This is a genomic window from Phenylobacterium sp., from assembly GCF_013822795.1.
Classification (GTDB): Bacteria; Pseudomonadota; Alphaproteobacteria; order Caulobacterales; family Caulobacteraceae; genus Phenylobacterium.
In genome coordinates this window covers 1-54,267 of sequence record NZ_PNLB01000027.1, presented here as the reverse complement: position 1 = coordinate 54,267, position 54,267 = coordinate 1, and the positions used below count along the sequence as shown (strand labels likewise).

Below are 54,267 nucleotides of genomic sequence, written 5' to 3'. Positions count from 1 at the left end.
AACTACGTGGCCATCGGCTTCGTCGTGCACCTGAACTACAAGAACCCGTGGGTCTCGCCCTTCGACGAGTTCCAGCGCTTCAAGACCCACCCGACGATCCGCGGCTACCTCGAAGGCGGCAAGCGCGTCGCCTACGGCGCCCGCGCCATCACCGAGGGCGGTTCGCAGTCGCTGCCGCAGCTCTACTTCCCGGGCGGCGTGCTGCTCGGCTGCTCGGCCGGCATGGTCAACGTCCCGCGCATCAAGGGCAGCCACAACGCGGTCAAGAGCGGCATGATGGCCGCCGAGGCCGCCTTCGAAGCCATCCAGGGCGGTCGCTCCAGCGACGAGCTCTCGGGCTACGAGGACGCCTACAAGAAGTCGTGGGTCCACAAGGAGCTGTGGGCGGTCCGTAACTTCAAGCCGCTGTGGTCGAAGTACGGCACCATCCTGGGGATCCCGCTCGGCGGTCTCGACGCCATGATGGGCAACCTCTTCGGCGGCTGGTCGCCGTGGGGCACGGTGAAGCACGGCAAGACCGACGCGGAATCGACCGGCCTAGCCAAGGACTACAAGCCGATCGTCTATCCGAAGCCGGACAACGTCTTCAGCTTCGACAAGCTGTCGTCGGTGTTCCTGTCCTCGACCAACCACGACGAGAACCAGCCCGCGCACCTGAAGCTCACCGATCCGAGCATCCCGGTGAACGTGAACCTGCCGCGGTTCGGCGAGCCGGCGCGCCTGTTCTGCCCGGCCGGCGTCTACGAGGTGCTGTACGACGAGGCGGGGAACAATCCGAAGTTCCAGATCAACTTCCAGAACTGCGTCCACTGTAAAACCTGCGACATCAAGGATCCGTCGCAGAACATCACCTGGACGACGCCGCAGGGCGGCGATGGGCCCAACTATCCGAACATGTAAGACCGAAGGGGGCCCTCGCGGCCCCCTTCTTTCTTTGGGCCCGCGAATTCACCCCAGTTCGTCGACCACGCCTTGAACTCGTCTGCGAAAGCGCCGAGGTTCGCAGGCATGCGCCGTCTGCTTGTCGCCCTCGCTCCGCTGCTCCTTGTCACCGCCTGCGCCACCGCGCCTGCGGAGGTCGCCTGGACGCCGCCGGCCAACGACGGCATGGGCGGTTCGGCCTATGGCGCGTTCCTGGCCGGGCAGGGGGCGCTCAACGACGGGGCCGGCGCCGAAGCGGCCGCCTATTTCGAGCGCGCTGAGCTTGAGGGCGGGACCAGCGATCTGCTGCGCGACCGCGCCTTCACCGCCGCGGTGCTGGCCGGCGACATCCCCAAGGCCGCAGTGCTCGCGCCCAACGGCGTCGACGCCTCCGAAGCGACCAAGCGGCTCGGCCAGCTGGTCGTCGCCGTCGAGTTGATGGCGCAAGGCAAAGGCAAGGAGGCGCAGGCCGCCCTGTCTGGCGACGCCATCGGCTTCCCGCACCGCGGCGCGGCCGCGCTGCTCGCCCCGTGGGCTGCGGCCATGGCCGGCGACACCGAAGGTTCGCTCGTGCGGCCGGAGATGCGCGGCGACCGCGTCGTCGACTATTTCGGCCAACTCGGCCAAGCCTGGCTCTACGAACGGGCCCGTCGCTACGACGAGGCCGAGACCGACTACAAGGCCCTGACCGGCGGCGACGCTCCGGGGGACATCGCGGTCCAGGCCTACGGCGCCTTCCTCGAGCGCCGCAATCGCCGACCCGACGCCGTCGCGCTCTATGACAGCTCGCTGGCCCTCCAACCCAACAACGAGAACCTGATCGCCGCCCGCGCTCGGGCGGCCGCCGGCAAGGCGGCTCCGGCTGCGCCGAACCTGCGCCAGGGCGCGGCCCAGGTGCTGGTCGCCCCGGCCGCGACCATGCTGGCCGCCAAGCAGGAACAGCTCGGCCTGGCCTATCTGCGCTTGGCGCTGCGGCTCGATCCGGGCCGCGACACCGCCTGGCTGATGGTTGGCGACATCATGGAGGCGGCCGGCGACGTCGACGGCGCCCGCGCGGCCTACGCCAGGCCCAAGCCCGGTTCGAGCGAGTACAGCGCCGCGCGCAGCAAGCTGGCCTGGAGCTACCAGAACGCCAAGCAGTCCGACGTCGCCCTGAAGATGGCCCAGGAGGCGGCCAACAGCGGCGACGCCGAGGCCAAGCTCACCTACGCCGACTTGCTGCGCGCCAATGAGCGTTATGACGACTCCGCCCAGGTGCTGAGCGGGCTGATTGATCGCAGCGCCACGCAGGACTGGCGCCTCCTCTACATGCGCGGCGTCGCCTACGAGCGGGCCGGCCACTGGCCCGAAGGCGAACGCGACCTCAAGGCGGCCCTCGAACTGCGGCCGGACGAGCCCGAACTGCTCAACTATCTCGGCTACACCTGGATCGACCGCGGCGAGCGCCTGGCCGAGGCGCTGGGCATGGTCGAGCGGGCGGTCGCCGCCAACCCGCAGTCGGGCGCGATGATCGATTCCCTCGGCTGGGCGCACTACCGGCTCGGCGACTACAAGAAGGCCGTCGACCTGCTGGAACAGGCGGTCGAGCTGGAAGCCGGCGATCCAGAGATCAACAATCACCTGGGCGACGCCTATTGGCGGGTCGGCCGCCGCATCGAGGCCGAGTACCAGTGGCGGCGGGTGCTGACCCTGGATCCCGACGCGAAGATCAAGGCGGACGTGGAGGCCAAGCTCGCATCCGGTCAGGGCCCGAGGGGCCCCGCCGCCGCGCCGCGCGTCGCCGGCAAATAGCGCCCATGAGCCCGATCGCCTTCGCCCCGGCGAAGATCAACCTGTTCCTGCACGTCGGCGCGCCGGGCGCCGACGGCTATCATCCGCTCTGCAGCCTGATGGCCTTCGCCGACGTCGGCGACCGGGTGGTGCTGCACGAAGCCGACGCCCTGTCGGTGCGCGTGCATGGTCCCTTCGCCGGCATGCTGGCGGGCGAGGGGGACAATCTGGTCCTGCGCGCCGCCCGCGCCTTGCTGGCCCGTGCCCGTGGGCCCCAGCCCTTGGTCGGGCTTTCGCTTGAAAAGCTCCTGCCGGTCGCCGCTGGGCTCGGCGGCGGATCCAGCGACGCGGGGGCGGCCCTGCGCCTGATGCGCTCCGCGCTCGGCGTGCAGGTCGACGACGTGGATCTGGAGGCGATCGCCGCCGCGTTGGGCGCCGACGGCGCGGCTTGCCTCTGGGGGCGGCCGGTGCTGGCGCAGGGACGCGGAGAGCTGCTCTCGCCGGCCCCGCAGTTGCCGACGCTTGAGGCGGTGCTGGTCAATCCGCGGGTCGAGGTCTCGACCCCGGCGGTCTATCGGGCGTTCGACGCCCTCGGCGATTTCGGGGATGTCGAGCCGCCGCCGCTGCCGGCGGCTTTCGAGAGCGTCGAGGAGCTGGCCGCCTGGCTCGGCATGATGCGCAACGATCTGCAGGCCCCGGCCGTCGGCCTGGCGCCGGAGGTGGGCGACGTCCTCGCCACGCTGGCCGACGAGCGCGAGACCCTGATCGCCCGCATGTCTGGATCGGGGGCGACCTGCTTCGCCATCTGCGCCAGCGACATCGAGGCCGACGCCCTGGCCGCGCGCGTGGCCGCCTTGCGCCCGGACTGGTGGACAGTCCGCTGCCGGCTCGGCGGGCCCTGGCCGGACGCCTGATCGGCAAAGAAAAACGGGGCCCCGAAGGGCCCCGTTTCCGGACGTTTCCAGAAGGATGCGGCGGAGGCCTCCCCAGACCTCCGCCAGCCCGACGCCTACGAGTGGTAGGCGCGCTCCCCGTGCTCGGTGATGTCCAGGCCTTCTTCTTCGGTTTCGACCGAGGGCCGCAGGCCGATGGTGTACTTGATCACGAAGAAGACGATGCTCGACATCACGCCCGACCAGCCGATGGCGACCAGGACCGCCTTCACTTGGGCCAGGACCTGCGTGCTCATCACATAGGCGGCCGTGTCGCAGGTCGAGATGTCGCCGTCGAGGGCGCAGGTGGTGTAGTCGACCACGCCGGCGCCGCCCCAGGCGGGGTTGACCAGCAGGCCGGTCGCGATGGCGCCGACGATGCCGCCCACCGCGTGGATGCCGAAGGCGTCCAGGCTGTCGTCGTACTTCAGCGCGTTCTTGATGGTGGAGCAGAAGAACACGCAGATCGGCGAGACGACCAGACCGAGGATCACCGCGCCCACCGGGCCGGAGAAGCCGGCGGCCGGCGTGACGGCGACCAGACCGGCGACCAGGCCGGAGGCCAGGCCCAGCATGCTGGCCTTGCCGCGCGTCAGCCACTCGACCGCGACCCAGGAGATGCCCGCCGCGGCGGTGGCGACCAGGGTGTTGATCATGGCCAGGGCGGCGTAGCCGTTGGCTTCCAGGTTCGAGCCGGCGTTGAAGCCGAACCAGCCCACCCACAGCAGGCCGGCGCCGACCAGGGTCAGGGTCAGCGAGTGCGGCGGCATCGCTTCAGAGCCGAAGCCCTTGCGCGGACCGACGATCAGCGCGCCGACCAGGGCCGCGATACCGGCGTTGATGTGCACCACGGTGCCGCCGGCGAAGTCCAGGGCGCCGAAGCCCCACAGCAGGCCGGACTGGATCGGAGCCGTCGGGTTTGCCGCGACCGCATCCGGGCCAGCCCACCACCACACCATGTGCGCCATCGGATAGTAGGAGAGCAGCGGCCACAGGATGGCGAACGCGACGACGGCGGCGAACTTCATCCGCTCGGCCACGCCGCCCAGGACCAGGGCGGCGGTGATGCAGGCGAAGGTCATCTGGAAGCAGATGAACACCAGCTCGGGGATCGCCACGCCGGTCGAGAAGGTCGCCGCGAGGCTGGAGGGCGTCACGTCTTTCAGGAACAGGCGGCCGGCGCCGCCGACGAAGCTGTCGAGCGAACCGCCGTCGGTGAAGGCCAGGCTGTAGCCGTAGAACAGCCAGGCGATCATGCCGATGACGGTCACGGTCGAGACCTGCATCAGCATCGACAGCATGTTCTTCTGACGGACCAGGCCGCCGTAGAACAGGGCCAGGCCCGGGATGATCATCAGCAGCACCAGGACGGTGGAGACCAGCATCCAGGTGGTGTCGCCCTTGTCGACCGTCGGCGCGGCCGCTTCAGGAGCCGGCGCGGCGGCGGCCTCGGCGACCGGGGCGGCGGCTTCAGCCGCCGGCGGAGCCGCGGCAGGGGTTGCAGGCGCGGCGGCCTCGGCCGCGGCGGGGGCCGGCGCGGCCTCCTGAGCGAACGCCGCCGGGGCGAGCGAGCCGCCCGCGATCACGGCGGCGAGCGCTAGGCCCGTCAGCTTGTTGAATCTCAGTGTCGTCATGGTCGTTATCCCCTTGTCCCGATGAGTTCGGCGCGCGTCACAGCGCCGCCGTGCCGGTCTCGCCGGTTCGAATGCGCACAGCGTCCTCGACGTCGAGGACGAAGATCTTGCCGTCGCCGATCTTGCCGGTGGCGGCGGCCCCCTTGATGGCCTCGACGGCCTTGCCCGCCGCAGCGTCGTCGACCACGGCCTCCAGCTTTACCTTGGGCACGAAATTCACCTGGTACTCGGCGCCCCGGTAGATTTCGGTCTGGCCCTTCTGCCGGCCGTATCCCTTCACTTCGGAGACCGTCAGCCCCTCGATGCCGGCGCCTACGAGCGCTTCGCGCACGTCGTCCAGCTTGAAGGGTTTGACGACCGCTATGATCAGTTTCATCGCCTGCTCCTGCGCGTCCCCAGCCGGGGGGCGCGCGTTCGATTTGACCCGCATCCGCCGGAAGATGCGGCTGGCATCCCCCCTCCGACGGCTAGGGCGACGCTATCGACGCCCGGCGCGCTGAACGGCGCCCGGTAACTTCTGATCAATGAAAAGGCGCGGGAGGCACGATTGCTGTGCAGAACGGGGGTGTGGCGCCCAAATGTTAGGCGAAATGGCGCTCCAGCGGGCGAACCCGCCCGGCGAACCTGAGGTTTGGAGCGGAACAAAAGCCGGGGCCCGAACGCTAGAACGGGGCGCTGACCGGTAGTGGGGGCTCGGCGGCGTCATTCGGAGGCGATGACGATGATGATGAAGACCCTACTGACTGCCGCGGCGGCCACCGCGCTGCTTGCGGGCGCGGCCCATGCGGGCGACGGCGCCAAGAAGACCAAGCCGGCCGACGCAGCCGCGACCCAGATGAAGGACGAGTCCGGCAAGGCGATGACTACGCCCGGGGCCGATGCGTCGACCATGGCGCCCGACACCAGCGTGAACCCGCCGTCCGATGCGGCGGCGATGCCGCCGCCGTCCAGCGACACCACCGCGATGCCGGCGGCCAGCCCCGACGCGTCCGCCGAGGGCGTCCCGGCCTCGGCGACCGTGGCCAGCAACGCCCGCACCAACGGGCCGGTGGCCGACACGCCCGAGAACAGGGCGAAGTTCAAGCCGCTGTCCCGCGCCGGCCGGGCGACCACGCCGCGCGGCAATTAGAACAAGGCTTTCCGCCTTGAAGCGAAGGTCGGCGGGCCCTATGGTCCGCCGACTTTTTTTGCGCCTGCGAAACCCAGCTCAATGCCAGCCGACAAGCCGCTTTCGTTTCAGGGCCTTATCCTGAAATTGCACGACTATTGGAGCCGTCAGGGCTGCGTGATTCTGCAGCCGCACGATGTGGAGGTGGGCGCCGGGACGCTTCATCCGGCCACGGTGCTTCGCGCCCTGGGTCCCAAGCCTTGGCGCGCCGCCTACGTGCAGCCCTCGCGCCGCCCGGCCGACGGCCGCTATGGCGAGAACCCCAACCGGCTGCAGCACTACTACCAATATCAGGTCATCCTGAAGCCGAACCCCGACAACCTGCAGGAGCTCTATCTGGGCAGCCTGGAGGCGATCGGCCTCGACACCCGTCTGCACGACATCCGCTTCGTCGAGGACGACTGGGAAAACCCGACCGTCGGCGCCTGGGGCCTGGGCTGGGAGGTCTGGTGCGACGGCATGGAAGTCACCCAGTTCACCTACTTCCAGCAGGTCGGCGGTCTGGACGTGTGGCCGGTGGCCGGCGAACTGACCTATGGCCTCGAACGCTTGGCTATGTACCTGCAGAACGTCGACCACTTCACGGACCTGGCCTTCAACGATCCCGACGGCCCGCTGCCGATGACCTACGGCGACGTGTTCCTCGAGAATGAGCGCCAGCAGTCGGAAGCCAACTTCCACCTCTATGACGTCGACACTTTGAAGCGCCAGTTCGAGGACATGGAGCGCCAGGTGCCGCGCATCCTGGAGGGCCGCGGTCCGCAGGGCCAGCGCACGGTGCTGCCGGCCTACGACCACGTGCTGAAGGCCAGCCACCTCTTCAACCTGATGGACGCCCGCGGCGCGATCGCCGTGGCCGAGCGTCAGAGCTACATCGGCCGCATCCGCGACCTGACCAAGATGTGCGCCGAAGCCTGGGTTGAAAACGAAGGCGGCAACGCCGTGAAGTCCGACGACGTGGCGAAGGCCTGACCATGCCGCAATTGCTGATCGAACTGTTCTCCGAAGAGATTCCCGCGCGCATGCAGGTGCAGGCCGCACGCGACCTCGACCGCATGTTCCGCGAGCGGCTGGCCGAACAGGGCCTGCTGCCTGAAGCTCTGAAGACCTTCTCCGGTCCGCGCCGCCTGACCCTGGTGGCCGAGGGCCTGCCGGAAGCCCAGGGTGACCGCCACGAGGAACGCAAGGGCCCGCGCGTCGGTTCGCCCGACGCCGCTATCGACGGCTTCCTGCGCTCGACCGGCCTGACCCGCGACCAACTCACGGAAAAGGATGGCGTCTGGTTCGCCCACATCCATCGCAAGGGCCGCCCGACCGCCGAGATCGCCGCCGAGATCCTTGATCACGTGATCCGCAACTTCCCGTGGCCCAAGTCGATGACCTGGGGCCGCGGCACGCTGCGCTGGGTGCGGCCGCTGAAGCGCATTGTCTTCCTGTTCGACGGCGCCGTGGTGCCGTTCAACATCGACGGCATCGAGGCCGGCGACGTCACCGAAGGGCATCGCTTCATGGGCTCGGGCAAGCCCTTCAAGGTGAAGGACTTCGACAGCTACCGCGACAAGCTGGCCGCCCACTTCGTGATCCTCGACCCCGAGGAGCGCAAGGACCGCATCATGGACGGCGCGCGCACCCTCTGCTTTGCGCGCAATCTGGAGCTGGTCGACGACGACGGCCTGCTGGACGAGGTCGCCGGCCTGGCCGAGTGGCCGACCCCGGTGCTGGGCGACATGGATCCGGCCTTCCTGGACCTGCCGCCGGAGGTGATCCGCACCTCGATGCGCACGCACCAGAAGTACTTCGCGGTCTCCGATCCCAGCCGCGGCAACGGCAATGGCGGCCGCAAGCTGGCTCCGAACTTCCTGACCGTCGCCAACATCGAAGCGGCCGACGGCGGCAAGGAAATCGCCCGCGGCAACGCCAAGGTGCTGTCGGCGCGCCTGAACGACGCCCGTTTCTTCTGGGACGAAGACCGCAAGGTCACTCTGGAAGAGCGCCTGACCAAGCTCTCCGGCGTCACCTTCCACGCCAAGCTCGGCACCCTGGCCGAGCGCGTCGAGCGCCTGGAGCTGCTGGCCAAGGCTATCGCCCCGCGCGTCGGCGCCGATGTGCCGAAGGCGGTCCTGGCCGCGCGGCTGTCAAAGGCCGACCTCGCCACCGGCATGGTCGGTGAGTTCCCCGAACTGCAGGGCCTGATGGGCGGTTACTACGCTCGTGAGGAAAAGATCAGCCCGGTCGTCGCTGACGCCATCCGCGACCACTACCGTCCGGTCGGCGCCAAGGACGAGGCGCCGGACACCCCGGTGACCATGGCCGTGGCCATCGCCGAAAAGCTCGACACCCTGGTCGCCTTCTTCGCCATCGACGAAAAGCCGACCGGCTCGCGGGACCCCTATGCTCTGCGCCGCGCTGCGCTGGGCATCATCCGCATCCTGCTGGGCTCCGAAGCCCGGGCCCCGGTGCGCGAGCTGGTCGCCGACTGGTACAAGTCGCTGCGGTGCTACGTCGATCCGGGCCGCGCGCTCTACGTCTCGACCCGCCGCACGACCGGCTATCTTGGCCCGGCCTACCGCTCGCCGTCGGAAGTCTTCGAGACCTATGTCGAAGAGTTCGAGAACGCGCTGCTGGAAGGCGTGCCCTATGTCGTCGCCACGACTGAGGACTTCGACATCCGCTTCGACCGCTCGGCCCCGGCCGGCGATCCGCCGGAAGGCGAAGTCCAGTACCAGTTCCGCCCCTACGGCGTGGTCGCCGACGAAGTCCTGGGCTTCCTGGCCGACCGCCTGAAGGTCGCTCTGCGCGACCAGGGCAAGCGCCATGACTTGGTGGACGCGGTCTTCGCGCTCGGCGACGACGACCTGGTGCGCATCGTCGCGCGGGTTGAGGCGCTGGACCACTTCCTGACCGGGACCGACGGCCAGAACCTGCTCGCCGGCTACAAGCGCGCCGGAAACATCCTCAAGGCCGAGGAGAAGAAGGGCGAGCTTCCGGTTGGCCCCGCGGTCGGCATGCCGGGCGCGCCGAAGGAGGAGGGGGCCCTGATCGCCGCCCTCCAGGCCGCCGAGCCGGCCGTGGCGCAGGCGTTGCAGCGGGAAGACTTCGCCGACGCGATGCGTGCCCTCTCGGGACTGCGCGCGCCGGTCGACGCCTTCTTCGAGGCGGTGCTAGTGAATTCTGAAAACGCAGCGGAACGCGAGAACCGCCTGCGTCTTCTCGTGCAGGTTCGCGACCTCATGGAGCGGGTCGCGGACTTCTCGCAAGTGACGGGCTAAGGAGGCCTTAGGAATGTCGACCGATACGCTGACCAAGTCGCGCTGGGTCTATTCCTTCGGGGGCGGCAGCGCCGATGGCGACGCCTCGATGAAGAACCTCCTGGGCGGCAAGGGGGCCAACCTGGCGGAGATGTCCTCCCTGGGCCTGCCGGTGCCCCCGGGCTTCACCATCACCACCGAGGCCTGCGTCCACTACTATTCGAACGAGAAGCAGTACCCGGCCGAGCTCAAGGACCAGGTCGCCGTCGGTCTGGCGACCGTTGAGAAGATCACCGGCAAGACATTCGGCGACACCGCCAACCCGCTGCTGGTCTCGGTCCGCTCGGGGGCGCGCGCCTCGATGCCGGGCATGATGGACACCGTCCTCAACCTCGGCCTCAACGACGAGACCGTCGAAGGCCTGGCCAAGCTTTCCGGCGACCGCCGCTTCGCCTTCGACAGCTATCGCCGCTTCATCCAGATGTACTCGAACGTGGTGCTGGATCTCGACCACCACATGTTCGAGGAGATCCTCGACGAGCATAAGGAACGCCTCGACGTCACCGTCGACACCGGCCTGACCGCCGAGGACTGGGAAAAGGTCGTCGCCGACTACAAGGCCGCGGTTCAGCAGGAACTCGGCCAGCCGTTCCCGCAGGATCCGCACGCCCAGCTATGGGGCGCCGTCAGCGCGGTGTTCGCCAGTTGGATGAACGATCGCGCCAAGTTCTACCGCCGCATGCACGACATCCCGGAAAGCTGGGGCACCGCCGTCAACGTGCAGTCGATGGTGTTCGGCAATATGGGCGACTCGTCGGCCACGGGCGTCGCCTTCACGCGCAACCCGTCGACCGGCGAAGCGCGCCTCTACGGCGAGTTCCTGATCAACGCCCAGGGCGAGGACGTCGTCGCCGGCATCCGCACGCCGCAGGCTCTGACCAAGATCGCCCGCGAGGAGATGGGCGAGAAGGCCCTCTCCATGGAAGAGGCGCTGCCCGAGGTCTTCCTGCAGTTCAAGGCCGTCGTCGAGAAGCTCGAGAAGCACTATCGCGACATGCAGGACATCGAGTTCACGGTCGAGCAGGGCCGGCTCTACATGCTGCAGACCCGCAACGGAAAGCGCACCGCCAAGGCGGCGCTGAAGATCGCGGTGGATCTGGCCAGCGAGGGCCTGATCACCCAGGAAGAGGCGATCATGCGGGTCGAGCCCGCCAGCCTCGACCAGCTGCTGCACCCGACCATCGACCCGGCCAGCCCGCGCGACGTGGTCACCACCGGCCTGCCGGCCTCGCCCGGTGCGGCCACCGGCAAGATCGTCTTCAACTCCGATGAGGCCGAGCGCCTCGGTTCGGCGGGCGAGGCGGTCATCCTGGTGCGTGACGAGACCAGCCCCGAAGACATCCACGGCATGCATGCCGCCCGCGGCATCGTCACCGCCCGCGGCGGCATGACCAGCCACGCCGCCGTCGTGGCGCGCGGCATGGGCCGTCCCTGCGTCTCCGGCGCCGGCGAACTGCAGATCGACGGCAAGGCCGGCGAACTGCGGGTCCGCAGCCGCGTGTTCAAGGCCGGCGACATCCTGACCATCGACGGTTCGCGCGGCGAGATCCTCGCCGGCGCCGTGCAGATGATCGAGCCTGAGCTGACCGGCGACTTCGCCGCTCTGATGGAGTGGGCCGACAAGGCTCGCCGCCTGAAGGTCCGCGCCAACGCCGAAACCCCGCTCGACGCGCGCACCGCCCGTCAGTTCGGCGCCGAGGGCATCGGTCTTTGCCGCACCGAGCACATGTTCTTCGACGAGGACCGCATCGCCGCCGTGCGCGAGATGATCCTGGCCGACGACGAGGCCGGTCGCCGCAACGCCCTGGCCAAGATCCTGCCGATGCAGCGCAACGACTTCGTCGAGCTGTTCAACATCATGGAAGGGCTGCCGGTCACCATCCGTCTGCTCGACCCGCCGCTGCACGAGTTCCTGCCGCACACCGAGGCCGATCTTCAGGCCGTCGCCGACGCTACCGGTATCGACGCGACCAAGCTGATGCGCCGCGCCAAGGAGCTGCACGAGACCAACCCCATGCTCGGTCACCGTGGCTGCCGTCTGGCGGTCTCGTACCCCGAGATCTACGAGATGCAGGTCCGCGCCATTTTCGAAGCGGCCTGCGAGATCGCCGAGAGCGGCAAGGCGGCCCCGATCCCTGAGATCATGCACCCGCTGGTCGCCAAGGGCGAAGAGATGCGCTACCTGCGCCAGCTGACCGACAAGACCGCCCAGGCGGTGCTCAAGGAACGCGGCCGCGAGATCGAGTATCAGGTCGGCACGATGATCGAGCTGCCGCGCGCCGCCATCCGCGCCGGCGACCTGGCTGAGAACGCCGAGTTCTTCTCGTTCGGCACCAACGACCTGACCCAGACCACCTTCGGCATCAGCCGCGACGACTCCGGCCGGTTCCTGGGCGCCTATCTGGAAAAGGGCATCTTCGAGCGCGACCCGTTCGTCAGCCTCGACCAGGAAGGCGTCGGCGACCTGATCCGCCTCGCCGCCGAGCGCGGCCGCGCGGCCCGTCCGAACGTCAAGCTCGGCATCTGCGGCGAGCATGGCGGCGACCCGGCCTCGATCGAGTTCTGCGAGAAGGTCGGCCTCGACTATGTCAGCTGCTCGCCGTTCCGGGTGCCGATCGCCCGTCTGGCCGCGGCCCAGGCCGCCGTCGGCGGCATGGAAAAGGACCGCTAGGCGACTGCGCGGGCGCGCGTCCATGCGACGCGCGCCTCAGTCCATGTTCAGCGACCAGGCGTGGCCGAACTGGATGTAGACCACCGCGCCCTCGGGCCCGTAGGCCAGGTCCAGGCCGGCGTCGAGCCCGAGCTTGCGCGCGATCCGATAGCGAAACCCGAGACCGCCGGCCCAGATCCCGCCTGAGTCCTGGAAGAAGCGGTGATCGCCGGCGTCGCTTGAGCCGACCCCGCCGAAGGCCAGAAGCGACCAGCGTTTGCCGGTCTGCCAGGTCAGTTCGACTTCGCTGCTGAGCACGTCCATGCCTTCGTAGCGTTGGGCCTCGACGCCGCGCAGGTTGATGGCGGGGGCGAAGTAGCCGGGAAAGTCGCCGCGGATCGCGTTGAACTCCAGCTTGTACCCGAGCCGCAGGTTCGGCGAGAGCGGCCTGAACGCGTAGAAGCGGGCGTCGTAGGTCTCGAAATCGCGGTCGCTGCCGAACATCTCCCGATCGAACTTGGCCTCGGCATAGGCGTTGGCGCCCCGGGTCGGGGTCAGCGGGTTGTCCCGGCTGTCGAACTGGAGGCCCAGCCCCACCGCGCCGGTCTGCAGCGAGCGATCGAAGTCGTGGGCGAAGCCCTCCGGCAGGCCGGGGATGTCCAGATGCGATTCCAGCTTACGGAAGTCGACCAGCGGCCCGGCCGAGAAGCGCTCGTCAGGCAAGCGCCAGAACGCCGAGGCCAGCACCCCGTACTCGTAGTTGTTGGTGTACTCGATGCCCCCCGGCGCAAAGGGTGGATAAGTGTTCAGGGTGATGTTGCCGTGCGCGACGGCGACCCGATAGTTCAGCCGCCCGTCGAAGGCGTATCCGGCGCGGACGAAGCCGATCCCGTCGGAGCCGTTGCCCGTCTTGAACGCGGCGAGGACGTTGCGGGTGATCTGGCGGGGCTTCTCCGCCGAGAGAAACACGGCCGCGACGCCCAACCCCTGTTCCACCGCGGGCTCGGTGATGACGATAGGGACGGGGATGAAGCCCCCGGACGCCAGGAAGTTCGAGAAGTCGAGCTGGCCGTCCTCGTTGTCGAAGAAATCCCATTTGGAGGGCGGCGCCTCGGCGGGAGGGCTCGCCGCCGGACTGACTGGCGGCTCGGCGGGCGGGGTCTGCGCACTGGCGAGCGCCGGCCATGTGATCAAGGCCGCGGCGAACGCGCAGGCCCGCCGCCATCGAGACAGGTATCTGGAAACGTGGGTCACTGGGCGCCCGCCGACTGGTGGAGCGCCAGAGGCTAGAAAGGCCGCGTCGTCGCATCTATCCGGCGAGTCCCTACGCCGAGGGCCAGGAACCCCGGGGCCCGGGCGGTGAACCTATGAAAAAGGCCGCGCAGATCGCGCGGCCTTTCGCATGTCTTGGCTCAACTCGGGGGGCTAGGCGGTCTCGGCGTTCGCCCGATCGGCGGCGCGCGAGCGGCGCACCATGCTGCCCAGTCCGAAGAAGCCGACGATCATCATCAGCCAAGTGCCGGGTTCCGGAACAGGGCTGGGGCCAGGGCCAGGACCGGGACCAGGACCGGGACCAGGACCGGGGCCAGGACCGGGGCCAGGACCGGGGCCCGGATCAGGGCCGGGACCGGGGCCAGGACCGGGGCCCGGATCAGGGCCGGGACCGGGACCGGGGCCCGGATCAGGACCAGGACCGGGGCCCGGATCAGGACCAGGACCGGGGCCCGGATCAGGGCCAGGGCCGGGACCAGGCGTGGTCGGTTCTTCGCCGCCGTCGCCAGGCGGAGTGATGTAGGTGCCGCCGCCGCCACCGCCGCCGCGCGGGCCGAACCGGGCCGGGAAGCCGCCGTCGCCGCCGACCGGCAGCGCCGCCAGGCTCATCGGCGGTGAGGACTCGGCCGATTCAGCCGGCGGACCGGCGACCTCGTCCAGCAGGCGCTGGGCCGGCGGACGCGCTTCAGGGGGCAGGGCCGCCATGATCGACGGCTTGGTGTCGCACTCGGTCGAAGGCGGGGCCGGCGCGAAGTCGGTACGCATCGCGTAGGACGACTCCGGCAGCTTCTTCATCGGCGCGGCCGGTTTGGCGGCGGCCACCGCGGTGCGCGGCTTGCTCGCCGGCTTGCGGGCCTGCGTGCTGCTGGCCGGCTTGGCCTTGGCGGGCTTCACGGCGCGGTGCGGCGCAGCGGCCTTCGGCGCCGCAGGCTTGGCGACGGCCGGTCGCGAGACCTTGATGAAGCAGTCTTCGGCGGCGGCCGGTGCGGCGGCCGCCGTACTCAGAATTGCACCCACAACGACATACTTGGCGATCGCCATGTCGTACCCCCCAGACCAACGAACGCCCGCCAGTTTACGACGACGCCCCCAAGACGCGCTCACGCGCCAGCTCACCACTATCTAGAGGCGAGCTAATCGAACTCCACCATATAGTACGACGGTGTTCGGGAAAACGTGCGTAATGAATTGTAAAGCACGCTAACCCTTTGGCGTTGCACGGTTGCTACGCTTGATGGTTAAGCTTCGCTCGTCAGGAGAGTTTCCGTGACACGACGCACGCTGATTCGCCTTTACGGCTACTCGTCGGCGGCGAGGATCTTGTCCAGCTGCGCCGTAATGATGCGCGGCGAGGGCGCGGCGCTGAAGTCCATCACGCACATGGTCTCGTAGTCGCGATGCGGCCCGCAGCTGACGCCGACGACCTTGAAGGCGGCGGTGAACATGTTGGTCCGGTGCCCGCGGTCCGGCACGCCGCTGTCGATGATCAGGGCGCGGACCACGTCCTCGGGCGAGGGCGGGCCATAGGCGATGTTCTCGGCGGCCATAGCCGAAGCCGCGCCGTGGCGGCGCACGCGGTCGTAGAAGCGCTCGCCGTCGGCGCTGGCGTGGCCGATGTCGCCGGCAGGCCCTTGCATGGAGACGTGCTCCAGCGCGGCCGAGGTCAGCATGTCGTCGGGGCGCAGCGGCGCCATCGGCCGCTGGCGCTTGAGATACTGCACGGCTTCGATATAGGCGGCGTGGTCGGCTGGCTCGCCGGCGTCGATCAGCGCCTGTTCCCAGGGGGTGACCGGTTCACGCTCGAGACGGCGGGCGTATTCCTGGGGGTAAGCGCGTGCGAAGTTGATCTCGGCGAGGATCGCGTCTTCCATCGGCCCGGCGATCGCCGTGGCCGGGGCGCACAGGGCGGCCCCCAGCGCGGCGAGACGGACGTGATGTAGGAAGTGCGGTTTCAACTGTATCGCCCATCAATTTCCTGGGCGAAGACTGCAGTATCGCGATGTATTTCAATTTAAGAGTAATGGTTACAATCCTGGTTACCTTAACGCGAAGTCAATATCTGTCGGCGACTGCGTTCGGCTTGACCGGCGGGTCTGGGCGGCAGGCCGAGGGGCAGGCGTGATGAGACTGAAGTCGCTGTTGATCGCCGTCGGCGCGCTGGCGCTGGCCGGCTGCGACGGCCTGCAGAAGCGTACGGTGCAGAACGATCCCGCATTCGAGGCCCGCCTGCGCGCCTACCTGCTGGAACATCCCGAGGTGATCCGCGACGCTGCCGCCAAGCTCCAAGCCAAGAAGGCGGCCCAGGCCCGCGCGGTGCTGGCCGAGGCCAAGCCGGCGCTCGAGCGCGATCCGCGCGACTTCGTGGCCAATCCGGGCGGCCGGGCGACGGTCGTCCAGTTCTTCGATTATCGCTGCCCCTACAGCCGCGCCATCGCGCCTGACGTCGACCGGCTGATCGCCGCCAATCCCGACGTCCGCTTCGTCTTCAAGCAGTACCCGGTGTTCGGCAGCGCCTCGGACTACGCCGCCCGCGCGGCCCTGACGCCGCAAGGCAAGGCCAAGGGGCTGGCGCTGCATCGCGCTCTGATGGCGCAAAAGGACCTCAACGTCGTGCGCACCGACCGCATCCTCGCCCAGCAGGGGTTGAACCCGCGCGAGGTCGACGCCGCCGCCCGCAACCCCGACTTGGCCGAACAGATCGCCGACACCCGCGAGCTGGCGCTGAAGCTCAATCTGAAGGGTACGCCGACCTTCGTCGTCGCCGGCGAGATCATTCCGGGCGCCGATGTCGAGCGGCTGGAGGCCGCCATCGCGCGGGCCCGCTCCTCGGCGCTGTCGAGCGTCGGCGAAGCTCTGACCCGCAATCCGTTCGGACACTGACCGGGCGCCAGCGCCCCTTGGCGGGGCGCTCGCCATGCCCCACCTTGAACCGGACACGCCGCAATCTGGCGGGCGCACGCTCGCCCGCACGCCTGGAGCCTGCTGATGACCGACTACATCCCGCCGAAGGTCTGGACCTGGAACAAGGAAAACGGCGGGCGCTTCGCCAACATCAACCGCCCGATCGCCGGCCCGACCCATGACAAGGAGCTGCCGGTCGGCCGCCATCCGCTGCAGCTCTACTCCCTGGCCACGCCCAATGGCGTCAAGGCCACGGTGATGCTCGAGGAGCTGCTGGCGCTGGGCCACGTGGGGGCCGAGTACGACGCTTGGCTGATCAACATCGGGACCGGCGACCAGTTCGGCAGCGGCTTCGTCGACATCAATCCGAATTCCAAGATCCCGGCGCTGCTCGACCGCAGCGGCCCGACCCCGATCCGGGTGTTCGAGTCGGGCGCGATCCTGGTTCACCTCGCCGAAAAGTTCGGGGCCCTGCTGCCGACTGATCCGGCCAAGCGTGCCGAGGCGATGTCCTGGCTGTTCTGGCAGATGGGCAGCGCGCCCTATCTCGGTGGAGGCTTCGGCCACTTCTACGCCTACGCCCCGACCAAGATCGAGTACGCCATCGACCGGTTCGCCATGGAGGCCAAGCGCCAGCTCGACGTGCTCGATCGGCGGCTGGCCGAGAGCCAGTATCTCGGCGGCGACGAATACACGATCGCCGACATCGCGGTCTGGCCCTGGTACGGCGGCCTGGCCAAGGGCGTGCTCTACGACTCCGGCGAGTTCCTGGCCGTGCACGAGTACAAGAACGTCCAGCGCTGGGCCGACCAGATCGCCGAGCGTCCGGCCGTCCAGCGCGGGCGCATGGTCAATCGCACCTGGGGCGAGCCCTCGACCCAACTCTGGGAACGTCACGACGCCAGCGACTTCGACACCAAGACCCAGGACAAGCTGCAAGCGGCGAAGTAGGGCAGGGCATGAGCTACCCGTTCACGCCCGCCTTCCGCGCCGAACTGGCCGCCCGTTGCCAGGCGTTCCCGCGCCTGGCTTACGACGGGCCTCAGCTCAAGCACGCGGCGGTGGCCATCACCCTGGTGGACGCCGGCGACGGCTCGGGCGAGACGGCGTTCCTGCTGACCCGTCGTGCGGCGACCCTGCGCGCCCACGCCGGCCAGTGGGCGCTGCCGGGCGGGCGCTGCGACGACGGCGAGACCCTGCAGCAGGCGGCCCTGCGCGAACTGCATGAGGAACTGGGCCTGCACCTGGCGCCGTCGAGCATTCTCGGCGTGCTCGACGACTACGCCAGCCGCTCGGGCTACGCGATCGCCCCGGTCGTCACCTGGCTCGAGGACGCCAGCGCCCTGGCGCCCAATCCGGACGAGGTGGCGTCCGTCCATCGCTTTCGGCTCGACCAGATCGCCGGCGACGACGCGGTGGCCTTCGAGACCATTCCGGAGAGCGAGCGGCCGCTGATCCGCCTGAGCCTCGGCGAGCACCACATCCACGCCCCGACCGCTGCGCTGATCTATCAGTTGCGGGAAATCGTCGCCGGCCGGGTCACCCGCGTCGCCGACCTCGACCAGCCGGTCTTCGCCTGGCGCTAGGGTCTAGGCCTCTGCGATCAGCGCGTTGAACACCGCCGTGACGCGCTCGACGAACACCTCGCGTTCGCGGCCCTCCAGCGCCTCGCCGCGGATCAGCCGCTCGACCAGGAAGCCGATATAGACCCCCGCCAGCACCCGGGCGCGGGCCTCGGCGTCCTCGCCGCCCAGCCAGTTGCGGATCGGGACCAGCAGGCGCTCCTGGACCAGGGCGTTCAGCATCGGGGCCGTCGCCGGCGAGGTGGCCGCCCGCAACAGGAACTGGAACCGCTGGGTTCTGGCCTCGTCGGCGTGCGGCGTGCCGGCCAGCATCTCCGCCATCTCCCCGGCGAAGCTCGCCGGGTCCCAGTCCAGCTGTTCGTTGGCCCGGAATGAATCCTTCAACGCCTCGACGAACAGCGCCTCCTTGCCGCCGAAGTAGCGCTTGACCAGCGCCACGTCCGCGCCCGCCTCGCCGGCGATGTCGCGTAGCGTGCAGTCGTAGCCGACCCGCGCGAACTGCTTCTTCGCCGCCTTCAGTATGGCCGCGCGGGTGGCCTCGGCGTCACGCCGACGGGGGCCTGGGCGAACAAGCGTCTCTGTCATCGCCCCCTGTGTACACGAGCCCGGCGGGACGGTCAGGCCTCTCGCGGCGTCAGCCGCGCCTGGCCGCGTCGATCGCCGCGACGTCGATCTTGCCCATGGTCATCATGGCGTCGAAGGCCCGTTTGGCCTCCGCCCCGCCGGCCGCCATCGCCTCGGTCAGGGTGCGCGGCGTAATCTGCCAGGAGACGCCCCAGCGGTCCTTGCACCAGCCGCAGGCGCTTTCCTGACCGCCATTGCCGACAATGGCGTTCCAGTAGCGGTCGGTCTCTTCCTGGTCGTCGGTGGCGATCTGGAACGAGAACGCCTCGTCCTGCTTGAAGGTCGGCCCGCCGTTCAGCCCCAGGCACGCGACGCCCGCCACCGTGAACTCGACGGTCAGCACGTCGCCCTCCTTGCCGGAGGGATAGTCGCCCGGCGCGCGGCGCACCGCGGTCACCACGCTGTCGGGAAAGGTTTGCGCATAGAAGCGCGCGGCGGCTTCGGCGTCGGTGTCGTACCAGATGCAGATCGTGTTCTTGGCCATGGCGTTCCCCTACGGCTGCGTCCCAGCGGGCGTCCGCAGATAACGTCGCTGCCGGCTCTACGTTCGGCAGGGCCGCTTGAAAGCTAAGTCAACCGCGGTTGACATAGCGTCGGAGTGCGCTCAACCTTCCCCTAAGTCCGCGCGTCCGGCGGCGATTTCTGCCGGGCGAAAACAAAGATGGCGGGCGCGACTTGGGAAGGAAGCCATGAATATCGCCGCCAAGATTCAAGCCGCCGACGCGGCCGCCGAAATCGCCGCCATGCCGCTGGACCAGCTCAACCCCGCCAAGGTGTCGCGGTTCTACGACGACACGATCTGGCCGGTGTTCGAGCGCCTGCGTCGCGAGGATCCGATCCACTTTACGCCTGACAGTGAGTACGGCCCCTATTGGTCGATCACCAAGTGGAACGACATCATGGCGGTCGACACCGACCATGAGAGCTTCTCGTCGGCCGAGGGCATCACCCTGATCAATCAGGTGGCCATGGCCGAGCAGGAAAAGGTCATGGGCGTCCGCCGCCGCGGCGGCGCCGGCTTCATCACCATGGACGAGCCTGAGCACAGCCGGGCGCGCAAGGCGGTCAGCCCGACGGTGGCCCCGTCCAACCTTCACAACATGGCCCCGCTGGTGCGCGAACGCGCCGGCCAGATCCTCGACTCGCTGCCGATCGGCAAGGAGTTCGACTGGGTCGACCTGGTGTCCAAGGAACTGACGGCCATGACCCTGGCCACGCTGTTCGACTTCCCGTTCGAGGACCGCCGCAAGCTGACCTACTGGTCCGACATGGTCACCAACCAGCCGGGCCACGGCCCGGTGAAGAGCTGGGAGCACAAGGGCCAGGCGATGATGGAGTGCTTCGGCGCATTCCAGGAGCTCTGGAACCAGCGCGTCAACGCCGAGCCTGCCGGCGACCTGATCTCCATGCTGGCCCACAACCCGGCCACCCGCGACATGGAGCTGGCCACCTACCAGGGCAACGTCATCCTGCTGATCGTCGGCGGCAACGACACCACCCGCAACACCATCTCCAGCAGCGTCTACTCGCTGAACAAGAACCCGGAACAGTACGCCAAGCTGCGCGCCAACCATGACTTGGTGCTGCCGATGGTCTCCGAGACCATTCGCTGGCAGACGCCGTTGGCCCACATGGCCCGCGTCGCCACCCGCGACGTCGAGATGGGCGGCAAGACCATCAAGAAGGGCGACCGCGTCGCCATGTGGTATATCTCCGGCAACCGCGACGAAGAGATCGTCGATCGTCCGAACGAGTTCATCATCGATCGCGAGCGGCCGCGTCAGCACATGTCGTTCGGCTTCGGCGTGCACCGCTGCGTCGGCAACCGCGTGGCCGAGATGCAGCTGACCATCATCTGGGAAGAGATCCTCAAGCGCTTCCCGGAGATCAAGGTGGTCGGCGAGCCGACCCTCAACTGGTCGGCCTTCGTGCACGGCTTCGAGACCCTGCCGGTGGTTATTCCGCACCGGAACTAATCCGCAGACGGGGAGGGGCGCGCCGCCTTCGCGGCGGCGCGGGGAGGCGGGAGCCGAGCGTCTGGAGCGCTCGGCCCCTTTTTTATGTGCTCGGTTCGACGCGCCTGAGGCATGTCCGTGCGCGGTGTCGCTGAAACTCGGCACGGTTGTTTCAATGGTTACATTTGAAACTGCCTGGTATCGGCCAAGATGAAGCTGCTCTTCAGGCAACAGTCGGCGGGTTCCGTCACCCCTGAGTCGACTACATCACTTGGCGAGTCGGAAACTTCTCTGTAGCTGCGCTGTCGCGGCCTTTGGCGCCGCCATCGCGAGCTTGCGGCTCGCGCAAGACAGTAAGACGAGCGCCGCTCACCGGGAGTAAACATGTCCGACCAGTATGATCGCCCTTCGACCGACCGTCGCAGCTTGATGGCCGGGGCCGCCGCCGCGGCGGCCGGCGCCTTCCTCACGCCCGGCCTCGCCAGCGCCGCGAGCGCCGACCTCGCGGTGATTCGCAAGGCCGCCGAGGCCGACAAGGCCGACGCCATCAAGCGCCTGCAAGAGTGGATCGCGCTGCCGACCGTCGCGGCCGAGGGCGTGAATGTCGTCGAAGGTCCGGCCTACATGGCCAAGATCGCCAAGGACGCTGGCTTCCAGACCGCCGAGATCATCCCGACCGACGGCGTCTCCGGCGTGTTCGCCACCCTCGACGTCGGCGCCCCGCGCTGGATCGGCGTCTACTTCATGTACGACGTGAAGCAGTACGACCCGAAGGAATGGTCGAGCCCGCCGCTCGAAGGCCGCCTGGTCGAAAAGGCGCCGTTTGGCACGGTCATGATGGGCCGCGGCGCCACCAACTCGAAGGGCGGCCAGATCGCGCTGCTCAACGCCCTGCGCGCCATGCGCGCCGCCGGCAAGAAGCCGCCGGTCAACATCGCCCTGATCTGCGAAGGCGAGGAGGAGATCGCCTCGCCGCACTTCCGCCAGATCGCCACCCACCCCAAGGTCCTGCCGGTCCTGCAGAAGTGCGAGGGCATCTACGTGCCTGGCCCATCGCAAGACCGCACCACCGGCGAGGTCTCCTTCACCCTCGGCGCCAAGGGCCCGGTCGAGCTGCAGCTGATCGTCGACGGCTCCAAGACCGGCATCGGCCCGAAGACCGACATCCACTCGTCCGAGAAGGCCCGCATCGACAGCCCGATCTGGCGCCTCGTCCAGGCCCTGGCCACCCTGACCAGCCCGGACGGCAACACCCCGACCCTCGACGGCTTCATGGACAAGGTCCGGCCGCTGTCGGCGCGGGAAAAGGAGCTGATCGCCCAGCTGGCCCAGAAGACCAACGAAGCGGCGCTCAAGCAGGCCTATGGCAACAAGGCCTGGATCGACAACCTCAGCTACGAGAAGTCGATCGAGCGCCTGCTCTCGCAGCCGACAATCAACCTGCAAGGGCTGGTCGGCGGCTACACCGGTCCGGGCGGCAAGAGCATCCTGCCGAGCCGCGCCGAGGCCAAGCTCGAGATCCGCATGGTCCCGAACCAGACCTACGACGACACCGTCCGCCAGCTGCGCGAGCACCTCGACAAGCGCGGCTTCCAGGACGTCCAGATCAACGTCTCGGGCGGCTATGATCCGACTGAGACCGCCGAGGACGCCCGCGTCGTCCAGGCGGCGCTGGGCGCCTACAAGAAGATGGGCATCCCGGTGACGCTGTCGCCGCGCAGCCCCGGCTCCTGGCCGGGCTCGCTGTTCACCCAGCCGCCGGTCGCCAAGCCGGCGATCCACTTCGGCGTCGGCTTCGGCTCGGGCGCGCACGCGCCGGACGAGTTCATCGTCATCGACTCCGCCAACCCGAAGGTGGCCGGCTACGTCGACGCCACGATGGCCCAGGCGCAGTTCCTGTACGCCCTGGCCGAAATGAAATAGCCGCGGCCGCCCTCTTGGCGAGGGCGGCAACCGTTTTGACGACCGCCGCCGTGCCCGCCGGGCCCGGCGGCACGATACTTGGGGGAAGTTCACACAGTCATGTCAGTTCAACGTACAGGCGGCCTCGGCCGCTCTTTCCGCGTCGCCCTGTTCGGCGCGTCTGCCAGCATCGCTTTCGCCGGGTCGGCCCTGGCGCAGTCCGCTCAGCCGCCCGCGGTCGAGGAAGTCGTCGTCACCGCGCTGAAGCGCGCCACCAACCTGCAGGACACGCCGATCTCGATCTCGGCGGTGACCTCGGAAACCATCGCCAATTCCGGCGTGCAGTCGATCGCCGACCTCGGCGCGACGGTCCCCGGCCTGACCTTCGTCAACAGCGGTCCGTCGTTCAGCCGCGTCGTGATCCGCGGCATCAACGCCGCCGGCGAGCCGACCGTCGGCGTCTACTATGATGAAACCCCGGTCACCGGTTCGATCGGCGCGGGCAACAACGCCGGCGGCTCGACCCCGGAACTGCGTCTGTTCGACGTCGAGCGCGTCGAAGTGCTGCGCGGCCCGCAAGGCACCCTCTACGGCTCCGGCTCGATGGGCGGCACGCTGCGCACCATCTACAAGAAGCCGACCTACACCTTCGAAACCGCCCTGGACGGCTCGGTGTCCAAGACCGAGGGCGCCGGCGACTGGAACTACGAGGCGCAGGGGATGCTCAACGTCCCGCTGGCGCAGGACAAGGCCGCGCTGCGTCTCGTCGGCTTCTATCGTGAGACCGCCGGCTACATCGACAACGTCTATCTCAACGACAGCGACATCAACGAGATGGAGACCTGGGGCGGCCGGGCGCTGCTGCGCCTGGAGCCGACCGAGAACCTGACCATCGACCTGGCCGCCTACATCAACCGCACCGAGGCCGAAGCCCCGAGCTGGTTCCCGGCCGTCGGCGAGTACAAGTCGGACGCCCGCACCCAGCTGCCGCAGACCGACGACCTGGATCTCTACAGCGTCACGGCCAATCTGGACCTGGGTCCGGTGACCGCCGTCGGTTCGGCCTCCTACATGCGCCGCGAGCTGATGAGCACCCAGGACGTGACCCAGTTCATGCAGGGCTTCCGCACGCCGGCCCGCTGCCAGGCGCTCTACAACCGCGGCGCGGCCTGCAGCACCGACCAGCTGTCGGCCTACTACGCCTATGTCGACACGCAGTATCCGTCGGTGCTGAAACCGCAGCAGGAGATGGACACCTACACCGCCGAGCTGCGCTTCACCTCGAACTACGAGAGCGCGCTGCAATGGACCGCGGGCGGCTTCTTCTCCGACCGCAAGACCGTCGTCTGGAACCCTCAGGTCGGCGTCGACCCGAGCTCCGGCGCGCTCTACGAGCCCGAGGTCGTCATGACCGGCCGGGTGATCGACGACACCCTGAAGCAGTACGCGGTGTTCGGCGAGCTGTCCTTCGACGTCAACGAGCAGCTCAACCTCACCGCCGGCGCCCGCTACTTCAAGTACACCAAGGACATCATCGGCAAGACGCTGGTGCCGTCGCTGCTGGTGGGCGCGGTCGTCACGCCGCCGACCCACGTCCAGTCCGAAGAAACCGGCTGGGTGTACCGGTTCAACGGCTCCTACAAGATCACCTCGGACATCATGGTCTACGCCGAGGCCTCGCAGGGCTACCGTCCGGGCGGCGCCAACCAGGTGCTCGGTCTGCCGGGCAACCTGACCCCCTACGCGTCGGACCAGCTGTGGAACTACGAAGTCGGCGTGAAGTCGGCGTTCTGGGATCGCCGCGCGACCCTCAACGCCGATATCTTCCAGATCGACTGGAGCGATATGCAGGTTCGGATCCTGACCCCGAACGGCGCCTTCAGCTACATCGGCAACGCCGGCAAGGCGCGCATCCGCGGTCTGGAAGTCGAAGGGGCGGTCAACCCGCTCTCGGGCCTGTCGATCACCGGCAACTTCTCGATCATGGAAGCCGAGCTGACCGAGGATCAGCCGGGCGGCGGGACCACCATCCCCAACGCCGGCCTGAAGGGCGACCGCATCCCCTACGTGCCGAAGTTCCAGGGCGCGATCTCGGCCCAGTACGTCTGGCCGCTGACCGAGGGCCTCAACGGCTTCGCGCGCGTCGACTTCAACCACATGGGCAGCTCCTACAACGAGCTGCGCACGAGCTACGTCTATGCCCGCAAGATCGACGCCTATGACCTGGTCAACACCCGGGTCGGCGTCGAATCCGACGGCGGCGGCTGGGGCGCGTACCTCTTCGTGACCAACCTGTTCGACGAGGCGGCCATCTTCTCGAAGTCCGTCGGCGCCACCTCGGCGGGCCGCACTTCGGTGTTCTCGGCGCCGCCGCGGACCATCGGCGTCAACCTGCGCAAGACGTTCCAGTAACGTCCCAACAGGCCTGGATCGGGAGGTCGAGCGGCAGCGCTCGGCCTCCTTTTCTTTTGCGCCGAGGGCGTGACGCCGCGCGTCGTACTGTTCACAATCACCCCGTCGGGGGAACCAAAACTGCGTGTCCGCAGTGGTTACATGCGGACGTGGCTCTACCGATCCGGTAGCTGGAGAAGCGACCGACGGCGAGGCAGCGCGTGAACGACGGCACAGCTAGTGGAGACGGCATCGAGGGTCGCTATCGCGCGGTCTTCAACAACATGTCTGAGGGCTTTGTCGTTTGCGAAGCCATCCTGGGTCCGGATGGTCGTTTGGCCGACTACGTGATCCGCGAGGCCAATCCTGTGTTCCTCAGCCGCGTGGCGGGGGCCGCGGAGGTCATTGGGCGACGCCAACTGGAGGTTCGGCCCGACACCAATCCCAACTGGCTGTCCGCCTGCGGGCGAGCGTTCGCAGGCAAGGCGGTCCGTTTCGAGTTTTGGGATCCCGAGGGCGCGCGCTGGTACGACGTCCAAATGATGCGGCTCTCGGACACCCAATTCGGGCAGTTGTTCATCGACGTCACCGCGCGGCGTCGCGCCGCCGAGCGGCAGTCGGAGCTGTTTCTCGACTTGAACCACCGGGTGAAGAACAACCTCACCATCGCCGCGTCCCTGCTGATGCTGCAGGCGAGGAGCGAGAGGCCCGAAGTCGCCCATCCCCTGCTCAAGGCTGCGGACCGGATCAGCTCGATCAGCGACCTGCACACGATGCTGTATCAGCAGGAGAAGCACGACGCCGTTCAGTTGCAGCCCTATCTCGGCAGCTTGGTGGAGCGCCTGTCGTCGAGCCTGCTCGAGGGCGATCGCGTGGCGATTGAGATCGCGTGCGATCCGGTCGAAGTCAGCGCCGAACAGGCGGTCAGCCTCGGCCTGATCGTCAACGAGCTTGTCACGAACGCCGTCAAGCACGCCTTCCAGGATGGCCGGCCCGGAAGGGTTCGGGTCACCGCGCGGGGCGGTGAATCCGGTGTTCTCCTTCAAGTCGAGGACAACGGAAGTGGAATGTCCGGCCCGGCGGACGAAGGCTTGGGCATGCGCCTGATCAATTCGTTGGCGGCTGACCTCGGGGTCGTCAATTGGAGGACGGGAAGCGGGGGCACGCTGGTCGAGCTGCACTGCGGGCGGCCGCCCGACCCAAAGGCCAGATAAGGGATTTGGCCTCAGGGGCTGGCGCTGAAACGCCCGCCCAGGGCCTGGTGAAGCGCCACGCGATTGGCCAGCCGCTCGGCCTTCAGATGCAGCAGCTCAGCTTGCGCCGCCGCCAGGCTGAGCTGCTGTGACACGACCCGACGCTGGTCGCCCTTGCCCACCGTCGCCTCGACCTGCGCATAGCCGACGGCCTGACCGAGCAGGTCGACCTGCTTGGCTGCGATGTCGGCCCGGTTGGCCAGCGCGCGTTCGCTGGCCAGCGCCTCTTCGACCTCGCCCAGGGCGGTGAGCGAAGCCTTGGCGTACTGGGCCATGGCCTCCTGCTGCGCGCCGGTCTTGGCTTCGATCTGCGCGTCGATCCGCCCACCGGTGAAGATCGGCGCCAGCAGCTTGCCGGATAGCGCCCAGACCGGATTCGCAATCGCCGATTCCAGCGTGACGACGGAGTCGGCGACATAGGCCACGCCGCCGATCAGCTGCAGGGACGGCAGGCGCGCGCGTTTGGCCGCCTCCACATCGGCGAAGGCCGCCTGGAAGCGTCGCTCGGCCGCCACGACGTCAGGCCGCCGGGTCAGCACTTCAGAGGGGATTCCCGCGGCCGGCAGCGCGGTCAGCTCAGGCAGCAGGCCGGGCGCCGCCTCGGGGGAGGGGTATCGGCCGAGCAGGATCGCCAAGGCTCTCTGTCTTTGGGCGAGCACCTGCTGGTCGACCTCGATTTGCTGACGGTAGGCCTGCGCCGCCGCCTCGCTGCGGGCGACGTCCTGGGCGGAGTCGCGGCCGACGGCGCGCCCTGTCTGGGTAAGCTGCAGCTGCCGCTCCGACAGGGCCAGCATGTCGCGGGCCAGGGCGAGCTGCTGGGCGGCCTCGGCCACGCCGAGCCACGCGCGCACAACGCCCGCGGCGAGCGCCTCCCTGGCGTAGCGGGCGTCGAGCTCGGCGGCGTAGAACCGCGCCTGGCTGGCGTCGCGCTCGGCGCGCAGCCGCCCCCAAAGGTCGATCTCCCAACTGGCCACCGCCGCCAGCCCGGTGGTGCTGAGGTTTGATCCCGGCAAGGTCGCGGCGCCGCTCTGACCGACCAGGCCGACCTGGGGCAGCAATGCTCCGCCGGCCGCCTTCATCGCCGCATGCGCCTGCTCCAGCCGCGCGCCGGCGATCTGCAGGTCGGCGTTGTGCGCCAGCGCCTCGGCGATCAAGGCCTGAAGCTCAGGATCGGAATGAAAGCCCAGGAGGTCGGCGTCGAGCTGACCGGCGCGCGCGCCGCTCTGCCAGGCCTCCGGCATCGTGAAGCTCATGGGCGGCGCAGGCGGCGGCTCGTGACCGGCGCTTGCGCACCCCGTCAGCGTCGCGGCTGCGGCCATCGCGGCCAGGCTTGAGCGGAGCTCGAACATATCCAGGCCCCTCAATGCAGCTTCAGGACGAGGTAGTTGAGCTTCGACTGGGCGCGGACCATGACCATGCGCAGCAGATGCATCGGTTTGGCCTTGTCGGTGTAGATCGCGCCGACCCCGCGCGCGCCCATCGGGACGGGCAGGGGCTGGCGCCCGTCATGGTCGACGGGGGTCAGCTTGACGGCGTACTTCTGCGGCGGCGGCGCCTGCAGCATCTCGGCGGGGGTGTTGGGCACCGCGCCGGACTGCATCATCTGCCCCTGCGCGTTGGCCCAGACGATGGAGTCGACCTTGGCGTAGACAAGCTTGCCGGGCGCCGTCTTGAGCGCGATCTCCGCCTTCTGGCCGGGCTTCACATAGCGCAGCTCGTTCTGGTCGTAGTAGGCCAGGATGCGCTGCTCACGCTCCACGAAGCTCATCGCCGGCCTGAAGGGCAGCGTCATCAGGTAGTTGCCGGGCCGCACCGCGACGTTGACGGCGTAGCCGTCCGCCGGGGCGCGGATCACGGTGGACGCCACGTCGTACTGCGCAGCTTCGAGCTGGGCCTTGATCTGGGCGACGCTGGCGATATCGGGCCCGACGACGCTCTCAAGCCGGATCTGGGCCTTGGCCTCGGCGCTCCGGGCCGCGGCTAGCGCGGCCTTGGCCTTCTTCACCTCGGCGTCGAAGTTCTCGACGTCGTAGTGGGCGCCGGCGCCGGCGCCGGCCAGGCGGCTGGCCTCGCTCAGGCGCTTGGTCATCAGGTCCAGATTGGCCTGCGCGGCGAGGACGTCGCTACGGGCGGCGTCGTGATCCTGCCACAGCGTCTTGGCCGAGCCGGTGGCGTCCGCCAGTTTCGCCTGCAGTTCCTTGACCTTCAGACGATACGGGGTGTCGTCGATCTGCAGCAGCACGTCGCCTTTCTTGACCATGGTGTTGCCCTCGACGACGACGCGGGTGACCGTCCCCTGGACCCGCGGAACGATCTCGCTCACCAAATTGACGGCCCGCACGTCGCTCGACGTCGGCGCGACCACGTTGATCGTCAGGACCAAGGACGCGGCCAGCACGACCGCGCCGGTCGCTGCGCCGACCTGGGATTTGATGTTCCAGGGCAGGAGCTTGAGCTTGATGAAAACAAGCCAGACCAGGAGGGCGTATCCGCCGAGGATCAACTCAAGCATTGGCGGTCACCAGGTCCGAGGTCACGCCGTCGCCGTCCTGCTGTCTCGATATCAGCGCGCGCTTGGCGGTCAGTCCGTCCAGCCGCTCGTTGAGCAGCAGGATCTCGTCGTCGACGATGGCCAGGTCCAGCGGCTTGCCGCCGTGCCGTCCGTCCGGGGCCAGGAAGAAGTCATCATGCTTGTCGGTGCCGTAGGCGGCCTTGTACCCGACCGGCTTGGTGAAGGCCCATAACCAGGCGAACGGCCACAGCAGACCGCCGAACGCGATCGACAGGACGCAGAGCACCTGGATCGCCTTCTTCTGCGGGTGCTGGTGGCGCTCTGCAAACACCTCCGGCAGGACGTGTATCGACCAGAACAGGTAGACCGCGGCCAGGGGTACGACCACGATCACCACCCAGACCATGACGTCGGCGATTTTCTCTTCCAATTCAGTTGCCTCATAGGCGGGCCGACGTCCGTGGCTTGGAAAAGCCTCGACCATCGCCGTGCGGGTGGAACGTGATGCGCGGCCACTCGGAGTAGAGGCGGGCCGGGGGCATCGACAGGTCGCATCCACTACCGGGCGCTGGGCTGGCGCTTTTTCATTTGACGACATCGGCTTTTCATTTCACGCCATGGCCATGAGGCAGCCCTCGGTGTTCGTGCGCAGCGCGGCGCTATCCAACTATGCGGAGGTCGCCGCGTGGGCCGGGCTGGATCCTGGAGCCATGCTTCGCAGGGTCGGCATCGATCTGCGCGCGCTCACCGACCCGGACGTCCGGATCCCCACCGAAAGCGTGGTCGACCTCCTGGAGATGTCGGCCGCCCAATCGGGCTGCGAGTCGTTCGGGCTGCGGATGGCCGAAACCCGGCGGCTATCCGACCTCGGGGCGTTGAGCCTGTTGATCACCCACCAGCCCACCATGCGCGAGGCGCTGATGTCCGTGGTCGAGCACCGCGGGCTCCTGAACCCGTCGCTGGTGATCGCGGTGGAGGAGGGCGCCGGCGTCGTCGTCGTCCGCGAGGAACTGCTGGTCACCGGCCGCGGCGCGATGCGGCAGTCCTATGAATTGGGCATCGGGGTGCTGTTCCGGATGTTCCGCGCCGTGCTCGGCGCGCGCTGGCGGCCTCACTCGGTCAACTTCGCGCATGGCCCGCCGACCGACCCGACCCACCATCGGCGCCTGTTCGGGGCCGCCTGCGAGTTCGACAGCGCGTTCTATGGTCTGACTTGCGCCAGCGCCGACCTTCAGGCGCCCAATCCGTCGGCTGACCCGGCTCTGGCGCGGTTCGCCGCCGACTATGTGCGGACGCTGCCCAACGCCGCGCCGGGATCGGTGGACGAGGACGTCAGGAAGGCCATCGTCCTGTTGTTGGCCGACGGGCAGGCTTCGATCGGTCAGGTCGCCGCCCGCCTGGGGCTCGCGGAACGGACGTTGCAGCGCCGGCTCCTGGCCGAAGGTGTGGACTTTAGTTGCCTGCTCAACGACATCCGACGCGAGCTGGCCGCCCGCTACGCCGCCAATGCGACCCTGCCGCTGTCCCATGTCGCCGGCATGGTCGGCTACTCGCGCCAGAGCTCGTTCAGCCGCTGGTTCGCAGGCGAGTTCGGCATGACTCCCACGGCTTGGCGACGGCGAGGCGGCGACTAGCTGGGCCGTACCCCCTAATCATTTGACGGCGGCGCCCATCAGCTCGCTGGCCTGCTTCAGGCAAAGGTTCGCCTGCGCGTTCTTCTCTTCCGTGCTCAGCTTGTTCAGCGCGGTGTCGACCTCTTGCTTGCTTGCCTTGGGTTGGAGCTGACTTGCGCGTCCCATGTAGAAGCCGAAGGCCATCGACAGGGCGGCGATCGCGCGGGGCTCGGCGGGCTGGGCGGCCGATGCTCCGGCGAGACCCGCGCCGATCAGTCCGACGCAGGTCAGTTCGCTTTCGCGGCTGCCGGCGACGGGCGCGGCCAGGGCGTGCGTCGAAACCAGCGACAACGCCGTGGCGGCCATCCAGGCTGCGAGTCTCATGGTGCGTCCTCCACGTGCGCCCCTAAAGCATGGGCGGGCTAGGTCGGGGCGGCCTCCACCGGAAACGCCACCGTCAGCCCGTAGGGTCGGCCCAGCTCGATCAGCTTGCCCAGGTCGGGCGCCGTCGGCGAGACCTCGCGGTCGAAGTCCTCGAACATATGCGAGGCGCCTTCGCGCGAAGTCAGCGAGACCATTTCGCCGCCGCCCTTGCCGAACCGGAACCAGTGCGTGGTCCCAGCCGGCAGGTGGACGAAGGTGCCCGCATGGGCGACCAGCTCCTGCTCGCCGATGCCGAAAGCGATTTCGCCGGCGACGACATAGAACGCCTCGTCCCAGGGATGGCTGTGCGGCGGCGGGCCGCTGCCTTCCGGCCCGATTTGGTGAAAGACTTCGTAGCTGCCCGTGCGTTCGCCCGGGGCGAGGACGGTGATCTGCTCGCCCACGACGTTTAGCGGGCGCACTCCGTCGGTCAGCTTGACGACGATTGGCTCGGCCATGTCGGCGCGCTCCTCTTGTGCGGATTAACGATAACATCGTTATGCAACGGTCGCCATGACGCTGCGTTCGGACGGCGCTATGCAGTCGTCCATGTCGCATCCGCTTGATCGCCCGGTTTGGTCGGCCCTGACCGGCCGCCAGTCCCACCTCGCGCACCAGCACGGCGCCGCGGTCCGCTTCGACCCCGAGTTCGGGCTGTTCGCCGCCTTGCCGGACGCCTCGCCGCAAAGCCTCGCCGACCTGGCGGCTCTGGTCGCAGCCCACGGCGACGTGGCGGTGGTGGAGGAGGGGCCCGCCCCGCTGGTTCCGGGGCTGGCGGTCCGCAGCCAGGCGCTCTGCTGGCAGATGGTCGCCGAGACCCCGAATCCGGTCGGCGAGCCGGCCTTTCCGATCGAGGTGCTGACTGCAGCCGACGCCCCGCAGATGCTGGCCCTGGCGACAGCGACCGCGCCCGGTCCATTCTTCGCCCGCACCCACGAGCTTGGCCGCTTTGTCGGGGTCAAGGTGGACGGCAAGCTGGTCGCCATGGCCGGCGAGCGGATGCAGCCGGCCGGCTATACCGAAGTCAGCGGCGTCTGCACCGACCCGGCCTATCGCGGGCGCGGCTTCGCCGCCGGCCTGATGTTGGAGGTCGCCGCCCGCATCCGCGCGCGGGGCGAGATTCCGTTCCTGCACTCCTACGCCCACAACACCGGCGCCATCGCTCTCTACGAGGCGCTGGGCTTCGATTTCCGCTGCGAACTGGTGATGACCACCCTGACGCGCGGCTAGCCTATCGGGCGGGCCCGGGGTTAGGCTCTTCCCAAGCCGAAGGGAGAGAGACATGGCCTTGGAACTGCGCGCACGCCGGACCCCCGTCGCCCTAGCCGAGGCCGCGCCGCGCCGGCTGCGGGCCGTCACTCCGGTCTATGTCGCCCCGCGCGCCACCCCCGCCGGGGCGGTCGGTTTCGGGGCCATGGGCAGCCTGGCGCTCGGCGCCATCGCCTTCGGGGCCGTCGCGGTCGGGGCGCTGGCGATCGGCAAGCTCGCCGTCGGCCGCATCTCGGTCGGTCAGGCTCGGATCAAGCGGCTGGAAATCGACGAACTGACCGTGCGGCGTCTCACCGTCCTCGACGACGGGGAGCCCCCTCGCTGAGCATTTTCCGCCGAAGTGGAGGCCGGTTCGGCGAAGAAAATGCTCAAAAATCAAAGCTAGAGGAGCAAATCCCGATCCAACCGGATCGGGATTTGCTCTAGGTTCCGGCAAACGCCGCCTTGGAGGCGGCTTCTCGGAGCTAAATCACTGACATGCGTAGGTTCGTTGCGCCGCTGATCGCGGCCCTTTGCCTGCCCGCGGCCGCCATGGCCGCCGCCCCCGTCGCCAACGAGGGCGTGGCCCGCATCGAGATGCAGGTCGAAACCGGCTTCCTCAGCGGCGAAGAGCGCCAGGTCGTCAACCTGCTGATCCAGGCCGCCGACGAGATGACCGCCATCTACAAGCGCCAGGCGGCGGGGCAGGGGCCGGGCCACGGCTTTTATCCCGACGGCCTGACCAAGGCCGAGCTGGACGCCTACATCGCTGCCAATCCGGCGCAGAAGGCCGCGCTGATGGATGGCTACACCGTCGTCAAGCGCCAAGGCGGCAAGCTGGTCACCGTGCCCTACAACGTCGAGTACAAGGCTGAACTCGATCGCGCCGCGGCGCTGCTGGACAAGGCGGCCGCGATCACCACCAACCCCAGCCTCAAGAAGTTCCTGACGCTGCGAGCCAAGGCCTTCCGGACCAACGACTACTTCGAATCCGAAATGGCTTGGATGGACCTGGCGGGCACGCCCATCGAGGTCGCGATCGGTCCCTACGAGACCTATACCGACGAGCTCTACGGTCAGAAGACCGCCTTCGAAGCCTTTGTAACCCTGAAAGATCCGGCCGAGAGCAGCGCGCTGGACAAGTACAAGGGCTACCTGCGGGCCATGGAGGAAAACCTCCCGGTCGACGCCAAGTACAAGAACTTCGCCCGCGGCGGGGAGTCGCCCATCGCGGTGGCCGAACAGGTGCGCGGCGGCGGCGACAACACCATCGGCCCGCAGACCATCGCCTTCAACCTGCCCAACGATGAGCGCGTGCGCGAAGCCAAGGGCGCTAAGAAGGTCGTGCTCTCCAACGTGCTGGGCGCGAAGTACGATCGGATCCTCAAGCCGATGGGCGAGCGCGTGCTGGTTGCTGACCAGGCCGCCCTGGTCAGCAAGAAGTACATGACCCTGGAGACCCTGTTCCACGAGCTGTCGCACAGCCTCGGCCCGGGCTCGATCGTCGTCGACGGCCGCCCGACCACCGTCTCGGCCGAGCTCAAGGAGATCGCTGGCACCGCCGAGGAGGCCAAGGCCGACGTCATGGGCGCCTACAACATCCTCTTCATGATGGAGAAGGGCGAACTGCCGAAAGCCGAGCGTTCCCAGTTGTTTGCGAGCTACACCGCAGGCGTCTTCCGCGCTGTCCGCTTCGGCGCCGGAGAGGCCCATGGCCGCGGCGCGGCGCTGCAGTACGGCTATCTGAAGTCCAAGGGCGCCCTGGTCTGGGATCCGGCCGCCAAGCGCTTCAAGGTCAACGAAGACGCCATGCAGGCGGGGCTCACCAGCCTGCTGGCCGAGCTGATCAAGCTGCAGGGCGACGGCGACTATGCGGGTATGAACGCCTTCTTCGACAAGTACGCCAAGCTCGACCCTGAGGCCGAGACGGTGATTGCGACCCTGAAGGACATCCCGGTGGACATCGCCCCGGTCTACCCGGACAAGATCTGAGCATGACCAGCGAGATCGCCGCCGACCTTCAGTCCCTGATGGCCTTCCAGCTTGTCCGCTTGGGCAAGACCGAGATCACCGTGGGCGGGCTGGTGGCGGCGATCCTCATCGTGGCGGTGTCATTGCTGGCCGCCCGATTGGCAGCCAGCGCCATCCGCCGCATTCGTGGCCGGGTCGACACTGACGCCGCCCCCTCGATCTACATTTTCGAGAAGCTCAGCACCTACGGCCTGGTGATCTGCGGGCTGTTCGCCGCCTTCTCGACCCTTGGCCTCGACCTTTCGTCGTTCACCCTGTTTGCCGGGGCGCTGGGCGTCGGCCTCGGCTTTGGCATGCAGGGTATCGTCAAGGAGTTCATCTCCGGCCTGGTGCTGCTGTTCGACAAGCTGATCCGCATCGGCGACTACATCGAGCTGCAGACCGGCGAGCGCGGCGTCGTCGCCGAGATCGGTCCGCGCGCCACCCGCATCCGCAACAACGACGACCTCGACGTCCTGATCCCCAATTCGCGGCTGATCGAGCAGCCGGTCACCAACTGGACCCACCAGAACGGCGCCCGGCGGATGCACATTCCGTTCCGCGTCGCCTATGGCGTCGACAAGGAAGCTGTGCGCGAGGCGGTGCTCCGCGCCGCCCACGCCGTGCCCTTCACGATGAAGGACACCTCGGTCCGCAAGACCCAGGTTTGGCTGATCGGCTTTGGCGAAAGCGGCCTGTCGTTCGAACTGGTGGTCTGGCCGGCGCTGGAGGCGGTCAAGCGGCCCAACGCCACCCATGCCGCCTACACCTGGGCGATCGAGGACGCCTTGCGCGGCGGCGGCTTCGAGATCCCGCTGGCCCAGCGCGAGCTGCGCGTCCGCTCGGTGTTCGGCGAGGAGGGCGAGGATGCGCTGCAAACCCTCGGCCTGGCCGGCCACGCAGGGGGAATGCGGCCCGATCTGGCGCGGGCCAGCACCAATGACGCGGCCGAGGACCTCGCGCGCGGCGCCCAGCAGGACGCCGCCGAGGCGGCCGTTCGCCCGCGCGGCCGGGGGCCATGAAGCCGCTGGCGACGATCGGCTATGAAGCCGCCACCCAGGCCGCGGTCATCGCACGCCTGCAGGCGGCCGGCGTCGAGCTGCTGGTCGACGTCCGCGCCATCGCCGCCTCGCGCCGGGCCGGGTTCTCCAAGACGCTGCTGGCCGCCAGCCTCGCCGAGGCCGGCATCGCCTATGTCCACCTGCGCCAACTCGGCACCCCCAAGCCGGGCCGCGAGGCCGCCCGCAAGGGCCGCATCGCCGAGATGACCGCCATCTTCGAGGATCACCTGGCCGAACCGGCCGCCCAGCTGGAACTGGCCGCCGCCAAGGAACTGGCGTCAGAGCGCAAGGTGGCGTTGCTTTGCTTCGAAGCCGACCACCGCGGCTGCCACCGCAAGATCCTCGCCGACCGCATCTGCGAGGATCTCGGCTGCGCGGTCGAGCATCTCTGAGCCGCGACATTCCCCCTGACAAGCTAGGCGATTTCTGGCCATCTGCTCGCGCAGATTGAGGAAACGTCCTTATGGCTAAGGGATTCGACCCCGCCGCTGCGACTGCGGCCTATCTCGCGCAGGTGCCGCCTGAGGTTCACGCCAAGGCGACCGCCTACACCCAGGGCGGCCATTGGCTGCTGCTCTGGGGGGCGATCGTCGCCGTGCTCGCCGCCTGGCTCGTGCTGCGATCCGGCGTGCTGGTCGGCGCGCGCCAGGCCGTCGAGAGCCGGAAGGCCCGGCCGTGGCTGGCGGCCGCCGCCGTGCTGGCGCTGGATGCAGTGATCGAAACCGTCCTGCATCTGCCATGGACCATCTACACCCAGTGGTGGCGGGAAAAGGCCTATGGGCTGACCAGCCGCGCGCTGCCGGGCTTCCTCGGTGAGTTCGCGCTGACCGCCGTGATCTCGCTTGTCGTCTCGGTCCTCCTGGCGTCGCTGCTCTACGGACTGATCCGGCGCGCGCCGCGAACCTGGTGGGCGTGGGGCGGTGGCCTGGTTTCGATCGCCTTCGTCGTCCTGCTGGTCCTCGGGCCGGTGGTCTTCGAGCCGCTGTTCAACACCTACCGCGAAGCGCCGCCCGGTCCCATCCGCGACGCGATCGTCGAAATGGCCAAGGCCAACGGCGTGCCGCACGACAAGATCTACGTCTATGACGGCTCCAAGCAGTCGAACCGCTACACGGCCAACGTCTCGGGCCTGTTCGGCACGGCCCGCATCGCCATGAGCGACGTCATGTTCGCCAAGGGCGCGGATCTGGCCGAGGTGAAGGCGGTCGTCGGCCACGAGATGGGCCATTACGTCCGCAAGGACATGTTCTGGCTGGCCGCCGCCTTGGGGCTGATGGGGATGGCGGCGTTCTTCCTGGTCGATCGGTTGTTCTCGCCGGTGCTCCGCTGGACCGGCGCCAAGGGCGTCCAGGGGCTGGCTGACCCGGCCGGGTTCCCGGTCATCGGCATCATCATGGCGGTTCTCGCCCTACCGGCGACGCCGATCTACGGGGCGCTCCGGTACTTCGAGGTCGCGGCCGATCACTATTCGCTCGAGCACGTCAACGAACCGGACGGTCTAGCCAGGGCCCTGGTGAAAACCATCGAGTACCGAGCGGCCACGCCGTCAAAGCTCGAGGAGGTTCTGTTCTACGATCATCCGGCCGTCGGCGCCCGTATCCGCATGGCCATGGATTGGAAGGCCGCGCATATGAAGGTCGACGACCTTCACTGACACGCAGCTCAGCCGCCGAAACCGCGCCGCAGCTTGTCCAGGGCAGGGGTGATGGTGTCCCAGTAGGGGCGGGCGCATTCGCCGTGCCAGGGGCCGCTCAGTCCGCGGCTGCCGTCCGGGTCTTCGTGGAAGTGCATGTTCGTGGTCGGTTCGCCGGGGCGGATCGGCCGCTGGCACTTCGGGCACCAGGGACCGCGCGGATCGCCGCCGGGGACGTCGTCGTAAGCCATGTGGGTAATCCCCGAGGAACTTGAGGCTTCAGCTTAGCCTTCGGCTCCCCGGGGAACGACGCGGCACGTGGCCGCGCTAGCGCTTGCGGACGAACACCGTGCCCGCCGAATAGCCGGCGCCGAACGAGCAGATCAGGCCCGTCTCACCGCTCGCGAAGTCGTCGCTGGCCTTGTGGAAGGCGATGATCGATCCAGCCGACGAGGTGTTGGCGTACTCGTCCAGGATAATCACGTTCTCGCCCGGGGCCGGCTCGCGGCCCAGGACGCGCTTTCCGATCAGCTCGTTCATGTTGATGTTGGCCTGGTGCAGCCACATGCGCTTCAGGCCGGTCGGATCGATGCCCAGGTCGCCGGCGTGCGCCACGATCATCTCCGAGACCATTGGCACCACCTCGCGGAACACCTTGCGGCCTTCCTGCACGAACAGCTTGTCGGCCTGGCCGGCGCCCTCGGGGGCGGCGCGGTTCAGGAAGCCGAAGTTGTTGCGGATGTTGTTCGAGAACTGGGTCTTCAGCCGCGTGCCCAGGATGTCCCAGCCGCCGGTCGCGTCCTCGGCGCGCTCGACGATCACCGCGGTGGCGACGTCGCCGAAAATGAAGTGGCTGTCGCGGTCGCGGAAGTTCAGGTGGCCAGAGCAGACCTCGGGATTGACCATCAGCACCGCACGGGCCGAACCCGAGCCGACGAAGTCCGCGGCGGTCTTGATCCCGAAGGTGGCCGACGAACAGGCCACGTTCATGTCGAAGGCGAAGCCCTCGATGCCCAGCGCCTGCTGCACCTCGATGGCCATGGCCGGATAGGCGCGCTGCATATTCGAGGCCGCGCAGATCACCGCGCCGATCTGGCTGACGTCCTTGCCCCAGCGCTCGATCGCCTGCTTGGCGGCCTCGACGGCGATCTCGGCCAGCACCGACAACTGCTCGTTCGGGCGCTCCGGGATGATCGGACGCATCAGGTCGGGGTCGACCAACCCGCTCTTGTCGACCACGAAGCGCGATTTAATGCCCGAGGCCTTCTCGATGAACTCGGCCGACGACGGGGTCAGGGCCGCGACTTCGCCGGCGGCGATCGCCTCGGCGTTGGCGGCGTTGAACCGCTCGACATAGGTGTTGAAAGTCTCAACCAGCTCGGCGTTCGAGAGGCTGTGCGGCGGGGTGTAAAGGCCCGTGGCCGCGATCACGGCTTGATGCAAAACGCTGTCTCCGACGACCGCTCCTCTCGTTGCACGGGGAGCTTCGGATCACAGTGATAGCACGTTCGCTTACGGCGTCAGCGGTCGATGTGGCCGCAAGGCAACAGACATAATTCGTCTTCTGATTGTCCCGGCAGGGGCCATTTCTCGCCCCGTTTGAGCGCGACCAAGGCCGTGCGGCTGGAGATCGCCGCAACCCAGTACGGAGTACAAAAACATGAACAAGAACATTTCTCTCATCGCCGCCGTCGCCGCTGTCGCCATGGTCCCGGTCGCCGCCAACGCCCAGGCCGTCACCGGCTACGGCTCGGTCGGCTACAGCCACCACGACCTGGAAGGCGCCGACGTCGGCGCGATCCAGGGTCGCCTCGGCGCCCGCTTCAATCCCTATCTCGGCGTCGAGGGCGAGCTCGGCTTCGGCGTGAAGAAGGACGACGTGTCGATCGGCGGCGTCAACGGCAAGGCGGAGCTGAAGAATTCGGCCGCCATCTACGGCGTCGGCTTCCTGCCGGTGGCCCCGAACGCCGACCTCTACGCCCGCGTCGGCTACGGCAAGAGCGAAGGCAAGGTCTCGGTCCCCGGCGCGATCGCCAAGGCTGACGGCAACAGCTGGAACTACGGCGTCGGCGGTCAGTACTTCGTCGACGACAAGAACGGCGTGCGCGCCGACTACACCCGTCACGACTTCGAGGACGACGCCGGTACGGCCGACGTCTGGTCGGTCGGCTACGTGCGCAAGTTCTAAGTCCAGCGCTTAGCTCAAATGGAAAGGGCCGCCTCCTTGCGGGGGCGGCCCTTTTTCATGGGTTGTGCGCGCCGCCGTCAGGCGGCAGCGCGATGTAGGAAACGGCCTGCCAGGTCGCCGTTGCGCAGGAAGATCTGCACCTCGGCCGCGCTTCCCGAACGCGCGTAACGGTCGGCCAGTGCGCGGGCGGCGGCTTCGGCGCGGCCCCCGGCTTCAAAGATGAGTTCGTTGTCGAAGGCTTCTGAACGGACAGCCCAGCCGTCGCCGGCGGGCCCAACCAAAATCTGAAGAGCCATGTGAGCTCCTTTTTACTCTACTTACTTTCGGGGTTCGCGAACGCCCCGTTCTGAGGCTTCACGATGGAGCATGCGGACGGCCATCGCATGGCGCCCGCTGGGCGAGGTCAGGCCGGCATTCGGCCCTGTTTAAGGTGACATCGACACATGTGCGTCGCTCGCTGGCTCACTTCCGATGCCAGCACAGATAGGTCTCCCGCGTCGTTTCGCCACCCCAGAAAGCGCGAAACTTGCGTGAAGTTTCCCTGACAGCTGAGCCGGGCAGGGCGTCAGGCGCCCGGTCCCGACCATATCGGCCCGGCCAGGATCGCCCCGCTGCTGAAGTCCTGCAGATAGACTTCGAAGCCGCCCTTGGCCCCATTCTCCTGCTCGCACTCCGCCTCGCGATAGGCCTTGGGCGCCAGCCGCGCCGCCCGCCAGCGCAGCACATCGAACTGCAGCCGCGCGACCTTGATGTCGCTCTCCTGCGCTTCCGAGGCGATCGCCCAGGCCAGGTCGGCCAGCATCTCCGCCTGCATCCGCCGGGCCTGCCGGTACATGGCGGCGAAGTCGTCGTGGGCGCGCAGCCACTCATAGACGGTGCCGGTGACCGGCATGTCGGCCTCGCCGCAGATCTCCAGCAGGCTGCGGCCGCTGGCCAGTCGCCGGCAGATCTCCTCGCCGACTTCGGCCCGATAGGCGTCGGGACGCGCCCAGGGACGGGCGCGCTTCCAGGCGCGGTCGGCGGCGCCGGCGCGATAGGCGTCGCGCCGCGCGGCCTGCGCGGCGGCCTGCGCCTGGCGCAGCGCGGCTCCGAACGCGGGGCGCACCGCGGCCCAGCGGTGAACGGTCGCCGCGCCCGGCATATGGCGCGGCTTGCAGATCGCCCGCAGGCTTTCGCCGGCGCTCACCCGCGCGCAGATCTGCGCGGCGGTCTCCTCGCAGAACGGCGTCGCCGCGCGCTTGCGCGGGCCATCGGGCTCGGTGGTTTCATGCATCCGCCCAGCTTACCGCATGATCAGAACATAACAAGAACAAATGACGGTTCCAGGCGCCCTCTGAGACATATGCGCCACAAGCCGAAAAACTTGCCGGCCGCGGCCTTGCGCCCCCTCGCGCGGACGCAGGAGCAGGCCCATATCGGGCTCCTCCCATGGAAGCGTTCATTCAGAGTCTCGCGGATTTCATCGCCCGGCACGCCGCCTGGGCCGGCCTTGTGCTGGGCGTCGTCACGCTGCTGGAATCGCTGGTCCTGATCGGCGCGTTCATCCCGGCCACCGCCCTGATGGTGATGGCGGGCGGCCTGATCGCCGCGGGCGTTCTCGATCCGGTCGAGGTGGTGCTCTGGTGCGTCGCCGGCGCGATCATCGGCGACGCCGTCTCGTTCGAGCTCGGCCGTCGGCTGGGCCCGCGCGCCCTGCGCCACCCGATGTTCAAGGGGCACCGCCGCAAGGTCGCCCGCACCCGGCTGTTCAACCGCCGCTACGGCGCGGCCTCGATCTTCATCGGCCGGTTCTTCGGTCCGCTGCGCGCCTTCGTGCCGCTGGTCGCCGGCCTGCTGCAGATGCGCCGCCGCACCTTCCAGCTGGCCAACGCGCTGTCGGCCGCCGTCTGGGTGCTGGCCATCCTCGCGCCCGGCTACTTCGCCGCCAAGGGCCTGGCCGAACTCGAAGCCCTGGGTGAAGCGCACCTGACCACCATCGCCGCCATCACCCTCGGCGGTCTGGTGATCGTCGGCCTGGTCGCCCGCGAAGTTCTGCGCCGCCGCGTCGCGGCCGGGGCGCCGCCGCTGCTTGCGAAGCTGCGCCCCTAAGTAGCTGTCACTTGACGGTCATGTTCTGCGGGCGGACGCTGTCGGCGGGGAGGACCGTAAGTGTCGCAAGCATTCTTCGTGCAGTTCGCTGCATCGGCGGGAGCCATCGCTCTGCTGGTGAGTTTGGCCGCCTGGGCCAAGATCGCCAAGCCGATGACGCCGCTGACCGACGCTAAAGCTCTCAGCCTGCTGGCCGAGGAGTTCCCCGGTCGCCCTATCGAGCGCGTCTGGGTGGCGGTCGACGGTCGCGGCGCCCTGGCCAAGTCCGGCGCAGCGGCCCTGGTGCTCTGCGAGGTCGGCGACGGCTATGTCGCGCGCCACATTCCCTGGACCCAGGCCGTCGCCTCCTCGTTCCGTGACGGGGTGGTGCGGCTCGATCTCTCCGACGTCGCCGCGCCGTTGGCGCGACTGGCGCTGCAAAACTGGCCGCCGGCCCCGGGCCCGGGCGAGGACCGCCGCGCCGCATGACTTTCGACCCCGTTACGCTCGCGACGCCGTTCTTCATTCTGGCGATCATTCTGGAGGTGGCGCTGGCGCGGCTGGGCCGCACCCGCACCCACTACGAAACCAAGGACACCGCCGCCTCGCTCATCATGGGCCTGGGCAGCACCTTGGCCGGTCTACTGGTCGGCGGCGTCGTCGCCGTGGCCACGCTCTACGTCTACCAGCACCGGCTGTTCGACATCCCGATGACCGCGGTCTGGGCGTGGATCGGGCTCTTCCTGCTTGAGGACCTGACCTACTACTGGTTCCACCGGCTCAGCCATGAGCGCCGCTTCTGGTGGGCCGCGCACGTCAACCACCACTCCTCGCAACACTACAATCTCTCGACCGCGCTGCGGCAGACCTGGACCGGCGGCGTGGCCGGGACCTGGGCGCTGTGGCTGCCGCTGGCCTTCCTCGGCTTTCCGCCGGCGATGATCGCCATCCAGAAGGGGATCAGCCTCGTCTATCAGTTCTGGATTCACACCGAGGCGATCGGTCGAATGCCGCGCTGGTTCGAGGCGGTGTTCAACACCCCCTCGCATCACCGCGTCCACCATGCCCGCAACCCGCGCTACCTCGATCGCAACTACGCCGGGATCCTGATCGTCTGGGACAAGCTGTTCGGCACCTTCCAGCCCGAGCTGGACGAGGAGCCGTGTCGGTATGGCATCGTCAAGAACCTCGGCGACTTCAACATCCTGCGGGTGGCGTTCCATGAGTGGGCGGGGATGCTGGCGGACGTCGCGCGCCATCCGCGCCACGCGCTCGGCTACCTGTTCGGTCCTCCGGGCTGGAGCCACGACGCCAGCCGCGAGACCAGCCGCACCCTGCGCGCCCAGTGGCAGGCCGAGCAGGCCCAGCAGGCTGAGCCGGCGTCACGTTCCAAGGTCGCCTGAGCACCCTGGCAGAACCGTCAGGTTGTTCGCCCGTTTAGGTTCTCGCTAGGCTGCGGACGGGCAGACGCGAGGCGAGATGAGCTTGGAGACTTCGACACGGGCGGTGCTGGACGCCCCAGGCGCTGGCTTGGCCGGCGCGCTGGACCGGCGGATCTTTGGGCCCTCACGCATCGACTACACCCAACCGCAGGGCGATCCGGGCCTTTACGGTCCCGACTCCGTCGCCTGGCGGGTGCACGCCAACCCGATCGCCCTGGCGATCGGCGGGGTGGCGGCGGTGATCCTCGAATTGGCCGAGCCGCGGGTCCGCACCGGCGTCTGGGAGCACTCGATCTTCGCCAGCGATCCGCTGACCCGCATGCGCCGGACCGGCGAGGCGACGATGATCACCACCTACGCGCCTCGCGCCGCGGCCGACGCCCGTATCGCCATGGTCACGCGCATGCACGAGCGCGTTCGGGGCCAGACGCCCGAGGGGCAGGCCTATCACGCCCGCGATCCCGAGCTGGCCGACTGGGTCCACGTGACCGCCGCCTATGGCTTCCTCAACGCCTATCACCGCTATGTCGAACCCAGGCTCAGCCGGGCCGACCAGGACCGCTACTATCTGGAGGGCGGCGTGGTCGGGCGCGCGTTCGGCGCCGCCAATCCCTCGACCTCGGCCGCCATGACCGCCGAGCGGATGCAGGCCATGCGGCCGGGCCTCGTGCACCATCCGATCATCGACGAGTTCCTCGGCATCGTGCGGCGCACCTCGCCGATGGGGCTGGTCGGCCGCGCGCTGCAGCCGCTCGTGGTCGAGGCCAGCATCGACCTGCTGCCTCCCGGCGTGGGCGCTCAACTTGGTCTAGTCGCCAATCCCGCCCGCCTGGCTGCGGCCAAGGTCACGCTCTCGGCGCTCGGCCGCGCGGCGCGCTTGGCGCCGGGGCCGATCCCGCGGCAGGCCTACGCGCGGATGGGCCGGCGGCTCTAAGCGGCGGCGAGGACGACGCCCCGGGCCGCGAACGAGGCCATCGCCGCGGCCTCCGAGCTGTCCAGGTCGATGGCGCGGCTCGCCTGCGGCACGACCACCGCCTCGAAGCCCTCGGTCAAGGCGTCCTCGGCCGAGCAGCGGACGCAGAAATCCAGAGCCAGGCCGACGAACACGCAGCGCTTCAGGCCGCGCTGACGCAGGTAGCCGGAAAGGCCGGTGGCGGTGACCTTGTCGTTCTCGAAGAACGCCGAATAGCTGTCGACCTCGCGGTGGTAACCCTTGCGCAGCACCAGCTGGGCGTGGGTCACGTCCAGCGCCGGATGCAGCTGCGCGCCGCGCGTTCCCTGCACGCAGTGGTCGGGCCACAGGGTCTGGGGCCCGTAGGCGACCTCGACCACGCTGAACGGCTCGGCCCCGGGGTGATTGGAGGCGAACGAGATCTGCTCGCGCGGATGCCAGTCCTGGGTGATCACCACATGCTCGAACCGGCCCGCGATCTGGTTGATCAGCGGCATGATCTCATCGCCCCCCGCCACCGCCAGCGCCCCGCCGGGGCAGAAGTCGACCTGCGGATCGATGACGATCAGCACATCGTCAGGGCGGATGACGAGGGGGAGGGGGCTCATGGCGCGATCATAGCGGACGCTGGCCTAGGCGAAGACGAAATCGTCCGCCGTCAGGCTGCTCGCCGACACGCCCGCCAGCACGATGCTCTGGTTGGCCAGCGTGATGACCGCGTCGGCGCCGACCATGGTGATCTTCGCGGCCAGCGCCTGGAAGTTCTGGGCGTCGCTGGCCGACAGCCAGATCCGGTCGCCTTCGCCGAAGTCGGTGACGATGTCGCGGCCCTGGCCGCCGCGGAAGTTGAAGATGTCGGCCCCCGCGCCGCCGGTCAGCACGTCGTCGCCGAGGTCGCCGGAAAGGTAGTCCGCGCCGTCGCCGCCCTGGAGGGCGTCATGTCCTTGCCCACCGACCAGGGTGTCGTTGCCGAGGTCGCCCAACAGGACATCGTCCCCCTGGTTGCCGTGCACGAAGTCATCGCCTTGGCCGCCGGCGACGCTGTCGGCGCCCATGTCGCCATAGAGCACGTCGTCGCCCTGGTTGCCGTGCAGGAAGTCATTGCCCTGGCCGCCCAGCAGGGTGTCGCCGCCGCCGCCGCCCACCAGCCGGTCGTCGCCCTGGTTGCCGTGGATGTAGTCGTCGCCGCCCGCGCCGGTGACGCTGTCGTCGCCGCCGCCGGCCAGCACCCGTCCGCCTTCCGGCGGCAGGGTGATCGTGTCCGCGCCCTCGGTCGGCGTGTTGCTGGGGGTTTCCCCACCGCCGCCGCCCGGGCTGGGGGGCGCGGTATAGGTCAGGGTGACGTCGTTGCCGGTGCCGCCGATATAGCTGATCGTGAAGCTCGTCCCGCCCGCCGAGACCGTCGCGCCCTCCGCCAGCCCGCTGAAGGTTCCGACGACGGCATCGGACCCGTCGTTGTCGATGATGACGAAGGTCGTCGTGGCGCCGAGCGCAAAGCCGTTGGTGAGGCCGAGCGTCAGCGTCCCGGCCAAGGAGACGGAGCCGGTGACCTGAAGCTGGTCGAACTGCCCGGCGCCAGCGCCTTGCAGGCCGAGCGTCGAGCCCGACGCCAGCATCAGGTTGCCGGTGTGCAAGGCGCCCACGCCGTTTCCGGGGTCGAGCGTGCCGCCTGAGGCCACGGTCACCGCACCGACCGTCCCGCCGCCGCCCAGCGTGGCGCCGGTCAGGACCTGCGTCGCCGAGCTGATCGCGCCGGAGACCACCAGTGAGCCGCCGCTGACGGTTGTGGTCCCGGCATAGGTGTTCGTGCCGGACAGGGTCAGCGTTCCGGACCCGGCCTTGATCAGCGAGCCCGGCCCGCTGATGACGCCGGACAGGGTTTGGTTGCTCGCCGACGTAATGGTCCCGGTGCCCCCGAGGATGATGGCGTTGTCGATCGTGGTGGAGCCGGTCACCGCCAGCGTCGCGACCGTGCCGAGTGTAAGGGCGCCGGAGCCGAGATTGGCGTCCGAGGCGATGGACAGCGTGCCGCCCAGGACCGTCGTGGCGCCGTAGGAGTTCACGCCCGACAACGTCAGCGTTCCGCCGCCGCTCTTGGTGAGCATGGTGCCCGAACCGCTGATCGCGCCTGACAGCGTCTGGTCGGCCCAGCTTTCATAGATGCCGTTGCCGGTCAGCGAGATGGCGTTGTCGATGGTGGTCGCGCCGGTCACCAGCAGCTTGCCGTCCGTACCGAGTGACACGGTTCCGCCGCCGAGGTTGGCGTCGGAGGCGATCGAGAGCGTTCCCTCGTTCACCGTCGTCGCGCCGGCGTAACTGTTGGTCCCTGATAGCGTCAGCGTGCCCGCGCCGGTCTTGGTGAGCGAGCCCGCGCCGATGATGGCGCCCGACAGGGTCTGGGCGGCCGCCGAGGAATAGGTCGCCGCGCCGGTGAGGGTGATGGCGTTGTCGATGGTGGTCGCGCCGGTGACCGTCAGCGTCGAGCTGCCCCCGAGGATCAAGGTTCCCGCGCCGAGATTGGCGTCAGAGGCGATCGACAGCGTACCGCCGGAGACCGTCGTCGAGCCGAGGTAGTTGTTGGTTCCCGAGAGGGTCAGCGTATTCATGCCGACCTTGGTCAGCCCGCCTGCGCCGCTGATGGCCCCGGACATCGTCTGGTTGGTGGTTGCAGTGAGGGTCACGCCGCCAGCGAGGACGACGGCGTTGTCGATCGTGGTGGCGCTGTCCACCGCCAGGGTGGTCCCGGCCGACAGGGTGACGGTTCCCGAGCCGAGGCTGGCGTCCGACGCAATGATCAACGTGCCGCCGCTGACGGTGACCCCGCCGCTGAAGGTGTTCGTTCCGGTGAGCTGCAGCGACCCGGCGCCGGCCTTGGTGAGCGAGCCGGCGCCGCCGATGACACCCGACAAAGTGTGCGTGCCTACGCTGTAGTAGGTCGCCGCGCCGTTCAGGACGACGGTGTTGTCGATGGTCGTCGCGCCGCTGACCGACAGCGTCGCACCGCTGTTCAGGATCACGCTCTCGGAGCCGAGATTACCGTCGGACGTGATCGACAGCGTTCCTCCGCCGACCGTCGTCGCGCCGGCGTAGACGTTTGATCCGGAGAGCGTCAGAGTCCCCGTGCCGTTGTGCTCCAGTCCGCCGGATCCGCTGATCACGCCGCTGAAGGTCGTGGTGGTGTTGTCGCCCCCGGCGCGCAGGATCTCCCCGGCGGCGATGACTACCGAGCCGGCGCCCGCGATCGAACCGACGGCTTCGCTCGCGGCCACGGTCAGGGTCGCGCCCGCAGCGACCATCACGCCCGCGGCGTCGTTCACCGCCTCGCCGCCGGTGAGGGTCACGCCGCCGGCCAGTACGGAGAGCGGGCCCAGGAACGTGTTGGCGCCGGCAAGCGTGAGGGTCGAGGCGCCCAGCTTGGTCAGCCAGCCGGTCCCCGAGAGGATATTGCTCAGGGTCTGGTCGGCGACGCCGTTGATCGTCAGTCCTGCGCCGATGAGCACCGTGCCCGGGCCCGACAGGCCTTGGATCGTGGTGGCGGCGCCGAGCGAGATCCCGGCGCCCGCCGTGAGGACGCTGTTGATGCTGAGGGACTCGCCCGTGAAGTTCAGCGTCTCGAGGATCGCGGGCAGCAAGGTCGTCGGGGAAAAGACCAGGCCGGGCTGACCAATGAAGATGATGTCGTTCCCGCCAGCCGCGTTGGCGTCTTCGATCGCCTGCCGCAGCGAGCCGGCGCCCGAGTCGTTCGCGTTGGTGACCGTGAACGTCGCCATGTCTTGCCCCTCGAAATGCGCCGGCGGAATCCGGCATCAGGGGTCTATACGGCGATTGCTCTCCGACAGGTTACTAAACGCCAGGTAGCGACGTTCTCAGCGTCGTTCAGCCGCGCCCTTTCACCGCCGCGGCGACGATGGCCGCGTTCTGGGCGCGATAGGCCTGCTGCACCAGACCCTTCCAGGCGGCCAGATCGACGACCACGGCGTCGCCGCGGACGCGGTCCTTGATCTGGTAGTTTTGGTCGGTCATCGCGCCCATCGAGCCGACCCGCACCCCGGCGCCGCCTTCCTCGATGGTCGCGAATGAGCCGGCCATCGGATAGTCGGTCAAAAGGCTCCAGCCGCCGGCGAAGGCCGGCCCCCGGTCGTAGGCGCTGACCAGTTGTGCGCCCGATCCGGCCCGCAGGCCAAAGCGCAGGTTCGACGACACCCCGGCGCTCGAGCGGCCCAGGAAGTCGCCGCCGGTCTTGGCCTCCATGTCGGCGAAGTCGATCACCACCTGCGGGATCACCGCCACCGCGTCGGCGTTGCGCGCCGCCCCGCCGAGCTTGCCGGTTGCGTCCATGGCGGTCATCCGGCCCATCGGCGAGTTGGAGGGGTTGTGGAACGCGGTCAGCAGCGGCGCGGCCTGCGCGCCCATCGCCGTCCAGCCCATCTTCACCGACTTGCCGATGGTGATCGATGGTCCCACCGCCACCACGTCGCGGTTGTTCGGCGCGGCGGCCACGCCGGCGGCCAGGGCCGCGGCCTCGGAGTCGGAGAGCACGTCGAAGCCGGCGGCCTTGAACTGCGCCACTAGGTCGGCGTGCGCCTCGTCGGCCAGCGCCTGCATGGTCGCGTCATCGACGCCCTCCAGCACCAGGTTCAGCCGCGAGCGCGCGGCGATCGAGGCCACCGCCGTGCCCTGCTGCTGGGTGATGTAGGTGACGTGATAGGCGGGGATCGCCACCCGCTTGCGCTGCTTGAAGAACTTCTGGTCCGAGCCCGACAGCTTCGGCCCGGCGGCCTGCGCCCAGGCCGCCTGCGACGGCGCCAGCGTTCCGGCGACAAGCATGGCGGCCGCGGCCAGGCCAGCGGCGAGCTTGCGATGCATCTTTGATTTCCCCCTTGGTGACTCGCGCCAGTCTAGTCGTTGAACAATGTTCGCTGAAAGTGGTTCGCCGACGCAAATGCGCCGGCCCGCCGCACTTGTGCGACGCGGCGCCTGCTGCTAATGCGAATAACTCGCATTAGCGGGAGCAGCGAAGGTCGCAGGCTCCCCATGTCGGGGGACATCGAATGCAACGGAAACTGGGGCTGTTGACGGGCGTGGCGCTGGCGGCGATCGCCGGCGTGGCTCAAGCACAAGAGACCAACGTCGACGAGCTGGTGGTCACCGGCCGCTATACGGTCGACGAGCAGATCGACACCGCCACGGGCCTCGGCCTCACCGTGCGCGAGACCCCGCAGTCAGTGACCGTGATCACCCAGCAGCGCATGCGCGACCAGAACCTGACCACCATCGCCGACGTGGTGCGCAACACCGCCGGCGTCTCGATGGTCGAGGTCGACGACGTGCGCAACGTGTTCAACGCCCGCGGCTTCGAGATCAAGAACTACCAGATCGACGGCGTGCCGCTGTCGTGGAGCCTGGCCGGCGACTCCGGCGAGACGGTCGCCGACATGTCGATCTACGAGCGGGTCGAGATCGTTCGCGGCGCCACCGGCCTCCTGACCGGCGCCGGCGATCCGTCCGCCTCCATCAACCTGGTCCGCAAGCACGCCGACGCCCGCGAGTTCGGCGGCTCTGTGTCGGCGGCGGCCGGCAGTTGGAACAAGTTCCAGGTCGAGGCCGACGTCTCCGGCGCGACCAGCGACGGGCGGATCCGCGGCCGGGTGGTGGCCAAGTACGAGAACCGCGACACCTACTTCGACCGCCAGTCCACCGAGAAGTCAGTGTTCTACGGCGTGGTCGAGGCCGACCTCACCGACGCCACCCTGCTGCGGGCCGGGGCCAGCCGCCAGGACACCAATCCGAACGCCGCGTTTTGGGGCGCGCTGCCGACCTTCTACACCGACGGCGGTCTGACCAGCCTGCCGGTCTCGACCAACACCGCGGCGAACTGGTCCTACTGGGACACCACCAACACCAACTATTTCGCCAACCTGGCCCACACGTTCAGCAACGGCTGGAACGTCTCGCTCAACTACAACCGGCTGATCAACGACCAGGATTCCCAGCTGCTCTACCTCTACGGCGCAATCGACCGGACCACCGGCGTCGGCCTGGCCACCTGGCCCTACAAGAGCAAGGGCGAGACCACCCAGGACAGCTTCGACGTCCAGTTGCACGGCGACTACGCGCTGCTTGGCCGCCAGCACGACTTCACCCTGGGCGCCCTCTACAGCAAGCAGGACTCCGACGTCGTCTACCACGTCGCCGGCGGCCCCAACGCCTTCGCCCCGGCGACCAGCATCTACACCTGGGACGGCGACTTCCCGAAGCCGACCTTCGGCCCGGCCGCGACCCAGTACACCGACAACAAGACCGAGCAGACCGGCGTCTTCGCCGCCACCCGCCTCAACATCACCGACCAGCTGAAGGTGATCGGCGGCGCGCGGTTCTCCTCGTGGGAGCGCAGCGGGATCAACGGCGGGGCGGCTGACAACTACAAGGCCGATGACGTCGTCATCCCCTATATCGGCGCGCTCTACGACCTGACCGACCAGCACCGGCTCTACGCCAGCTACACCGAGATCTTCCAGCCGCAGAACGTCCGCGACATCAACGCCAAGACCCTCGAGCCGATCACCGGCAAGGCCTACGAACTTGGCCTGAAGAGCGCGTTCTTCGACAACGGCCTGCAGACCTCGGTGGCGGTCTTCAAGATCCAGCAGGACGGGCTGGGCCAGCCGACCGGCGTCATGGTGCCCGGCTCGAATCCGCCGGAGGAGGCCTACGCCCCGGCCGACGGCGCCGAGAGCACCGGTTTCGAGCTGGAAGCCACCGGCCGCATCAATCCCAACTGGAACGTCAGCGCCAGTTACGCCCAGTTCGAGGTCGAGGACGCGGCCGGCGCCAAGGTCAACACCGACCAGCCGCGCAAGAGCTTCTCGCTGTTCACCACCTATGGGTTCGAGGGGCAGTTCGGCGGCGCACTCGACGGCCTGACCGTCGGCGGCGGCGTCAGCTGGCGCGACACGATCTACTCGCTGGCGGTCAACCCGGTGACCACCGCCCCGACGCGGATCGAGCAGGAGGCCTTCGCCCTGGTCAACCTGATGGCCCGCTACGCGATCACCGACACCACGGTCGTTCAGGTCAACGTCGATAACCTGTTCGACGAGACCTACTACAGCCAGATCAGCTACTTCAGCCAGTACCGCTACGGCGCCCCGCGCAACTTCACGATCAGCCTGACCCAGAAGTTCTAGGGCGCGCGCCGGAAGGGGCGGGCGGGACGACCCGCCACGCCCCGACCAAGGTCGTCAGGCGCCGCCGGTGGCGCCGAACTGCAAGGTGTCCATCACCTTCTCGAGATTGAAGCTGCCGGCCCGTTGGGCGGGCGGGAACTCCTTCATTGTCTCGAGATAGTCGCCGATGATGTCCTGGCACGGCACCAGGATGAACGCCCGATCCAGGTACCAGTCCCAGTACGTGTTCGAGGTGATGTCGGCGAACTCGTAGGGGTCGGTGCGCAGGTTGTACAGCCTGGGGATGCGGCCGGTGACGAACGGCCGTTCCCAGATCTCCAGCGTTCCTCCGGCCTTCTGCTCCATGAACACCACCTTCCAGTTGTCCATGCGCAGTCCGGCCACTTCGCCTTCGTCGGTGAAGTAGATGAAGCCCTTGCGCGGGCTCTTCTCACCCTTGGTCAGGTGGCCGACCAGGCTGTCGCCGTCGAGGTGGGTCTTGTACTTCTTGCCGCCCAGCGTGGCGCCCTTCTTCAGGTCTTCCTTGATCGTCGCGGCCCCGGCCATCTCGGCGAAGGTCGGCAGCCAGTCGAGGTGCGAGACGATGTCGTTCGAGATCGAGCCCGCCTTGATCTTGCCCGGCCAGCGGACCATGGCCGGCACGCGGTAGGCGCCCTCCCAGCTGGTGTTCTTTTCCGAGCGGAACGGCGTGGTGCCGGCGTCCGGCCACGAGTTGCAGTGCGGGCCGTTGTCGGTCGAGTACATGACGAAGGTGTCGTCGGCGACGCCGAGTTCGTCGATGAGGTCGAGCAGCACGCCGATCGCCTTGTCATGGTCGATCATCACGTCGTGATACTCGCTCTGCCAGCGTCCCGCCTGGCCGCGGCTGGACGGCTTCACGTGGGTGCGGAAGTGCATGTGCGTGGTGTTGAACCAGACGAAGAACGGCACGCCGGCCTTCACCTGGGCGCGAATGAAGGCGACGGCCTTTTCCGTCACCTCGTCGTCGATGGTCTCCATGCGCTTCTTGGTCAGCGGACCGGTGTCCTCGATCGATTGCCCGCCCTTGCCGTCGGACTTGCAGTGCAGGACCCCGCGCGGACCGAAACGCTTGCGGAAGTTGGGGAACTCCTTCGGATCCGGATAGTCCGGGTTCTCCGGCTCTTCTTCGGCGTTGAGGTGGTAGAGGTTGCCGAAGAACTCGTCGAAGCCATGCATCGTCGGCAGTTGCTCGTCGCGGTCGCCCAGGTGGTTCTTGCCGAACTGGCCGGTGGCGTAGCCCTGCGCCTTGAGCACCGTGGCGATGGTCGGGATCGAGTCCTTCATGCCTTCCTTGGCGCCCGGCATGCCGACCTTGGTCAGGCCGGTGCGCAGCCCGCCCTGACCGGTGATGAAGCTGGCGCGGCCGGCGGTGCAGCTCTGTTCGGCGTAGTAGTCGGTGAACAGCATGCCTTCATTGGCGACGCGGTCGATGTTGGGCGTCCGATAGCCCATCATGCCCTTGGTGAAGCAGCTGAGGTTCGACTGACCGATGTCGTCGCCCCACATGATCAGGATGTTCGGTTTTTTCGCCATCGCCACGTTCCTCGCCAAAAATTTTGGGCCAACAATTTGGAGCGTGGAGTCTGGCGGGCGGTCTCAACCGCGATATCGGGGTTTACCCGCGCGCCTCGCCTTAAGATTGCCGGGGCGCGCCCTGAGGGGAACTAAGCGCCCTCGCGACACGGCCGCGGCCTTCGTCCTAGGATGCCTGGCCCGGTCGGCGGGCGAGGGCGGCGGAGGCGGCGATGTCACGGGTGCGGGTAGGGGCCTTTTCGATCTCGCTCGACGGCTTCGGCGCGGGCCCTGACCAGAGCCTTGAGCACCCGCTGGGCCGCGGCGGAGAGCAGCTGCACCAATGGGCCTTCGCCACCCGCTTCTTCCACGCCATGCACGGCCAGGACGGCGGCTCCGACGGCGTCGATCAGGCCTATGCGCAGCGCGCCATGAGCGGCTTCGGCGCCTTCATCCTCGGCCGCAACATGTTCGGCCCGGTCCGCGGCCCCTGGCGGCCGGACGAGGCCTGGCAGGGCTGGTGGGGCGATGATCCGCCCTACCACGCCCCGACCTTCGTGCTGACCAACCACCCGCGCGAGCCGATCCAGATGCAGGGCGGCACCACCTTTCACTTCGTCACCGACGGCATTGAGGCGGCGCTAGACCGGGCCAAGGCCGCCGCCGGCGACCTCGACGTCAAGATCGGCGGCGGCGTCGCCACCGTCCGCCAATACCTGCGCGCCGGCGCCATCGACGAGGTGCACCTGGCCCTGGCCCCGGTCCTGCTGGGCCAAGGCGAATCCCTGCTCACCGGCCTCGATCTGCCGGCCCTGGGCTTCCGGGTGACCGAGCACGTCGCCGGCGAGGGCGCGACGCATGTGGTGCTGGCGCGGTAGGGGGCTCATCGCGGACGTCGACTACGACTAAGTCAACAGTCCCGCAGCGTGATTGCCACGCTAGCCGTCATCGCCGCCGCGTCGCATACAGGCGCGTCCGTGTTCTTGGGGGTGACCGCTGCGAAACCTGATCATCCGTCCCGGTTCACCCTGGCAGGGCTTTCTCAAGGGCCTCGGCGCCACGTTCATTGCCGTGGGAATTCCGTTGGCGGGCATCCCGCCTGTCCGCGTCGGAAGCTGGCAGGCGCTCGCGCTCTCGCTCCCCGTCGCGCTGGGCGTCAGCTTCCTCGGCGGCCTAGGCCTGGCCCTGTGGCGCCTGATCCAGGCCTGGGCCTATCGCGAATTCACCGGCGACGATCGCTGAGCGCCGTGACGCCCATTCCGCGACCTACAGCGGCCACTATGCCGCCGGATACTCCGGGTCCGGCGGGCTCGCCAAGGTGATCAGGTTGCCGTCCGGATCACGGACTTGAGCCAGGACCGAATAGTCGCCCGGAATGTCGGCGCTCAGCTCGATCTCCAGCCCGGCCAGTCGCCGCCGCTCGGCCCCCACGTCTTGGACGATGAGGAACACCGCGCCGCTGTCAGCGATCTCGGTGCTGGTCGAGATGGCCAGTCCGACATGGTCGAACAGTTCCCATTGGACCAGCGTGTCCATCGGCCGGTTGTCTGGCCCGCGCGCCATCAGCCGCGCGTACCAGTCTTCTGACGCATCGAGATCCGCAACCAGCAATGCGGAATAGGCCTTTTGTAGGTTCATGCTGCGCTCCTCGCGCCCCCGCCCCGACAACAACGTCTTGGACGGGCCCTGGATCGGCGGCGACGATCAGTCGCTCGCCCGTCCGCGCTGGACGCTGGTCGCTGCGCCCCTACGAGTCCCCCGCCGCCCTCAGCGCCGCGCGAAGGCGGGCGACCTCGGCAAGCAGCGCCGGGACGTCCTGCCGCGCCGCGGCGATGAAGTCCTGGTCGGCCTGGCTGGCCCCCGACAGCTCGATGTCGCCCGCCGCGGTGGTGATGACGTCCGACCCGGACCGATGGTCTCGCCCCTCGATCCAGGTCGCCAAGGCCCAGCCGTCGCGCGCTCGCACCGCGCCGCCAACTGTTCCAACTCGTCGTCGGTCATGCCCATGCCTTTCGATCCCATGTCGGCGTCTGCCGACCGTGGGCGTTGGCCGAAGCTCACATTTATGGGCTCCCTTTGGCCGACGCCCAATGGCGACGCTTAGAATGAAGCGCCGCTCTGAAGGCGGGCGACC

At 68.4% G+C, this 54,267-nt stretch carries 51 protein-coding genes; 29 read left to right on the top strand and 22 right to left on the bottom strand.

Features of this window, described 5'->3' with window-relative positions:
- The 3 genes from C0481_RS20290 to C0481_RS20280 all read left to right on the top strand — a co-directional run.
- Nucleotides 1-900 (top strand): electron transfer flavoprotein-ubiquinone oxidoreductase (locus C0481_RS20290; protein ID WP_293407321.1); only part of this gene is annotated, 900 nt, incomplete at its 5' end.
- Between the two features lie 108 nt (nt 901-1,008).
- On the top strand, nt 1,009-2,712 hold the full coding sequence (locus C0481_RS20285; RefSeq protein ID WP_293407319.1) for a tetratricopeptide repeat protein: 1,704 nt from the start codon (nt 1,009-1,011) through the stop codon (nt 2,710-2,712).
- A 5-nt stretch (nt 2,713-2,717) separates the two neighbouring features.
- The gene (locus C0481_RS20280) at nt 2,718-3,605 is read left to right on the top strand and encodes a 4-(cytidine 5'-diphospho)-2-C-methyl-D-erythritol kinase (protein WP_293407316.1); all 888 of its coding nucleotides are present in this window, start codon (nt 2,718-2,720) and stop codon (nt 3,603-3,605) included.
- Nucleotides 3,606-3,700: 95 nt separating this feature from the next.
- Here C0481_RS20280 and C0481_RS20275 read toward each other — a convergent pair whose 3' ends face one another.
- Both C0481_RS20275 and C0481_RS20270 read right to left on the bottom strand, forming a co-directional pair.
- Nucleotides 3,701-5,257 carry an ammonium transporter gene (locus C0481_RS20275; protein WP_293407314.1) on the bottom strand — a complete coding sequence of 519 codons (1,557 nt, stop codon included), beginning with the start codon at nt 5,255-5,257 and terminating at the stop codon, nt 3,701-3,703.
- 37 nt (nt 5,258-5,294) lie between these two features.
- On the bottom strand, nt 5,295-5,633 hold the full coding sequence (locus C0481_RS20270; protein WP_293407312.1) for a P-II family nitrogen regulator: 339 nt from the start codon (nt 5,631-5,633) through the stop codon (nt 5,295-5,297).
- Nucleotides 5,634-5,978: 345 nt separating this feature from the next.
- Here C0481_RS20270 and C0481_RS20265 point away from each other — a divergent pair, with 345 nt between their 5' ends.
- The 4 genes from C0481_RS20265 (at nt 5,979) to ppdK (ending at nt 12,404) form a co-directional block, all read left to right on the top strand.
- On the top strand, nt 5,979-6,386 hold the full coding sequence (locus C0481_RS20265; protein ID WP_293407310.1) for a hypothetical protein: 408 nt from the start codon (nt 5,979-5,981) through the stop codon (nt 6,384-6,386).
- Between the two features lie 81 nt (nt 6,387-6,467).
- Nucleotides 6,468-7,397, top strand: a complete 930-nt coding sequence (locus C0481_RS20260) for a glycine--tRNA ligase subunit alpha (RefSeq protein ID WP_293407308.1) — start codon at nt 6,468-6,470, stop codon at nt 7,395-7,397.
- 2 nt (nt 7,398-7,399) lie between these two features.
- Complete coding sequence (gene glyS / locus C0481_RS20255) at nt 7,400-9,694, top strand: glycine--tRNA ligase subunit beta (RefSeq protein WP_293407306.1); 2,295 nt, start codon at nt 7,400-7,402, stop codon at nt 9,692-9,694.
- Nucleotides 9,695-9,707: 13 nt separating this feature from the next.
- Complete coding sequence (gene ppdK / locus C0481_RS20250) at nt 9,708-12,404, top strand: pyruvate, phosphate dikinase (RefSeq protein WP_293407304.1); 2,697 nt, start codon at nt 9,708-9,710, stop codon at nt 12,402-12,404.
- Between the two features lie 36 nt (nt 12,405-12,440).
- Here the strand turns inward: ppdK and C0481_RS20245 are convergent, their stop codons facing one another.
- The 3 genes from C0481_RS20245 to C0481_RS20235 form a co-directional block, all read right to left on the bottom strand.
- Nucleotides 12,441-13,577 (bottom strand): hypothetical protein, encoded by a 1,137-nt coding sequence (locus tag C0481_RS20245; RefSeq protein ID WP_293407302.1) that lies wholly within the window; start codon nt 13,575-13,577, stop codon nt 12,441-12,443.
- Between the two features lie 231 nt (nt 13,578-13,808).
- The gene (locus C0481_RS20240) at nt 13,809-14,696 is read right to left on the bottom strand and encodes a PEP-CTERM sorting domain-containing protein (RefSeq protein ID WP_293407300.1); all 888 of its coding nucleotides are present in this window, start codon (nt 14,694-14,696) and stop codon (nt 13,809-13,811) included.
- A gap of 257 nt (nt 14,697-14,953) precedes the next feature.
- The gene (locus tag C0481_RS20235) at nt 14,954-15,610 is read right to left on the bottom strand and encodes a CAP domain-containing protein (RefSeq protein WP_293407298.1); all 657 of its coding nucleotides are present in this window, start codon (nt 15,608-15,610) and stop codon (nt 14,954-14,956) included.
- A gap of 166 nt (nt 15,611-15,776) precedes the next feature.
- Between C0481_RS20235 and C0481_RS20230 the strand changes: the two genes are divergently transcribed.
- The 3 genes from C0481_RS20230 to C0481_RS20220 all read left to right on the top strand — a co-directional run bounded on the left by C0481_RS20230 (nt 15,777) and on the right by C0481_RS20220 (nt 18,142).
- Complete coding sequence (locus tag C0481_RS20230) at nt 15,777-16,535, top strand: DsbA family protein (RefSeq protein ID WP_293407296.1); 759 nt, start codon at nt 15,777-15,779, stop codon at nt 16,533-16,535.
- A 105-nt stretch (nt 16,536-16,640) separates the two neighbouring features.
- Complete coding sequence (gene yghU, locus C0481_RS20225) at nt 16,641-17,507, top strand: glutathione-dependent disulfide-bond oxidoreductase (protein ID WP_293407294.1); 867 nt, start codon at nt 16,641-16,643, stop codon at nt 17,505-17,507.
- A gap of 8 nt (nt 17,508-17,515) precedes the next feature.
- Nucleotides 17,516-18,142, top strand: a complete 627-nt coding sequence (locus C0481_RS20220; RefSeq protein ID WP_293407292.1) for a CoA pyrophosphatase — start codon at nt 17,516-17,518, stop codon at nt 18,140-18,142.
- Between the two features lie 3 nt (nt 18,143-18,145).
- On the opposite strand, the gene C0481_RS20215 is transcribed toward C0481_RS20220, so the two are convergent.
- Nucleotides 18,146-18,724, bottom strand: coding sequence for a TetR/AcrR family transcriptional regulator (locus C0481_RS20215; protein ID WP_293407290.1), 579 nt, complete (start codon nt 18,722-18,724; stop codon nt 18,146-18,148).
- 49 nt (nt 18,725-18,773) lie between these two features.
- Nucleotides 18,774-19,247: a VOC family protein gene (locus C0481_RS20210; protein ID WP_293407287.1), complete on the bottom strand. Its 474-nt coding sequence runs from the start codon at nt 19,245-19,247 to the stop codon at nt 18,774-18,776.
- 205 nt (nt 19,248-19,452) lie between these two features.
- Here C0481_RS20210 and C0481_RS20205 point away from each other — a divergent pair, with 205 nt between their 5' ends.
- From C0481_RS20205 to C0481_RS20190, 4 genes are all read left to right on the top strand, one after another.
- On the top strand, nt 19,453-20,739 hold the full coding sequence (locus C0481_RS20205; RefSeq protein ID WP_293407285.1) for a cytochrome P450: 1,287 nt from the start codon (nt 19,453-19,455) through the stop codon (nt 20,737-20,739).
- Nucleotides 20,740-21,102: 363 nt separating this feature from the next.
- Entirely contained in the window at nt 21,103-22,641 is a 1,539-nt protein-coding gene (locus C0481_RS20200) for a M20/M25/M40 family metallo-hydrolase (RefSeq protein ID WP_293407283.1), read from the top strand.
- A gap of 99 nt (nt 22,642-22,740) precedes the next feature.
- Nucleotides 22,741-25,032, top strand: a complete 2,292-nt coding sequence (locus tag C0481_RS20195; protein WP_293407281.1) for a TonB-dependent receptor — start codon at nt 22,741-22,743, stop codon at nt 25,030-25,032.
- A 200-nt stretch (nt 25,033-25,232) separates the two neighbouring features.
- Entirely contained in the window at nt 25,233-26,225 is a 993-nt protein-coding gene (locus tag C0481_RS20190) for a sensor histidine kinase (RefSeq protein ID WP_293407278.1), read from the top strand.
- Between the two features lie 11 nt (nt 26,226-26,236).
- On the opposite strand, the gene C0481_RS20185 is transcribed toward C0481_RS20190, so the two are convergent.
- Genes C0481_RS20185 through C0481_RS20175 form a run of 3 tightly spaced genes read right to left on the bottom strand, consistent with a single transcriptional unit; the run spans nt 26,237 to nt 29,206 of the window.
- Nucleotides 26,237-27,583 carry an efflux transporter outer membrane subunit gene (locus C0481_RS20185; RefSeq protein WP_293407323.1) on the bottom strand — a complete coding sequence of 449 codons (1,347 nt, stop codon included), beginning with the start codon at nt 27,581-27,583 and terminating at the stop codon, nt 26,237-26,239.
- A gap of 41 nt (nt 27,584-27,624) precedes the next feature.
- Nucleotides 27,625-28,776, bottom strand: coding sequence for a biotin/lipoyl-binding protein (locus tag C0481_RS20180; RefSeq protein ID WP_293407276.1), 1,152 nt, complete (start codon nt 28,774-28,776; stop codon nt 27,625-27,627).
- Nucleotides 28,769-29,206, bottom strand: coding sequence for a DUF3302 domain-containing protein (locus C0481_RS20175; RefSeq protein ID WP_293407274.1), 438 nt, complete (start codon nt 29,204-29,206; stop codon nt 28,769-28,771). Before C0481_RS20175 ends, C0481_RS20180 begins: the two co-directional genes overlap by 8 nt.
- Nucleotides 29,207-29,399: 193 nt before the next feature.
- Here C0481_RS20175 and C0481_RS20170 point away from each other — a divergent pair, with 193 nt between their 5' ends.
- Nucleotides 29,400-30,410, top strand: a complete 1,011-nt coding sequence (locus tag C0481_RS20170; protein ID WP_293407272.1) for an AraC family transcriptional regulator — start codon at nt 29,400-29,402, stop codon at nt 30,408-30,410.
- Nucleotides 30,411-30,428: 18 nt separating this feature from the next.
- Here the strand turns inward: C0481_RS20170 and C0481_RS20165 are convergent, their stop codons facing one another.
- Nucleotides 30,429-30,773, bottom strand: a complete 345-nt coding sequence (locus C0481_RS20165; RefSeq protein ID WP_293407270.1) for a hypothetical protein — start codon at nt 30,771-30,773, stop codon at nt 30,429-30,431.
- 38 nt (nt 30,774-30,811) lie between these two features.
- Complete coding sequence (locus tag C0481_RS20160) at nt 30,812-31,270, bottom strand: cupin domain-containing protein (protein ID WP_293407268.1); 459 nt, start codon at nt 31,268-31,270, stop codon at nt 30,812-30,814.
- A 91-nt stretch (nt 31,271-31,361) separates the two neighbouring features.
- On the opposite strand from C0481_RS20160, the gene C0481_RS20155 reads away from it, so the two are divergent.
- From C0481_RS20155 to C0481_RS20130, 6 genes are all read left to right on the top strand, one after another.
- On the top strand, nt 31,362-32,042 hold the full coding sequence (locus C0481_RS20155) for a GNAT family N-acetyltransferase (RefSeq protein WP_293407266.1): 681 nt from the start codon (nt 31,362-31,364) through the stop codon (nt 32,040-32,042).
- 52 nt (nt 32,043-32,094) lie between these two features.
- The gene (locus C0481_RS20150; RefSeq protein WP_293407264.1) at nt 32,095-32,406 is read left to right on the top strand and encodes a hypothetical protein; all 312 of its coding nucleotides are present in this window, start codon (nt 32,095-32,097) and stop codon (nt 32,404-32,406) included.
- Nucleotides 32,407-32,558: 152 nt separating this feature from the next.
- On the top strand, nt 32,559-34,052 hold the full coding sequence (locus C0481_RS20145) for a hypothetical protein (protein ID WP_293407262.1): 1,494 nt from the start codon (nt 32,559-32,561) through the stop codon (nt 34,050-34,052).
- Between the two features lie 2 nt (nt 34,053-34,054).
- The gene (locus tag C0481_RS20140; RefSeq protein ID WP_293407260.1) at nt 34,055-35,092 is read left to right on the top strand and encodes a mechanosensitive ion channel domain-containing protein; all 1,038 of its coding nucleotides are present in this window, start codon (nt 34,055-34,057) and stop codon (nt 35,090-35,092) included.
- On the top strand, nt 35,089-35,523 hold the full coding sequence (locus C0481_RS20135; protein WP_293407258.1) for a DUF488 domain-containing protein: 435 nt from the start codon (nt 35,089-35,091) through the stop codon (nt 35,521-35,523). The genes C0481_RS20140 and C0481_RS20135 overlap by 4 nt, the downstream gene beginning before the upstream one ends.
- Nucleotides 35,524-35,594: 71 nt before the next feature.
- Nucleotides 35,595-36,785: a M48 family metalloprotease gene (locus C0481_RS20130; protein ID WP_293407256.1), complete on the top strand. Its 1,191-nt coding sequence runs from the start codon at nt 35,595-35,597 to the stop codon at nt 36,783-36,785.
- A gap of 8 nt (nt 36,786-36,793) precedes the next feature.
- On the opposite strand, the gene C0481_RS20125 is transcribed toward C0481_RS20130, so the two are convergent.
- Nucleotides 36,794-37,015, bottom strand: a complete 222-nt coding sequence (locus C0481_RS20125; RefSeq protein WP_293407253.1) for a hypothetical protein — start codon at nt 37,013-37,015, stop codon at nt 36,794-36,796.
- A 76-nt stretch (nt 37,016-37,091) separates the two neighbouring features.
- Nucleotides 37,092-38,207: a beta-ketoacyl-ACP synthase III gene (locus C0481_RS20120; RefSeq protein ID WP_293407251.1), complete on the bottom strand. Its 1,116-nt coding sequence runs from the start codon at nt 38,205-38,207 to the stop codon at nt 37,092-37,094.
- Between the two features lie 217 nt (nt 38,208-38,424).
- Here C0481_RS20120 and C0481_RS20115 point away from each other — a divergent pair, with 217 nt between their 5' ends.
- Nucleotides 38,425-38,952 (top strand): porin family protein, encoded by a 528-nt coding sequence (locus tag C0481_RS20115; protein WP_293407249.1) that lies wholly within the window; start codon nt 38,425-38,427, stop codon nt 38,950-38,952.
- Nucleotides 38,953-39,029: 77 nt separating this feature from the next.
- On the opposite strand, the gene C0481_RS20110 is transcribed toward C0481_RS20115, so the two are convergent.
- Both C0481_RS20110 and C0481_RS20105 read right to left on the bottom strand, forming a co-directional pair.
- Entirely contained in the window at nt 39,030-39,248 is a 219-nt protein-coding gene (locus C0481_RS20110; protein ID WP_293407247.1) for a hypothetical protein, read from the bottom strand.
- Between the two features lie 269 nt (nt 39,249-39,517).
- Complete coding sequence (locus tag C0481_RS20105; protein WP_293407231.1) at nt 39,518-40,225, bottom strand: hypothetical protein; 708 nt, start codon at nt 40,223-40,225, stop codon at nt 39,518-39,520.
- Nucleotides 40,226-40,380: 155 nt separating this feature from the next.
- Between C0481_RS20105 and C0481_RS20100 the strand changes: the two genes are divergently transcribed.
- From C0481_RS20100 to C0481_RS20085, 4 genes are all read left to right on the top strand, one after another.
- Nucleotides 40,381-41,040 carry a DedA family protein gene (locus C0481_RS20100; protein WP_293407229.1) on the top strand — a complete coding sequence of 220 codons (660 nt, stop codon included), beginning with the start codon at nt 40,381-40,383 and terminating at the stop codon, nt 41,038-41,040.
- Nucleotides 41,041-41,100: 60 nt separating this feature from the next.
- Nucleotides 41,101-41,508, top strand: coding sequence for a hypothetical protein (locus C0481_RS20095; RefSeq protein ID WP_293407227.1), 408 nt, complete (start codon nt 41,101-41,103; stop codon nt 41,506-41,508).
- The gene (locus C0481_RS20090) at nt 41,505-42,422 is read left to right on the top strand and encodes a sterol desaturase family protein (protein ID WP_293407225.1); all 918 of its coding nucleotides are present in this window, start codon (nt 41,505-41,507) and stop codon (nt 42,420-42,422) included. Before C0481_RS20095 ends, C0481_RS20090 begins: the two co-directional genes overlap by 4 nt.
- Nucleotides 42,423-42,498: 76 nt before the next feature.
- Nucleotides 42,499-43,395 carry an oxygenase MpaB family protein gene (locus C0481_RS20085; RefSeq protein ID WP_293407222.1) on the top strand — a complete coding sequence of 299 codons (897 nt, stop codon included), beginning with the start codon at nt 42,499-42,501 and terminating at the stop codon, nt 43,393-43,395.
- Here the strand turns inward: C0481_RS20085 and pncA are convergent.
- From pncA to C0481_RS20070, 3 genes are all read right to left on the bottom strand, one after another.
- On the bottom strand, nt 43,392-44,021 hold the full coding sequence (pncA, locus tag C0481_RS20080; protein WP_293407220.1) for a bifunctional nicotinamidase/pyrazinamidase: 630 nt from the start codon (nt 44,019-44,021) through the stop codon (nt 43,392-43,394). The genes C0481_RS20085 and pncA overlap by 4 nt on opposite strands.
- Before the next feature lie 24 nt (nt 44,022-44,045).
- Nucleotides 44,046-47,183, bottom strand: a complete 3,138-nt coding sequence (locus tag C0481_RS20075) for an autotransporter-associated beta strand repeat-containing protein (RefSeq protein ID WP_293407217.1) — start codon at nt 47,181-47,183, stop codon at nt 44,046-44,048.
- 106 nt (nt 47,184-47,289) lie between these two features.
- On the bottom strand, nt 47,290-48,279 hold the full coding sequence (locus C0481_RS20070; RefSeq protein ID WP_293407215.1) for a hypothetical protein: 990 nt from the start codon (nt 48,277-48,279) through the stop codon (nt 47,290-47,292).
- A gap of 185 nt (nt 48,280-48,464) precedes the next feature.
- On the opposite strand from C0481_RS20070, the gene C0481_RS20065 reads away from it, so the two are divergent.
- Nucleotides 48,465-50,600, top strand: a complete 2,136-nt coding sequence (locus C0481_RS20065; RefSeq protein WP_293407213.1) for a TonB-dependent siderophore receptor — start codon at nt 48,465-48,467, stop codon at nt 50,598-50,600.
- Between the two features lie 54 nt (nt 50,601-50,654).
- On the opposite strand, the gene C0481_RS20060 is transcribed toward C0481_RS20065, so the two are convergent.
- A complete protein-coding gene (locus tag C0481_RS20060; protein ID WP_293407211.1) occupies nt 50,655-52,154 on the bottom strand; it encodes an arylsulfatase in 1,500 nt (499 codons plus the stop codon).
- Nucleotides 52,155-52,366: 212 nt separating this feature from the next.
- On the opposite strand from C0481_RS20060, the gene C0481_RS20055 reads away from it, so the two are divergent.
- Together C0481_RS20055 and C0481_RS20050 are read left to right on the top strand one after the other, a co-directional pair.
- Nucleotides 52,367-53,011 carry a dihydrofolate reductase family protein gene (locus C0481_RS20055; protein ID WP_293407209.1) on the top strand — a complete coding sequence of 215 codons (645 nt, stop codon included), beginning with the start codon at nt 52,367-52,369 and terminating at the stop codon, nt 53,009-53,011.
- A gap of 205 nt (nt 53,012-53,216) precedes the next feature.
- A complete protein-coding gene (locus C0481_RS20050; protein ID WP_293407207.1) occupies nt 53,217-53,375 on the top strand; it encodes a hypothetical protein in 159 nt (52 codons plus the stop codon).
- A gap of 36 nt (nt 53,376-53,411) precedes the next feature.
- Here C0481_RS20050 and C0481_RS20045 read toward each other — a convergent pair whose 3' ends face one another.
- Nucleotides 53,412-53,771: a VOC family protein gene (locus C0481_RS20045; protein ID WP_293407205.1), complete on the bottom strand. Its 360-nt coding sequence runs from the start codon at nt 53,769-53,771 to the stop codon at nt 53,412-53,414.
- Between the two features lie 109 nt (nt 53,772-53,880).
- On the bottom strand, nt 53,881-54,099 hold the full coding sequence (locus C0481_RS20040) for a hypothetical protein (RefSeq protein WP_293407203.1): 219 nt from the start codon (nt 54,097-54,099) through the stop codon (nt 53,881-53,883).
- Between the last annotated feature and the right edge of the window lie 168 nt (nt 54,100-54,267).

Coding starts and splice junctions, on each gene's coding strand:
- C0481_RS20285 (WP_293407319.1), top strand. CDS start 1,009: ATGCGCCGTCTGCTTGTCGCCCTCGCTCCGCTGCTCCTTGTCACCGCC.
- C0481_RS20280 (WP_293407316.1), top strand. CDS start 2,718: ATGAGCCCGATCGCCTTCGCCCCGGCGAAGATCAACCTGTTCCTGCAC.
- C0481_RS20275 (WP_293407314.1), bottom strand. CDS start 5,257: ATGACGACACTGAGATTCAACAAGCTGACGGGCCTAGCGCTCGCCGCC.
- C0481_RS20270 (WP_293407312.1), bottom strand. CDS start 5,633: ATGAAACTGATCATAGCGGTCGTCAAACCCTTCAAGCTGGACGACGTG.
- C0481_RS20265 (WP_293407310.1), top strand. CDS start 5,979: ATGATGATGAAGACCCTACTGACTGCCGCGGCGGCCACCGCGCTGCTT.
- C0481_RS20260 (WP_293407308.1), top strand. CDS start 6,468: ATGCCAGCCGACAAGCCGCTTTCGTTTCAGGGCCTTATCCTGAAATTG.
- glyS (WP_293407306.1), top strand. CDS start 7,400: ATGCCGCAATTGCTGATCGAACTGTTCTCCGAAGAGATTCCCGCGCGC.
- ppdK (WP_293407304.1), top strand. CDS start 9,708: ATGTCGACCGATACGCTGACCAAGTCGCGCTGGGTCTATTCCTTCGGG.
- C0481_RS20240 (WP_293407300.1), bottom strand. CDS start 14,696: ATGGCGATCGCCAAGTATGTCGTTGTGGGTGCAATTCTGAGTACGGCG.
- C0481_RS20230 (WP_293407296.1), top strand. CDS start 15,777: ATGAGACTGAAGTCGCTGTTGATCGCCGTCGGCGCGCTGGCGCTGGCC.
- yghU (WP_293407294.1), top strand. CDS start 16,641: ATGACCGACTACATCCCGCCGAAGGTCTGGACCTGGAACAAGGAAAAC.
- C0481_RS20220 (WP_293407292.1), top strand. CDS start 17,516: ATGAGCTACCCGTTCACGCCCGCCTTCCGCGCCGAACTGGCCGCCCGT.
- C0481_RS20215 (WP_293407290.1), bottom strand. CDS start 18,724: ATGACAGAGACGCTTGTTCGCCCAGGCCCCCGTCGGCGTGACGCCGAG.
- C0481_RS20210 (WP_293407287.1), bottom strand. CDS start 19,247: ATGGCCAAGAACACGATCTGCATCTGGTACGACACCGACGCCGAAGCC.
- C0481_RS20205 (WP_293407285.1), top strand. CDS start 19,453: ATGAATATCGCCGCCAAGATTCAAGCCGCCGACGCGGCCGCCGAAATC.
- C0481_RS20200 (WP_293407283.1), top strand. CDS start 21,103: ATGTCCGACCAGTATGATCGCCCTTCGACCGACCGTCGCAGCTTGATG.
- C0481_RS20195 (WP_293407281.1), top strand. CDS start 22,741: ATGTCAGTTCAACGTACAGGCGGCCTCGGCCGCTCTTTCCGCGTCGCC.
- C0481_RS20185 (WP_293407323.1), bottom strand. CDS start 27,583: ATGGCCGCAGCCGCGACGCTGACGGGGTGCGCAAGCGCCGGTCACGAG.
- C0481_RS20180 (WP_293407276.1), bottom strand. CDS start 28,776: ATGCTTGAGTTGATCCTCGGCGGATACGCCCTCCTGGTCTGGCTTGTT.
- C0481_RS20170 (WP_293407272.1), top strand. CDS start 29,400: ATGAGGCAGCCCTCGGTGTTCGTGCGCAGCGCGGCGCTATCCAACTAT.
- C0481_RS20165 (WP_293407270.1), bottom strand. CDS start 30,773: ATGAGACTCGCAGCCTGGATGGCCGCCACGGCGTTGTCGCTGGTTTCG.
- C0481_RS20160 (WP_293407268.1), bottom strand. CDS start 31,270: ATGGCCGAGCCAATCGTCGTCAAGCTGACCGACGGAGTGCGCCCGCTA.
- C0481_RS20155 (WP_293407266.1), top strand. CDS start 31,362: ATGTCGCATCCGCTTGATCGCCCGGTTTGGTCGGCCCTGACCGGCCGC.
- C0481_RS20150 (WP_293407264.1), top strand. CDS start 32,095: ATGGCCTTGGAACTGCGCGCACGCCGGACCCCCGTCGCCCTAGCCGAG.
- C0481_RS20145 (WP_293407262.1), top strand. CDS start 32,559: ATGCGTAGGTTCGTTGCGCCGCTGATCGCGGCCCTTTGCCTGCCCGCG.
- C0481_RS20140 (WP_293407260.1), top strand. CDS start 34,055: ATGACCAGCGAGATCGCCGCCGACCTTCAGTCCCTGATGGCCTTCCAG.
- C0481_RS20135 (WP_293407258.1), top strand. CDS start 35,089: ATGAAGCCGCTGGCGACGATCGGCTATGAAGCCGCCACCCAGGCCGCG.
- C0481_RS20130 (WP_293407256.1), top strand. CDS start 35,595: ATGGCTAAGGGATTCGACCCCGCCGCTGCGACTGCGGCCTATCTCGCG.
- C0481_RS20125 (WP_293407253.1), bottom strand. CDS start 37,015: ATGGCTTACGACGACGTCCCCGGCGGCGATCCGCGCGGTCCCTGGTGC.
- C0481_RS20115 (WP_293407249.1), top strand. CDS start 38,425: ATGAACAAGAACATTTCTCTCATCGCCGCCGTCGCCGCTGTCGCCATG.
- C0481_RS20110 (WP_293407247.1), bottom strand. CDS start 39,248: ATGGCTCTTCAGATTTTGGTTGGGCCCGCCGGCGACGGCTGGGCTGTC.
- C0481_RS20105 (WP_293407231.1), bottom strand. CDS start 40,225: ATGCATGAAACCACCGAGCCCGATGGCCCGCGCAAGCGCGCGGCGACG.
- C0481_RS20100 (WP_293407229.1), top strand. CDS start 40,381: ATGGAAGCGTTCATTCAGAGTCTCGCGGATTTCATCGCCCGGCACGCC.
- C0481_RS20090 (WP_293407225.1), top strand. CDS start 41,505: ATGACTTTCGACCCCGTTACGCTCGCGACGCCGTTCTTCATTCTGGCG.
- C0481_RS20085 (WP_293407222.1), top strand. CDS start 42,499: ATGAGCTTGGAGACTTCGACACGGGCGGTGCTGGACGCCCCAGGCGCT.
- pncA (WP_293407220.1), bottom strand. CDS start 44,021: ATGAGCCCCCTCCCCCTCGTCATCCGCCCTGACGATGTGCTGATCGTC.
- C0481_RS20075 (WP_293407217.1), bottom strand. CDS start 47,183: ATGGCGACGTTCACGGTCACCAACGCGAACGACTCGGGCGCCGGCTCG.
- C0481_RS20070 (WP_293407215.1), bottom strand. CDS start 48,279: ATGCATCGCAAGCTCGCCGCTGGCCTGGCCGCGGCCGCCATGCTTGTC.
- C0481_RS20065 (WP_293407213.1), top strand. CDS start 48,465: ATGCAACGGAAACTGGGGCTGTTGACGGGCGTGGCGCTGGCGGCGATC.
- C0481_RS20060 (WP_293407211.1), bottom strand. CDS start 52,154: ATGGCGAAAAAACCGAACATCCTGATCATGTGGGGCGACGACATCGGT.
- C0481_RS20055 (WP_293407209.1), top strand. CDS start 52,367: ATGTCACGGGTGCGGGTAGGGGCCTTTTCGATCTCGCTCGACGGCTTC.
- C0481_RS20045 (WP_293407205.1), bottom strand. CDS start 53,771: ATGAACCTACAAAAGGCCTATTCCGCATTGCTGGTTGCGGATCTCGAT.